Annotated in this window: 49 protein-coding genes (1 of these 49 running past the window's edge); 32 read left to right on the top strand and 17 right to left on the bottom strand. The window is 39.7% G+C overall.

Features of this window, described 5'->3' with window-relative positions:
• Positions 1–195 carry the final stretch of a hypothetical protein gene (locus HH219_RS11370; RefSeq protein ID WP_169327517.1) on the top strand. The gene continues 1458 nt to the left of window position 1, outside the view, so the window shows 195 of its 1653 coding nt (coding positions 1459–1653); the start codon falls outside the window, past its left edge; the stop codon is at positions 193–195.
• Between the two features lie 74 nt (positions 196–269).
• Here the strand turns inward: HH219_RS11370 and HH219_RS11365 are convergent, their stop codons facing one another.
• The 3 genes from HH219_RS11365 to HH219_RS11355 are packed head-to-tail and all read right to left on the bottom strand — an operon-like array spanning position 270 to position 2553.
• Positions 270–605 carry a DUF3325 domain-containing protein gene (locus HH219_RS11365; protein WP_169327516.1) on the bottom strand — a complete coding sequence of 112 codons (336 nt, stop codon included), beginning with the start codon at positions 603–605 and terminating at the stop codon, positions 270–272.
• Entirely contained in the window at positions 602–2212 is a 1611-nt protein-coding gene (locus tag HH219_RS11360; RefSeq protein WP_169327515.1) for a PepSY-associated TM helix domain-containing protein, read from the bottom strand. The genes HH219_RS11365 and HH219_RS11360 overlap by 4 nt, the downstream gene beginning before the upstream one ends.
• A complete protein-coding gene (locus tag HH219_RS11355) occupies positions 2209–2553 on the bottom strand; it encodes a hypothetical protein (RefSeq protein ID WP_169327514.1) in 345 nt (114 codons plus the stop codon). Before HH219_RS11355 ends, HH219_RS11360 begins: the two co-directional genes overlap by 4 nt.
• A 339-nt stretch (positions 2554–2892) precedes the next feature.
• On the opposite strand from HH219_RS11355, the gene HH219_RS11350 reads away from it, so the two are divergent.
• The 4 genes from HH219_RS11350 to HH219_RS11335 are packed head-to-tail and all read left to right on the top strand — an operon-like array spanning position 2893 to position 5008.
• Positions 2893–3249 (top strand): VOC family protein, encoded by a 357-nt coding sequence (locus tag HH219_RS11350; protein ID WP_169327513.1) that lies wholly within the window; start codon positions 2893–2895, stop codon positions 3247–3249.
• 45 nt (positions 3250–3294) lie between these two features.
• Positions 3295–3669, top strand: coding sequence for a VOC family protein (locus tag HH219_RS11345; protein ID WP_054204037.1), 375 nt, complete (start codon positions 3295–3297; stop codon positions 3667–3669).
• A complete protein-coding gene (locus HH219_RS11340; RefSeq protein ID WP_169327512.1) occupies positions 3659–4249 on the top strand; it encodes a uracil-DNA glycosylase family protein in 591 nt (196 codons plus the stop codon). Before HH219_RS11345 ends, HH219_RS11340 begins: the two co-directional genes overlap by 11 nt.
• Before the next feature lie 3 nt (positions 4250–4252).
• Positions 4253–5008: a phytanoyl-CoA dioxygenase family protein gene (locus HH219_RS11335; protein ID WP_082355577.1), complete on the top strand. Its 756-nt coding sequence runs from the start codon at positions 4253–4255 to the stop codon at positions 5006–5008.
• An 8-nt stretch (positions 5009–5016) separates the two neighbouring features.
• Here HH219_RS11335 and HH219_RS11330 read toward each other — a convergent pair whose 3' ends face one another.
• Positions 5017–9078 carry a DEAD/DEAH box helicase gene (locus tag HH219_RS11330; protein ID WP_169327511.1) on the bottom strand — a complete coding sequence of 1354 codons (4062 nt, stop codon included), beginning with the start codon at positions 9076–9078 and terminating at the stop codon, positions 5017–5019.
• A gap of 105 nt (positions 9079–9183) precedes the next feature.
• A complete protein-coding gene (locus tag HH219_RS11325; protein ID WP_169327510.1) occupies positions 9184–9750 on the bottom strand; it encodes a short-chain dehydrogenase in 567 nt (188 codons plus the stop codon).
• Between the two features lie 407 nt (positions 9751–10157).
• Between HH219_RS11325 and arfB the strand changes: the two genes are divergently transcribed.
• Positions 10158–10571, top strand: coding sequence for an alternative ribosome rescue aminoacyl-tRNA hydrolase ArfB (arfB, locus tag HH219_RS11320; RefSeq protein WP_054204042.1), 414 nt, complete (start codon positions 10158–10160; stop codon positions 10569–10571).
• Here the strand turns inward: arfB and hemH are convergent.
• Both hemH and HH219_RS11310 read right to left on the bottom strand, forming a co-directional pair.
• Positions 10566–11585 carry a ferrochelatase gene (hemH, locus tag HH219_RS11315; RefSeq protein WP_169327509.1) on the bottom strand — a complete coding sequence of 340 codons (1020 nt, stop codon included), beginning with the start codon at positions 11583–11585 and terminating at the stop codon, positions 10566–10568. The genes arfB and hemH overlap by 6 nt on opposite strands.
• An 87-nt stretch (positions 11586–11672) precedes the next feature.
• On the bottom strand, positions 11673–12995 hold the full coding sequence (locus tag HH219_RS11310; RefSeq protein ID WP_169327508.1) for an HD domain-containing phosphohydrolase: 1323 nt from the start codon (positions 12993–12995) through the stop codon (positions 11673–11675).
• 99 nt (positions 12996–13094) lie between these two features.
• On the opposite strand from HH219_RS11310, the gene HH219_RS11305 reads away from it, so the two are divergent.
• The 12 genes from HH219_RS11305 to HH219_RS11250 all read left to right on the top strand — a co-directional run bounded on the left by HH219_RS11305 (position 13095) and on the right by HH219_RS11250 (position 29667).
• Positions 13095–14228 (top strand): HDOD domain-containing protein, encoded by a 1134-nt coding sequence (locus tag HH219_RS11305; protein ID WP_169327507.1) that lies wholly within the window; start codon positions 13095–13097, stop codon positions 14226–14228.
• Complete coding sequence (locus HH219_RS11300) at positions 14225–14773, top strand: heme NO-binding domain-containing protein (protein ID WP_054204046.1); 549 nt, start codon at positions 14225–14227, stop codon at positions 14771–14773. The genes HH219_RS11305 and HH219_RS11300 overlap by 4 nt, the downstream gene beginning before the upstream one ends.
• Complete coding sequence (locus HH219_RS11295; protein WP_169327506.1) at positions 14774–15730, top strand: ATP-binding protein; 957 nt, start codon at positions 14774–14776, stop codon at positions 15728–15730. It abuts the gene before it with no gap.
• Positions 15731–15788: 58 nt separating this feature from the next.
• The gene (locus tag HH219_RS11290; RefSeq protein WP_169327505.1) at positions 15789–16439 is read left to right on the top strand and encodes a UPF0149 family protein; all 651 of its coding nucleotides are present in this window, start codon (positions 15789–15791) and stop codon (positions 16437–16439) included.
• A gap of 302 nt (positions 16440–16741) precedes the next feature.
• Entirely contained in the window at positions 16742–19279 is a 2538-nt protein-coding gene (locus HH219_RS11285; RefSeq protein ID WP_054452376.1) for a TonB-dependent receptor, read from the top strand.
• Positions 19280–19399: 120 nt separating this feature from the next.
• Positions 19400–19582, top strand: a complete 183-nt coding sequence (locus HH219_RS11280; protein WP_249118507.1) for a hypothetical protein — start codon at positions 19400–19402, stop codon at positions 19580–19582.
• Positions 19583–19706: 124 nt separating this feature from the next.
• Positions 19707–20147, top strand: a complete 441-nt coding sequence (azu, locus tag HH219_RS11275) for an azurin (protein WP_169327504.1) — start codon at positions 19707–19709, stop codon at positions 20145–20147.
• Positions 20148–20537: 390 nt separating this feature from the next.
• Complete coding sequence (gene arfA / locus HH219_RS11270; protein WP_054204051.1) at positions 20538–20738, top strand: alternative ribosome rescue factor ArfA; 201 nt, start codon at positions 20538–20540, stop codon at positions 20736–20738.
• Positions 20739–21186: 448 nt separating this feature from the next.
• Complete coding sequence (locus HH219_RS11265; RefSeq protein ID WP_064435582.1) at positions 21187–24366, top strand: glycosyl hydrolase family 18 protein; 3180 nt, start codon at positions 21187–21189, stop codon at positions 24364–24366.
• A 68-nt stretch (positions 24367–24434) separates the two neighbouring features.
• Positions 24435–26048 (top strand): lytic polysaccharide monooxygenase, encoded by a 1614-nt coding sequence (locus HH219_RS11260; protein ID WP_169327503.1) that lies wholly within the window; start codon positions 24435–24437, stop codon positions 26046–26048.
• A 66-nt stretch (positions 26049–26114) separates the two neighbouring features.
• Positions 26115–28754 (top strand): glycosyl hydrolase family 18 protein, encoded by a 2640-nt coding sequence (locus HH219_RS11255; RefSeq protein WP_169327502.1) that lies wholly within the window; start codon positions 26115–26117, stop codon positions 28752–28754.
• A gap of 130 nt (positions 28755–28884) precedes the next feature.
• Positions 28885–29667, top strand: coding sequence for a transporter substrate-binding domain-containing protein (locus tag HH219_RS11250; RefSeq protein ID WP_169327501.1), 783 nt, complete (start codon positions 28885–28887; stop codon positions 29665–29667).
• Here HH219_RS11250 and HH219_RS11245 read toward each other — a convergent pair.
• Both HH219_RS11245 and HH219_RS11240 read right to left on the bottom strand, forming a co-directional pair.
• Positions 29659–31164 (bottom strand): DUF2235 domain-containing protein, encoded by a 1506-nt coding sequence (locus tag HH219_RS11245; RefSeq protein WP_169327500.1) that lies wholly within the window; start codon positions 31162–31164, stop codon positions 29659–29661. The genes HH219_RS11250 and HH219_RS11245 overlap by 9 nt on opposite strands.
• 196 nt (positions 31165–31360) lie before the next feature.
• Entirely contained in the window at positions 31361–32665 is a 1305-nt protein-coding gene (locus HH219_RS11240) for an NAD(P)/FAD-dependent oxidoreductase (protein ID WP_054204056.1), read from the bottom strand.
• 210 nt (positions 32666–32875) lie between these two features.
• Here HH219_RS11240 and HH219_RS11235 point away from each other — a divergent pair, with 210 nt between their 5' ends.
• The 3 genes from HH219_RS11235 (at position 32876) to HH219_RS11225 (ending at position 35923) form a co-directional block, all read left to right on the top strand.
• A complete protein-coding gene (locus HH219_RS11235; protein WP_169327499.1) occupies positions 32876–34813 on the top strand; it encodes a RecQ family ATP-dependent DNA helicase in 1938 nt (645 codons plus the stop codon).
• Positions 34814–34860: 47 nt separating this feature from the next.
• Positions 34861–35178 carry a YkgJ family cysteine cluster protein gene (locus HH219_RS11230; protein WP_054452364.1) on the top strand — a complete coding sequence of 106 codons (318 nt, stop codon included), beginning with the start codon at positions 34861–34863 and terminating at the stop codon, positions 35176–35178.
• 163 nt (positions 35179–35341) lie between these two features.
• Positions 35342–35923, top strand: a complete 582-nt coding sequence (locus tag HH219_RS11225; protein WP_169327498.1) for a hypothetical protein — start codon at positions 35342–35344, stop codon at positions 35921–35923.
• Between the two features lie 162 nt (positions 35924–36085).
• On the opposite strand, the gene HH219_RS11220 is transcribed toward HH219_RS11225, so the two are convergent.
• From HH219_RS11220 to HH219_RS11210, 3 genes are all read right to left on the bottom strand, one after another.
• The gene (locus tag HH219_RS11220; protein ID WP_169327497.1) at positions 36086–37636 is read right to left on the bottom strand and encodes a PAS domain-containing methyl-accepting chemotaxis protein; all 1551 of its coding nucleotides are present in this window, start codon (positions 37634–37636) and stop codon (positions 36086–36088) included.
• Between the two features lie 387 nt (positions 37637–38023).
• Positions 38024–38641 carry a glutathione S-transferase gene (locus HH219_RS11215; protein ID WP_054204060.1) on the bottom strand — a complete coding sequence of 206 codons (618 nt, stop codon included), beginning with the start codon at positions 38639–38641 and terminating at the stop codon, positions 38024–38026.
• A gap of 44 nt (positions 38642–38685) precedes the next feature.
• On the bottom strand, positions 38686–39717 hold the full coding sequence (locus tag HH219_RS11210; RefSeq protein WP_169327496.1) for an NADP-dependent oxidoreductase: 1032 nt from the start codon (positions 39715–39717) through the stop codon (positions 38686–38688).
• A 270-nt stretch (positions 39718–39987) separates the two neighbouring features.
• Here HH219_RS11210 and HH219_RS11205 point away from each other — a divergent pair, with 270 nt between their 5' ends.
• The 3 genes from HH219_RS11205 (at position 39988) to HH219_RS11195 (ending at position 41809) form a co-directional block, all read left to right on the top strand.
• Positions 39988–40401, top strand: coding sequence for a hypothetical protein (locus tag HH219_RS11205; RefSeq protein WP_231658986.1), 414 nt, complete (start codon positions 39988–39990; stop codon positions 40399–40401).
• Between the two features lie 7 nt (positions 40402–40408).
• Positions 40409–41248 carry an SMP-30/gluconolactonase/LRE family protein gene (locus HH219_RS11200; protein ID WP_169327495.1) on the top strand — a complete coding sequence of 280 codons (840 nt, stop codon included), beginning with the start codon at positions 40409–40411 and terminating at the stop codon, positions 41246–41248.
• Positions 41249–41392: 144 nt separating this feature from the next.
• Positions 41393–41809, top strand: coding sequence for a GFA family protein (locus tag HH219_RS11195; RefSeq protein ID WP_169327494.1), 417 nt, complete (start codon positions 41393–41395; stop codon positions 41807–41809).
• 275 nt (positions 41810–42084) lie between these two features.
• Here HH219_RS11195 and HH219_RS11190 read toward each other — a convergent pair whose 3' ends face one another.
• Complete coding sequence (locus HH219_RS11190) at positions 42085–44790, bottom strand: TonB-dependent receptor (protein WP_349251618.1); 2706 nt, start codon at positions 44788–44790, stop codon at positions 42085–42087.
• Between the two features lie 327 nt (positions 44791–45117).
• Here HH219_RS11190 and HH219_RS11185 point away from each other — a divergent pair, with 327 nt between their 5' ends.
• Positions 45118–46323, top strand: coding sequence for an anhydro-N-acetylmuramic acid kinase (locus HH219_RS11185; protein WP_169327492.1), 1206 nt, complete (start codon positions 45118–45120; stop codon positions 46321–46323).
• Here the strand turns inward: HH219_RS11185 and HH219_RS11180 are convergent.
• Complete coding sequence (locus HH219_RS11180; protein WP_169327491.1) at positions 46320–46808, bottom strand: hypothetical protein; 489 nt, start codon at positions 46806–46808, stop codon at positions 46320–46322. The genes HH219_RS11185 and HH219_RS11180 overlap by 4 nt on opposite strands.
• A 288-nt stretch (positions 46809–47096) precedes the next feature.
• Entirely contained in the window at positions 47097–47786 is a 690-nt protein-coding gene (locus HH219_RS11175; protein ID WP_054204066.1) for a hypothetical protein, read from the bottom strand.
• Positions 47787–48025: 239 nt separating this feature from the next.
• Between HH219_RS11175 and HH219_RS11170 the strand changes: the two genes are divergently transcribed.
• From HH219_RS11170 to HH219_RS11160, 3 genes are all read left to right on the top strand, one after another.
• Positions 48026–48496, top strand: coding sequence for a thioredoxin (locus tag HH219_RS11170; protein ID WP_169327490.1), 471 nt, complete (start codon positions 48026–48028; stop codon positions 48494–48496).
• 8 nt (positions 48497–48504) lie between these two features.
• A complete protein-coding gene (locus HH219_RS11165; RefSeq protein ID WP_054204068.1) occupies positions 48505–48969 on the top strand; it encodes a mechanosensitive ion channel domain-containing protein in 465 nt (154 codons plus the stop codon).
• A gap of 109 nt (positions 48970–49078) precedes the next feature.
• Positions 49079–49672, top strand: coding sequence for a DUF4202 domain-containing protein (locus tag HH219_RS11160; protein WP_082355571.1), 594 nt, complete (start codon positions 49079–49081; stop codon positions 49670–49672).
• A gap of 24 nt (positions 49673–49696) precedes the next feature.
• Here HH219_RS11160 and HH219_RS11155 read toward each other — a convergent pair whose 3' ends face one another.
• Both HH219_RS11155 and HH219_RS11150 read right to left on the bottom strand, forming a co-directional pair.
• Positions 49697–49933 (bottom strand): hypothetical protein, encoded by a 237-nt coding sequence (locus tag HH219_RS11155; protein ID WP_054204070.1) that lies wholly within the window; start codon positions 49931–49933, stop codon positions 49697–49699.
• A gap of 107 nt (positions 49934–50040) precedes the next feature.
• Complete coding sequence (locus HH219_RS11150) at positions 50041–50421, bottom strand: VOC family protein (RefSeq protein WP_054204185.1); 381 nt, start codon at positions 50419–50421, stop codon at positions 50041–50043.
• Positions 50422–50581: 160 nt separating this feature from the next.
• Here HH219_RS11150 and HH219_RS11145 point away from each other — a divergent pair, with 160 nt between their 5' ends.
• From HH219_RS11145 to HH219_RS11130, 4 genes are read left to right on the top strand one after another with little or no spacing between them, the layout of a single operon-like run.
• On the top strand, positions 50582–53389 hold the full coding sequence (locus HH219_RS11145; protein ID WP_169327489.1) for a cadherin-like domain-containing protein: 2808 nt from the start codon (positions 50582–50584) through the stop codon (positions 53387–53389).
• The gene (locus HH219_RS11140) at positions 53389–56082 is read left to right on the top strand and encodes a TonB-dependent receptor (protein WP_169327488.1); all 2694 of its coding nucleotides are present in this window, start codon (positions 53389–53391) and stop codon (positions 56080–56082) included. The genes HH219_RS11145 and HH219_RS11140 overlap by 1 nt, the downstream gene beginning before the upstream one ends.
• Before the next feature lie 12 nt (positions 56083–56094).
• Positions 56095–56325: a hypothetical protein gene (locus tag HH219_RS11135; protein WP_169327487.1), complete on the top strand. Its 231-nt coding sequence runs from the start codon at positions 56095–56097 to the stop codon at positions 56323–56325.
• Complete coding sequence (locus HH219_RS11130) at positions 56325–57476, top strand: cytochrome c peroxidase (RefSeq protein ID WP_169327486.1); 1152 nt, start codon at positions 56325–56327, stop codon at positions 57474–57476. The genes HH219_RS11135 and HH219_RS11130 overlap by 1 nt, the downstream gene beginning before the upstream one ends.
• Positions 57477–57671: the final 195 nt, after the last annotated feature.

The raw sequence follows: 57671 nt of genomic DNA, 5'->3' as shown, positions 1-57671 counted from the left end.
ATTACGCCATCTAAAGCGCGTGCTCAGCAATTAAATAAAGCGTATTTAACCATTGTAAAAGAGCAAAGTTATTTATTTGGCCGAGATGCAACGTTGATCAAAGCTAAAAATGTGCTTGAGGTTGTTGATGAGTCACAAGCTCCGCTACAAGAAGAAAAGCGGTATGTATGGGATATGCAGTTAGAGTGGAATTAACCTTAAAAGGCAAGCTTCATGAGCTTGCCTTTTTTATTACATTTTATTTGAGATCACATTTTTACTAACTTGGACTAAAAAACACTTAAAAATAGCCCGCTAAGCATTAATACCGTGATATTTACTGCACTCATTATTTTTACCCATGATTCCTTGAAACTATAAAAAATCATTAAAATTAAAAGGCTTAGCGCCATATACCCACAAAAAAGCAAAGCACCATAGCCGTTATTTTGAGCGACACTGAGCACTAAACTTAGTAAAATACTGATCCAAGCGGCGATGATAAAGCGCTGACTTTGCTTTTGTGTTGGGCGATTTTTAAACACATCGCGGTAATGGTTAAATTTTGCTAATGCAAAACAGTTAAATGCCAGTAAACAGAGGCTAAATTGCAGTAATTCGTTCATGCTTTTTGCTCCTCAAGCTGTTTTTTAGGTGAACGGCTTGAACGTTTTACTGGTGCTGTTTTACTTGTTGCAGTACGTAATTTTTTGACCTGAACAATAAATAAAGCTGCGCATACTAAACTGATCAAATCAAAGCTAAACAATGCCCATTGGCCGTTGATTAGATAGCTAATTAGGTTACCTTCGGTTGTTATAGCGTTAATGAGTGGCACACTAAAGCAGGCTGCGCAGTTGAGCCATGCTAATTGAATCCATTGGCGCTTACCACGTTTAAACAATGCAAATAATGCCACAGCTAACCAGGCTAGAAAAAAGGCCAAAATCTCCTTGTCTGCACGCTCAGCTGTTGTAATAGGAAGTAATCTATTAGCGATAAAAAAAGCGCATGTCGCCAGTGGTAAGCCCATTAAGGTGGCTAGGTTTAGCCCTTCTACCAACTTTAAGCCAAATGAGGCTGTTTGTTGTTTTTTCATTCGTTCACGAATACGTTTAGCCCACATAATACAGCCGCTGGCAATCATGACGCAGCCAGCAATACCACATAAAAAGTATAGCCAGCGCAGTAATGGGTTTGCTAAGCGACCCGTATGTAGGGCAGTCATTGAGTCGAAGACTGTTTCACTGGCACTGAACTCTTGATTAGTTTTCGCTATTAAGCTGCCATCAACACCATTAAAAAGCATCGTGGGGCTTTGATCTTGAACCAGTGAACCAGTGTTTGCTCTTACAGTGATAGTTGCAGACGCTTTATTTGGGTCACGAATTGTTACTTGTGTTAAATCAGCATCTGGCCAGTTGGTATAAACTTGATCTAAAACATGTTCAATAGGGGCTAAAGATGCTTTTTCAGGGTTGCTTTTAGTGCGAACACTGGTTGGCTGTACATCATCAAATAAGCCACTAACACCATTATCATACGCTGTCATCGCAGGGTAGGGGAATAACATAAATATCAGCGTGATCAGACCTGTATAAGTTATCATAATATGAAATGGCAAGGCTAAAACCGACGATACATTATGTCCGTCAAGCCAGCTTCGGCTGCCTTTATTACTACGAAAACTAAACATATCTTTAAATATGCGCTTATGAATAACGACACCAGATATTAATGCAACCAGCATAAATAAACTGGCTAAGCATACAATCCAGCGTGCGGTACGTGTATCGAGGTAATGCAAGTCAAAATGTAGGCGGTAAAAGAAATTCCCTCCTTGAGTTTCTCTTGGTTGATCAAGCTCTTGGCCTGTTACTGGGTTTATATAATGGTCTTGCCAGCCACCAAAGCGTTTACCTTCTGGGCGTGGTTTTTCGTAAGCATAATTAAGCTGCGGCTCTCGTTCTGAGGGTAAATAAACCCCCCAACGGTTAGAATCAGGCGCCGTGTTTTTAAGATAATCGTAGCCGGCAACGATTTGTTCTCGTTGTATTTGTATGCGATTTGACGGCGTGGCTATTTGGTGTAATGCAGGTTGGTTCCAAAGCGTTACTTCATCACGGAAGAAGCTAATCGTGCCTGCAAAAAAGATTAAATAAAGCAGCCAACAGACCAATAATCCGACCCAAGTATGCATCCAGGTCATTGAACGGAAAAAACTCTCTTTCATAGCCAGTCCTTAAGTATTGCAATACACAATGCACACGCAGTAGTTGTTAGTAAAATAGTGATCCAAATTCTTTTGAGAGACTTAATAGCAAATACCCAAATAAATACACAGCTGTATACCAAAATAGTTAACGAGATACTCAGCAACACGGCATCAGATTTTTTTAGCGGTAAAATGATACTCAATAATGAAGTAAATACAGCCGTAAAAACGTAGCCACCTAAAATGGCAGCCAAAAAGCGAGAGAAAACAGCAAAGCGGTATTTATGCGTTTGATAAAATTGACTTAACTTAGCCCGTTCCATGAGTGATTGGCTATTTTCTATAGGTTGAGTATGCATAGATAGTCCCTTAAAACCCCTGCAAAGGGAGTGAATAAAAGGCTATTATATATTTTAGGTTCTGAAAAGATAGTGATTCGTATTTAAATATTTAAATGCGAATGTTTTATGATTGATTTATAGGCGGTCATTCCTCTTTAACAAGGGAAAATGTGGTTACCTTATTATCGCTGGGTTTTATTATAAATTTAAAAGCTAATTCGTTATACTTAGTAAAATAGTGATCCATAAGCTGGTGATGGCTGTTTTTAATAGAAAAGTTCGCAAATTTTTCAACTGCTTGTATGCTTAATTAAGCAAGATGAATGATTGTTATAGGCATTTTTAAAAGGAGACGTTATGGCAGTACATGAACAACTTAATTATGTTGAATTTGCAGCAAATGATTTACAGGCAACAAAAGCATTTTTTAGTCAGGTATTTGACTGGCAATTTACTGATTATGGCCCTGAATATACGGCTTTTAGCGCAGATAAAGCAGGCCTTGATGGTGGTTTTTATAAAGCACCGCTTAACGCATTAACAGCAAATGGTTCAGCTCTGCTGGTATTCTATAGCGCTGATATACAGCAAACACTGGCAAAAGTAGAGCAATACGGTGGATTAGTGATTAAGCCGATTTTTGATTTTCCAGGTGGCTGTCGGTTTCATTTTACAGAGCCTAGCGGTAATGAGTTTGCGGTGTGGTCAGAGTAAAGTGCATATAGATCATTATTTTACTAACTAAAGGAAATGATTATAGTGGCAAATTTAGCCTGCGAAGAGATTAAAGCATTCGTCCCAGCAAAGGATTTTATAGTTAGCAACCATTTTTATAAAGACATGGGGTTTGAAATTGCATGGGAAAGCCCTGAAATGGCTTACTTTTATCATGGTGATTGCAGTTTTTTATTACAAAACTTTTATAATGCGGAGCACGCTAATAATTTTATGATGCATCTATTGGTACAGGATGTATATGCATGGCATGCACAGCTTAAAAGCGCTGGTTTGATAGAAAAATATGACGTTAAGATGAGCGAACCACGCTTACAGGTATGGAATATGATTGATTTTGTGCTCTACGATCCAAGTGGTGTGTTATGGCGAATTAGCCAAAATAATAATGAAAGCTGATTTGTTACTGAACCAAGTTAGTAAATGTGTGATCTGTGAACCTGAGCTCCCTTTAGGTGCGCGTCCTGTGGTGCAGTTTAATCCGCTAGCGCGAATATTAATTGCAGGGCAAGCGCCGGGAATTAAAGTACATCAAAGTGGTGTGCCGTTTGATGATGCCAGCGGCCAGCGATTACGCCAATGGTTAGGGTTATCTGAACAGATATTTTATGACGAATCTAAAATTGCGATTTTACCCATGGGGTTTTGTTACCCAGGTAAAGGTAAGTCGGGCGATTTACCGCCACGTAAAGAGTGCGCGCCAGCTTGGCGTGAACAACTTTTAAGGGCGCTGCCAAATATTAAGCTTACAATTGTACTGGGAAAGCATGCGCAAACGTATCACTTACCAGAGACTAAGTATTTACCGCTTACTGAGTTGGTAAAATCGTGGCGTGACTATTGGCCATCTACTTTACCGTTACCACACCCCAGCCCGCGTAATAATATTTGGTTGAGTAAAAACCCATGGTTTGAACAAGACGTTCTGCCGCATTTAGCACAACGAGTAGCCACTATATTAGAGTGTCAGGGTGATTAAGTGATGATAAATACGCAATTTGAGCAACATGGCTTTTTTCATGTGAAAAAGTTTTATACAGAAGGTGAACTTGCACAAGTGCGGGAAGTAATCCATTGTTTTCATGAACAATGGATTAAAGATAATCATAATTTTTATCACACCAAAGCTGTTAATAGCGCTTACTTAACTGCCAATACGTACTTAAATGATGCGCAGCGTTTGGTGTTATTTAAGTTTATAGCAAGGCATAAACTGATGGCACAAGTTGACTCCGTGCTTAATACTTCGGCATTTATGAATACTCAGCTATTTTTTAATCCTGTTAACCCTGAGCAGGAAAATTATTGGCATCGGGATATGCAGTACCATTTAGACTTAGAAGAGCAACAAGCAGCACTAGGCGGGCCTGAAGTTATACATTGTCGTGTGGCACTAGAAGATGAGCCTGGTATTGAACTTGTGCCAGGGACTCATAGGCGCTGGGATACGCCGACTGAGTTAGCTAAACGTTTGGCTACTGAGCATAACAACCCAAGCGATGATTTAGACAGTGGGCACGTAATAGAAATGCGGGCTGGCGACTTATTAATTTTTTCGGCGAATATGATTCACCGCGGCCTATACGGAAAAGATAGGCTCGCATTAGATATTTTATTTGGTGAACCACAGCCCGATGTACTGCATTTTGTGCAAGATATTTGCCTGCCGACACCGCCAATGCTTGAGGCATTAGAAGACGGCAGTGCATTTTTGGTTACTTTGGCGCACCAAGAGTAACCATCACATCACAGCTCAGTATTACTTAATAACGCCAGTAGTTGATCTTTAGACATTTGCCCAGCATCACCGGTGCCAGAAAGTACTTTATCGGCAAGGGCTTGTTTATGTTCATGCAATTTCAAGATTTTTTCTTCAATGGTGTTTTGCGCAATTAATCTGTAGACCGTCACTGGGCGCGTTTGCCCCAAGCGGTGTGCTCTATCTGAGGCTTGTTGTTCAACCGCTGGGTTCCACCAAGGGTCTAAATGCAACACATAATCTGCGGCTGTTAAATTCAGTCCTGTGCCACCGGCTTTAAGGCTAATTAAAAACAGTGGTGCGTCGCCGGCTTGAAATTTATCAACTTGTTGTTTGCGTTTATTGCTGCTCATACTGCCATCGAGGTAGCAATAGTTTATTTCTCTTTTTTGCAATCGCTGCTCGACCAGTTTTAAAACATCCACAAATTGACTAAAGATAAGCGCTTGGTGATTGTTCTGTAGTAGTTCCTCAATAATCGCTTCTGCGGTGTCGAGTTTACTCGAAGGCAGCTTACTGTTAGCAAGTAATAATTGCGGTGCAATACACGCGCGGCGTAGTTTAGTAAGTGATGCCAAAATTGTAATGTATTGGCTGTCTTCCTGGTTTGCTTGCTCTAATGCATTTAAGCGGGTTGCTTCGTATAAGGCTTGTTCTTTCTCACTCAGTGCAAAGGTAAGGTTGATCTCGGTTTTTTCAGGTAATTCAGTGAGCACCGTTTGTTTTGTTCTGCGCAGAATAAAGGGTGATACCAAGGTTTTGAGAGTATCAGCTTGTTGTTGGTTTTTATCTGCGTTGCCAAAGCGTTTTTTAAATACTGGTAGTGTGTGTAAAAAGCCGGGCATTAAAAAGTTAAATAAGCTCCACAGTTCGCCTAAATGATTTTCGATAGGCGTGCCAGACAACGCGATTTTAAAATGGCCATTTAATGCAAACGCGGCTTTGGCTCGCAAGCTGAGTGGATTTTTAATTGCTTGTGCTTCATCAAACACTATATTTGCAAATTCATGTGTTGCCAGTTGTTCACCAATTAGCGGTAATAGCCCGTAACTTACCACCACGATATCACCTGCTGCGGCGTTTGCGAGTACCTGCTCACATGTGCTGGCATTATCTATGGTTTTTATATTGAGCGCTGGTGCAAAACGATCTGCTTCAACACGCCAGTTATGACACACTGATTTAGGTGCTACAACTAAGCTTGCGCCAAGGCTGCTGCGCATTTGTAATACGGTAAGCGTTTGTAAGGTCTTTCCTAGTCCCATGTCATCAGCTAAACACGCATTTAGGCCCCAATTAGCCAATTGCATTAGCCAGTTTACTCCCACTACTTGATAATCACGCAGAATGTTTACAAGGTGAACGGGGAGGATTGGTTCTATCGTGTGATTGAATTTAGCTAATCGTGTTTGCCAACTCTCACCAAAAGTAACATCACCTAAATCAGCGACGCTTTGATACAGTGGCAGAGCGCGTGCATTAGCGATACGAAGTTGGTCATCGGGGGCATTTTTATCGTCAATTTGCATGCCTTCAAGGCGGTTTAATAAGTTAGTTAAACGTTGATCCAATAAAAGTGAGTTATCTTCATCAAACTTAATAATACTGCCTCTACGCGGGGCTTTGAGTAGTGTTTGCAATGCGTAAACATCGCCACTTGGTAATGAAACATTACCACTGAGGCTCAACCAATCATTATCATCATTTAAGTTAAGTGATAAATGCTGACTTTTAGCCACTTTCATGCCTTGCGTGTTTTCGTCCCAGCTTAACGTGAGGGCGTTGTCTTTTTGTGCATTTTCAAGTATTTCGATTGCTTGGCTTATATCGGGTGGCACAAAGAATTGATGATGATCGCTGTGCTGTTGATATTCTTTATTTATAAAAACACCGCTCAATGCTTTAAGTAGCTTTTTAAATGCGCGTTTTTCTGCTTTCAGGTCACGTTTAATTACAATGCTGTTGTTTTGCGAGTCGTCGTTGTGTGCCAAGGTTGTTGCGCCTTGTGCGGGGGCAAGCCAAGGGCCGTCGAGACCAAATGGCATGACATAAAAATTAACGTCAATTCCCATCATCGTTAGTTTTATCACTGCACTGAAATCACATAGCCCTTGGCGAACATTATTCACTTGTGCAAACTCTGTACGTTGGCTACTGATATGGTGATCTGCGGCTAATGCAGTAAGCGCTGCATTTAGTTGAGGGAGTTTTTCTTGTGTTAAATTATTTGGTTGCTCACAAAGTAGCGCATCAAGTTTACGTTGTTTGTCATCAAAAATAAAAACTTGATAGCAATTAGAGTGACTATGGATGAGTATAAAGTCATCATTTTCGTCGATGATCTCTGGTTGTAAAATTAACCGATAGCATTCGTTTTTATCTTGAGCAATCTCAATAATAAATTCACCTTTGATAAGCGAAAGCGGCTCGCCGTGGTGGTCTTCTAAACCTACAAATCCAACTAATGCCTGTAAAACGGCGCCAGTGGCTTGTATTTCTTTATAGCCAAATCCTGCATGGTTGTAGATAACTTGAATTAAACTGCGATCAGCTTCTGATAGCGCAGGCAGGTATTGCGCGTTATCAAGATCGTGAACATTAACTTTGCGCCCTTTAGTCCATTCGTCTTTATTATTAAGTTGTTGCACTTTGGGTTGAATAATCGGCAAATCTAAATGTGTTAAGTCGAGTTGCCAAACAACTCGCTGGTTTTGTTTTGGTGGCTCAATTTGACTCACTTCATCCAACCAGCGTTGCCATTGAGGCACACGTTTAAAGTGTTGAAGTAGGCCTTGATCAGGCAGTGGCGTGTCGTCACGTAACCAATTAGCGAGTGTTAAGCATTGCTCGCCTAGCCAGTGTGATTGCTGCTGGGCGTAACTGACAAGTTTTGTAAGTAGCGCAGTGTTGCCTCTTAGCTCGTTTATTTGTTCGTCTTTACTGTGTTTAACGAGCGCAAGTAATATACTAAAAAGTGCCGGTAACGCGTTTGGGTTAGCTAATAAATACTCAAGTGTGCTGCTAATGCGATAATCTTTAAAGTGCACTATTGGGTCACTGTCGAGTAAGTAATCACTTGCTTGGCTGATATAGCTAAGTTCGCCGAAGTGCTTGTGATACCACTTTTTAATTGTGAGTAACTGTTTAAGATCGGTTGCAGTACCGCTGGCAAATAAGCAGGTCATATACAGTAAACCGGTGATTTCCCCTGGATAGACACCTTTACCGTGTTGTTTTCTAAAAACAGTGAGTGCGCTTTTATATTGAGCTATTGTCACATCTAATTGATTACTATTAATTGCATTGATATTTGGCTCAATAAAGGTGGCTAAAAGTTGATCTGATTTATCAATGAGTAATTCATCATAATCGTTTTTTTGCAGTAAAACGGCCATGCTTTCATTGAGGTAAATACGCTGCTTTCGCTCACACTCTAAAGTGGTGTTTGAAAGTAATGACGGCCAGCTCTGACTGTCATGTAAATTAAAAAATTGGCCACGAATAAAATGCACTAAGCAAGCCTGTTGCCACTGCTCTGGAAGCACTTCCCACAACTGTTTACTAAATCGAGACTGGCCCAATAAGTTCACAAAGTGAGGGTCTAAGTCTCGCTCAATATTAATTAAAGCGGTTTTTCTGTTGTTATTTTTATCATCAAAATAATGCAGGAGTACCACTAAAAAATTTAATGCTTTGTCTTGTTGATAGTAATTTTGGCATGCTTCAACAAGAAAAGGACGTATCAGTGTTGGTTGCTGCTTGAGAATATTCACACAGATGTATGCGACCGCATTGATCGATATTTTATAATGCGGGCCGTAGGGGAGTTTCCATATAAGTTCTTGCTGTTCTAATTGCTTAGCGTATTTAGCGACTTGCGCGTTTGAAAAAGAATAGCCTTTTTTAACATGGCTAAAAAGGCGCTGCGAGAATTGTTGAATTGAGTTTTGGTAACCATATGATGATGCGGCTAATAATACAGCGAGCAAGACACATAATTGTTTTTGTTCATCTTCGGTTTGAACGCGAGGCAAGTTAGTCAAAGACATAAAATAACTAAAGTAATTAAAACAATACAATGAGTATAAAGATCACACTATAACAAGCAATAAAAAAGCGACTTAATGCCGCTTTTTTATTGTATTTTATAGTTTTTATTGCACCATAGAAAACAGCTTTTGTAGCTGTGGCATGTATTGCTTTACTAAGTTTAAATTGCTGTCACTTACTACAGGGGCTTCTGCTTGTGTTTGCGCTGCATTAGCAGAATGACCCATTGTACCCATCATTGCGCTTGCACCTTTATCTTTCGTGCTACTCATTGACTGTAAGCCACCCATTAGCTGGTTTACTTTAGCTTTATTCTCAGGAGATAAATCGCCTTTGATATTTTCTAAGTAGGCCATTGATACCTCTGAACCGACAGATACAAGTTGTTCAGGTGTAAAACCGTATTCGTTAGTAAGAGCAGCAAAGTCTTTATAAAGATCGTTGTCTTTGATCATACCTAGTGCACTTAATGCCAGCGCACTCGTGCCGCCTTCGGAGCCACCGAGCATACTCCCTAAGTCCATGCTTTGCAGTGAGTCTTGGTTTTGTGACCAGTCCACTACAGCAGGGAGTGCTTTCATGTAGCTTTGTAATTCATTTTCAGTAATATCTTTAGCAAAACTTGAGAAGCTGATTGCTAATAAACTAAGTGAGATAAGTATGTTTTTCATAGTGTGGTCTCTTTTTTATATGGCTATTTGGATTAAAGTCTAAAAATCAGTATCGCGCTATTTAAAATTTGAGGGCGTGTTGACCTTTCAGGATTAAAATTTGTTCAATCTAGGGGCGATTTAATCGCGGCGCGAGATTTGTAACCTAGTGGGCTAAGTAAAAACCGAGCAAAGCTTCCGCGTCCTGCTCACGCCCCTTACCTACCTTCAATCGCCCCTAGGCCGAACCCTTCGGGCAGCGTATGTTTGGCATTTATGCTGCGTTATCGCCTATTTATGGGGAACAACCACACTACATAGGCTCTACCTTGCCTAAAAACCAAACATACTGCTGCAAATTCAACCTCGAAAGATAAACACGCCCTAATAATGATATACTGTATTTTTACCAAAACGAGCTGAACGTCATGTTAATTATTTCAAATACCGTAACAATCGATGAGTGGGAGCTTGAGTTGACAGCTATTCGCTCTCAAGGTGCGGGGGGTCAGAATGTTAATAAAGTGGCTAGCGCCATTCATCTACGTTTTGATATTAAGCGCTCGAAGTTACCTGAATTTTACAAAGAGCGTTTACTTGCACTAAATGATAGTCGCGTTACAAAAGATGGCGTTATTGTGCTCAAGGCGCAAAGTCATCGCACACAAGAATTAAACAGGGAAGATGCATTAAAACGTTTAAAACAGTTAATAGTATCGGCTACCAAGGTAGAACGAGCAAGAAGAGCAACAAAACCAACACGAAATTCGCAGCGCAGGCGTATGGATAAAAAAACCAAACACGGCAACACCAAAGCGCTGCGCGGCAGTGTAAAATTATAAATTAGGTTTGAGTACTTCGAATAATGCTTCAATATGATCATCGCGGTCATTTAATGCGGCAATATAACGGTATTTTTCGCCGCCAGCATGCTCAAAAATCTCACGGTTTTCGCCTTCAATTTCTTCAAGAGTTTCTAGGCAATCTGCACTAAAAGCTGGGCTGATAATTGCTATATCTTTGATACCTTGCCCAGGAAAACTCTCAAGTGTGGCGTCGGTATAGGGTTTAAGCCATTCAGCTTTACCAAAGCGGCTTTGAAAAGTAGAAATAACATTATCTTTATCAAGCCCGAGTTTTTCGACCACTAAACGCGTGGTTTGTAGGCATAAGCAATGGTATGGGTCGCCATTATCTAAAAATTGTTTTGGCATGCCATGGTATGAAAATATGAGCTTTTGCGGCATACCATGAGCTTGTAAGTCTTCACTTATACTATTAGCTAAAGATTCAATATACGTGCTGTTTTTGTGATAGCCATTAATAAAGTGTAGCTCTGGCACCCAGCGCCACTTACGTAGTACGTTTGAGACAGCATCAAATGTGGACCCTGTAGTAGGGCTTGAGTATTGTGGGTACAAAGGCAAAATAACAATACGCGTCAAGCCTTTATCTCTTAGTTGTTCAAGGCCCGCTTCAATTGATGGATTACCATAGCGCATAGCCATCACTACTTCAGTATTAGTATATCCTTGGGCTTTGATATAAGCGTCAAGTTTATCGCGTTGCAAGCGTGTAATGTGCGTTAAAGGTGAACCATTTTCAGTCCAAATACTTTCGTATAGTTTAGCTGAACGCTTTGGTCTAATACGTAAAATAATACCATGTAGTATTATCATCCACACGATACGTGGAATTTCTACTATCCGAGGGTCTGATAAAAACTCTCTTAAATATATCCGTAGTGCTTTAGCTGTCGGTGCATCAGGGCTGCCTAAGTTAGTAAGCAGAATACCTGTTTTTTGATTAAAACGACTATCATGGGGATTATCGGTTACGGCTGAAAATCGCGACACGCAAAGCTCCTTGTTGAGCAAATAAAATTGTGAATGGGTACTTTAATGGGTATTGTAACGAACCCACGGTGATTTGTGATCACTTTCTCACGTAGATTTGATCATGATCCTAAAAGGGCTCGGTTTTTTAGCTTCGAGTTGCTGTAGTTTTTCGATTGATTTGATACTAAATACATGGCCTTTTGGTAATAACATAATACCTGCATGGCTATGTATAGCATGGCCGAGAATCATGTTTTGTTTTAGTGCTTGAGCATTAATTATTTGCATCGAGCCGACTTGCGACTGTTGTTTGAAATTAGCGATTCCTGATGCATCTAACGCTTTAACTAATTTGGGATGATAGAAATTACCGCTATACATTTTTACTGTATCTAATGCATGTTGATGACGCTGTTCTGCTGTCGCATTGCTTTGCTCATAGGCTTCCCAATAATCACGCGCCAGTGCTAATATTAATGCACTTAATGGAATATCATTACCGCGTAATCCTTTTGGTAATCCATTACCTTTAAAGCGTTCGTACTGATGATAGATTGCATCAGACACATCATGTAGATGTGTGGCAGGCATTAACATTAACTGTGCTGTACTTGGGTGAGTATAAAAAATTTTACGTTGCTGTTCGGTTAGTTGATGGACCGGTTTTTTATATAGCTCAGGATCCATAGCAAGTAAGCCAATTTGCGCTAAATAGCCTGCCATAGAGGCCATTTCTACGTTTTTATCAGGAAGTTGTAGCTGTTTAGCAATCAAAGTACAGGTATTAGCAATATTTTGTGCTTTATTACTATCTAAATAGGGATTGGCATTAATAAAATTATAAAGTAACTCGACAGTCGATCTATGTTCATTTATTTCGTGGGCATTGGCGGTTTCTAACTGCTTTAATACTTGTTTGATTTGTTTTGTACGTTTTTCGACTCTTTGCTCTAAAGAGTTATTGAGCTCTTTAAGTGCGGTATTGTGTTTATTTACTTGCTCTTGTAGTAGCTTGTTTTGCTTTTTGAGTTGGTATTTTTCAATGCTTCCAACAATACTTCTAAGTAGCAGGTCATTTTGCCATGGCTTTTGTATATAGCCATGAATCTGCCCTTGATTAACGGCGGCTAGAGTGGTTTCTATATCGGCATAGCCAGTTAACAAGATGCGTTGAGTGTCAGGTGCAAGTTTTTGTGCTTGTTCTAAAAACTCCGCGCCAGTCATTTTTGGCATACGCATGTCGCAGATAATTACGTCAAACTCGTATTGCGTTAATAGCTTTAATGCATTATCTGGTGAGTCACACGTGATGGCTGAAAGTTGATTATTCTTTGCCAGCCTTGATAATGAGCGTAAGACAATCTCATCATCATCAACACATAGTACTTGAACTGTTTGTAATTCATTTTTTTTTGATAGTTGATCCACTTAATGCCTCATTGCATTCTTTTCTGTAAGCATAGTTGGTTGATGTGGGTTTTTCTAATATAAACATACGATAGAAATTAATTGTGCTAATTTTAAGTAATGGCAAGATTATTTGAGATAGGTATGCAAATAGCTATTCATGTGCTGATTATTGACGATGAGCCTTTAATCTTGAGGGCCCTAACAAAAGCGCTTGTAAGAGTAGGATCGCACATTGTTGTGACTGCCTTAACTGATGCTGATAAATGTATCGAGATAATTAATACTCAAAGTATAGAAATTGTTTTATGTGGAGTAGGGATGAGTAGTCATGTTACTCAAGAAACACTGATCTGTTTTCAACAGCATAGTCCTGCAACAATTCGCTGCATATTAAAAGGTTCTAACTTTGATGACTTATCGTGGCAAGCTGATGAAATAGCACATTTTTGTTTGGCAAAACCTTTCACTTATACGCAGCTGCATCATGTTATGCAATGCACGCAACGTTTGCTTAATTTAGCAATAGCACCAGAGCTAAAAAATTTGTTAGGGAAAATGAAAGGGCTGCCAGTAATACGCCAACAAGTTATACAAATCACGAATGCGCTTTCGCAAAAACCAGTTAATTTTGAAGTACTCATAGGGTTAATTTCACATGAACCACTTTTAAGTAGTAAGCTGATTCAAGCAGCTAATTCAGCTTTATTAGGCTTTGCAAGTGAAACAACCAATTTGCAGCAAGCTTTAATACGTGTGGGTACAAGTTTATGTAGGGCACTTGTGGTAAACAGTGAGGTACAGAGTCATTATCAAAAAATACTATCAAATAAGCTGCTAGCGACTATTTCAGATCATGCATTTGCACGAGCAAGGCAAGCCAAAGTATTTGCAAAAAAAGCGCATCTTTCCTCTCAATCACAAGATATTGTTTTTCTTTTAGGTTTATTAAGCGGTGTTGGCTCTATGGCGCTTTATGTATTAGTAAAAGAATTGAATGAAGGTGAGCAGACGTTGCTCTCTGAAGAGCTTATATCTGTATACATATTAAATTTGTGGGGTTTTTCAGAGCAAATTACCCAGGCAATGTTGCTGCCAAAAACGTTATCCCAAATAACGGATCCCATAATAGCAATACATTTTTTAGCGCGAGAAGTGGTTCAAACACCTGAATTTGAATTAACAGAAGGTGATATTCAGGCGCTAGAAAATCTCGATTTAGTTGTTTTAATACAGGAGTTAGTAACTATATGAAAGGTGTTATTTTTCAGTCGCTTGAAGGGTTGGTGTTAACTCATAGAGACATGGCTTGTTGGAATCAATTACTCGCTAAAAATGCACCGAAAGATCGTGCCTATGTATCAGTTAATAATTACCCTGATCAAGAACTAAATGCTCTGGTCAGTGATATTTGTATTGAGTTACAACTTAGCAGGGCTAAGGTGTTGAATCAATTTGGTCGCTATTTGTTTAATTATTTTATGAAGCATTATAGTGTTGTTGTAGGTCATTATTCGCATTTTGAAGCACTAATATTAAATATTGATAGTGTTATTCATAAAGAGGTGAGCAAGCTTTATCAAAATACAAATTTACCTACTATGGATTGTATGATGGTCTGTCCTGGGCATATCGTGATGCATTACCAATCACCACGGCAATTATGTTTTTTGGCTGAAGGATTAATTTATGGCGCTGGTGAGTATTTTTTAATGGATGTGACGATTGAACATGAGCAATGTTTACTTCGAGAGGATGAACGCTGCACTTTGAATATTTATTACCAGCCGGCTAAATAAATGACAATGGATATAGACTATAAACAAGCTTATCTACGTGAACAGTCAGCACGCTTGCAAGCGGAGCAACTGATTGAAGATAAAAGCCGTGTATTGTTTGCATTAAATGAAGAGTTAGAAAAGAAAGTAGCTGCTTTGGAGCATCAGCAAGCACTGCTTGTTCATGCGGAAAAAATGGCCACTTTAGGCACATTATCTGCGGGTGTTGCACATGAAATCAATAACCCTTTAGCCTATGCGATGAGTAATTTAGAAAGCCTTCAGTACATTAACCAGTCAGTGTTTAAGTTACTTGAGCTAAGCCAAAAGTTGGCTCAGGGAGAGGTGAGTGAGCGAGAGTTTCGAGAATTCCTAATAAATATGAATGAAATACATGCTTTTGACGTTATTAATCAAGATATTGTCGAGCTGATTGATGATAGTGTTGAAGGTTTGCGAAGGATAAATCAAATTGTCCGCAATTTACTTAATTTTGCACGCCCGTCAGATAATGAAAAAATTTTAGTAGATATGACCGATGGTGTAAATAATGCGCTTAAATTATTAAAGAGTCAGCTCAAGGGGGTTGAGGTGATAACTAAATTTCAGCCAATCCCGTTAACGTATTGCAACTTATCAGCTATTAATCAAATAGTTGTTAATTTACTGATTAATGCGAAACATGCATGCGAAAATTTAATGCAGAAGAAAGGTCGAATCTATATTGAAGTTAAGTTTTCTGATCCGCACATTATCATAGGTGTTGAAGATAATGGTTGTGGGATGAGCGAGGAAGTTAAAGGGCGTATTTTTGATCCGTTTTTCACTACAAAATCGGTGGGAAAAGGAACTGGCATGGGGATGCCTTTAGTGTATTCAATGGTGAGCGATCACCAAGGCGCAATTGATATTAGTAGTCATGCAAATCAAGGAACGAATGTACGGTGTTTATTTCCAGTGATTAATAATTGCTTTTAAATTGCTCAATAGTTAGCTAGTGTAATTGTAAACTTAAATAATAATCTCAGGGTGACTTATGCTTAATGAAAAAAGTACCATCATATTTAGCGACTATCTTAGTCAACATGCTGAATTTAAAGTAACAGACATTGATAGTGTGCTTGGTTTTATTTGTGGATTACTTGCTTGCTCAGAATTTTATGGGGAGTCAGAAATAGTGGGTTATATCGCGGATAAAAATGATCCGGCTTATGCAACTATGATGACGGAGTCACAAGAGCGAGATGCAATGATTACCTTGCTCGACAATATTACGCAAGCACAGGTTGAACAGAGATATTTTTTAGCTGAAACTTACCCACATTCAGACTCAGATACAATGCCAAGTGCGCGCTTGCAGCATTGGTGCAAGGGTTACCTGGCAGGTTATGAAGTAAATCAAGCTGTGTGGGAGCAAGATTTTAGCTTTTTGGTCAGTGCAGATAAGCAACAAGTTACGAATCAAGCTGATGGGCAATTATTCATTGATAATTTTGAAGCTACGTTGAATTTATTGGCAACGTTTTCTGCATGGGAAAATACATTAACGCAGCAGCCCGAACCAGACAAACTTAGTGCTAACTTCCCGTTGCTATATAAAAGCTTGGATGAAAGTTTAACGGCAATTGCATCAATGGCTTTGATGCTTGAAGATGAAAAATTATCTCAGTTTGAAGAAGAAGGTTAGAACTTTTATACCCTAAAAAGAATGATTCGAGAAGCATGATTTAAATAATCATGCTTTTTTTTGTCCAAAATTCAATCAAAAATAGTTATGAAGATAAATAATAGCTAAATATTGCATATTTCGACCATAGTAGTAGCTAAATATGTTTCTTTTTGTTGATAGATGTTGCTAGGATGTTTGGGAGGACGTCATTATGTAAATGACGAGCTATTAAATTAATAATTCTAATAATCTTTATATGAACTCAACTGTTATTTAAGGCGAGCTTAAAAGCAGAAATGAGTCAACAGGGTCGAACACACATGACAACACTTCGTTTAAATACACTGGCTATTGCAGTGGGACTGGCTTTTAGTGCCTCTTCGGTTATTGCAGAAGAAGCACAAGTCCAAGCAGAAAAAAACATTGAACAAATTTCAGTTTTGGGATCTAGAGTATCAAACCGAACTGTAACGGAATCTTCTTCTCCGATAGATTTAATTGATGCTGATACACTTAACAAAGGTGGCTTCACAGAACTTGGTCAAAGCTTACAAGCAACGGCACCTTCTTTTAATTTCTCGCGTACGCAAGTATCAGATGGTTCAGATTTATTTCGTCCGGCAACACTGCGTGGCTTACAGCCAGATCAGACGCTAGTGTTGGTAAATGGTAAGCGTCGTCATAATCAATCTATTTTCGGCTTAGTTGGCACCGTTGGTGCTGGTGCTGCCGGTACTGATATGAATGCGATTCCTTTATCTGCACTTAAAGGGGTTGAAGTGTTACGTGATGGCGCAGCTGCGCAATATGGCTCGGATGCAATCGCAGGTGTTATTAACTTATCATTGAATGATTCAACAGGTATTACAACAGGTTATTTTCAAGCTGGCAGTACGGGTGAGGGCGATGGTGATACCATATCGCTTGGTTTAAACCGTGGTTTTGATTTAGGCGATCAAGGCGGTTTTATAAACGTCTCTGCTGAGTATCGTGATGCTGACGGAACTAACCGTGCTGAACGTGATACCGGTGGCTCTGCAGCGGTATCTGCAGGTACATTATCTGATACCGTACGTTGGGGGCAAGGGAATTCAGAAAGTGAGTTTACGTCTTTATTTTATAATATGTCGTTACCACTTGATGATGCAGAATTATATTCGTTTGGTGGTTACTCTGAACGTACAGCGTTAGGCAATGGCTTTTATCGTAATTTTGATGCGGCCTCTAAAAATGTTACTCAAGTATACAGCGATGGCTTTTTACCACGTATTTATAATGAGGCGCAGGATATTTCGCTAGCGTTGGGCATCAAAGGCGACATTAATACCGACTGGGGGTACGATGTGTCAGCCGTGTACGGTGAAAATCAATATGATTTTACTTCACGTAACACACTAAATGCATCGTATGCAGCCGAGTATGTTTTAAATAATCCTAATGCGACTGATGCTGATATCGCAGCAAATTCAGGCCCAAATGGGGGATATTCGGGTGGTTTTCGTTTTGATCAAACAACCGTTAATGCCGATATAAATGGGATTATAGATATTGGTCGAAGTGAGCCTATATACCTATCCTTTGGTGCAGAATACCGTAAAGAAAACTATCAAATAGTGCCTGGTGATGAAGCATCATATGCATGTGGTTTAGCGAATCAGAATATTGTTTACCCTTCAGCAAATGATCCAAGTACCTCGGCTGAGTGTGGTTTCCAAGCTTACAATGGTTTACGCCCTGAGGCATCAAATAGCCAAAGTCGTAATAGCCATGCACTTTATGTTAATGCAGAGACGATGATTACGGATGCGTGGAATATCAGTACCGCACTTCGTTATGAAGACTTCTCAGACGCGGGTGATGATATTATTGGTAAGCTTGCATCTCGTTACGAATTGAATGATGATTTTGCTGTGCGTGGTGCGATTTCTAGTGGTTTTAGAGCACCTTCATTACAACAAAGTGCATATACAGCTTTTACAACAAACTTAGGTGATGGTGGTGTACTGGAACAATCATTTATTGCTAAAGCAGGATCAGATCTTCCTGTCGCTTTAGGCGTTGAAAGCTTAGAACTCGAAAGCTCTAAAAATGTTAGTTTTGGTTTTGTTTATGATGTAAGTAGCGAGTTGTCATTAACCGTTGATTTTTACCATACAGCAATAAAAGATCGTATTACTTTGGGTAACTTTATGAAGGCCGAAGATCTTGCGTTTAGCCCTGCGGCTGTTGCTGCACTTAATGCTACGGGAGCAGATCAAGCCGCTTATTTCTCAAATTCAGTCGATTCAACAACCAAGGGTGTTGATGTCATTCTTTCTTATCGCACAGATTTATACGATGGTGACTTTTCTGCAACATTTGCGGGTAATATTAATCGCACATACATTGATAAAGTAAACGCCCCCACAGGCGTCCCTAAAGAGATAGCTTTAGATGATACTCAACGCAGCTTTTTAACAAATGGACAGCCAGGTGAGCGTGGTACGTTAACGTTTGATTATGAGCGTGATGCAATGAGTGCAATGGTACGTTTTAATTATTTTGGAGAAACCGACGTTAAGTACTTTGGTAATGATCATATCGGTTTACCTGACTTCTTATCGCCAACAGGTGAATTTAAAGACACCAGTGTTGTTGAATCTGCGGTATTAGTTGATATTAATTTTGGGTATGAACTGAGTGAATCACTGACTTTTAACTTAGGTATTGATAATGTGTTTGATGTAACACCTGATGAATTAGGGAAAGATGAGGCCCTTGATTTTATTACAAATGGTGCATTTAAATATCCAGTTAGAGCATTGCCATATGGGTTTGATGGTATGACGTATTATGCAAAAGTAAGCTTTAGCTTCTGATGCACACCGAAGTGCCTTAAAAAGCGAATTTTGCTTCTGTAGGTACTTCGGATATATACCCAAGTCACCTCAATATGCAGACTTCAGCGTTTCACAGGTGTTTAATATCAAGGCGTTACTTTGCAACAATGGTCATCCCTTTTAATAAGTAACAACGCTGAGAGTAAGCGCCTGTGGAACGCCCAACGGGTTGGTTTAAAAGCGATTTATACAGCGTTATTGATTTTAACAAGGGAACAACCATTATTTGCAATCAATGCCTTGCCTAAATCGCTTTTAACTCCAACTGAAACTGCATCTTGAGGTGGCTTGGGTATAAGTACTTAGAATATATGCGAAGTACTCATTGTGCACATAAAAATATTTATTGAATGAGAATTAATATCAATATATAGTATTGATAATTATTCTCATTATAGGTGTTATTATGTTCAAGCCACTTTTTCTTTTAGCCTCCCTTGTTTTATCTACAGGTGTTTTTGCAAAATGCGAAGTCACTATTTCTGCTAATGATGCTATGGCATTTTCCACTAAACAGCTTGAAGTTGATAAAAGCTGTAAAACTGTAGCATTAACACTTAATCATACCGGTAAATTACCCGCCAATGTTATGGGACATAATTGGGTGCTTAGTGTGGCTGCTGATGTTAAAGAGCTGGCGATGGCAGGCATGCAAGCAGGGCTTGAGAATCGTTACCTTCCAAAAGATGACCCTCGAGTGCTGGCCTCTACAGAGGTTATTGGTGGTGGGGAGACTACGTCTATCGAGTTTTCAACAGAGAATTTGAATGCAGGCACTGTTTATAAATTCTTTTGTTCCTTTCCAGGACATTTTGCAATTATGCAGGGGGATTTTAAGCTAATTTAAAGGCTAGGGCGTGTTGACCTTTCGAGATTGATTTTGCAACAGTATGTTTGGTATTTAGGCAAGGCAGAGCCTATGGTGTGTGGTTGCTCCCCATAAATAGGCGAGAACACAGTATAAATGCCAAACATGCGCTGCCCAAAGGGTTCTCTAGATGCGATTAACTCTTTGTAGCTCGGTTTTTACTTAGCCCGCTAGGTTACAAATCTCTCGCCGCGATTAAATCTCCCCTAGGTTGAACGAATTTCACTCTACAAAGAACAACACGCCCTAGAATATATCTTTAAAATAGTATTAAAAACACTTGCTAATTAGCTAGCAAGTCCTACAATCCGCAGCAAGTACCATGGTACTTGCTACTTAATTTATTCACTTTATGAACTGGAAATATTAATGAAAAAACATAAAAAAGGTCAAAAATCTCACAATAACAGTGTTGATACTGGTCGAGGGGTTATTCGTGATAATGCGTTGGCAGCTTTAGTCACATCTAAAATATTTAAACCACAAATTGTATCAGCTAAAAAAGGCAAAGGGTCTTTTAAGCGCAACAAAAAACATGCTGGACAAGAGTCCTATTTAATCGCTGCATAATATAGTTGTGATCAAATAGGGCTTTTGCTGTTTTCGTTTAACAACTTTCACCTACTGAATAAAAATATAAACCCCGCTTAGATAATTTTTTTCTAAGCGGGGTTTTGTGGTTATATAGCTGTAATTATATTTCTGACGTCTTCATTCCATCACTTTACGTGCCCGTAAAGGGCAATAAAAAGCTCTGTAAACACTGATTATGCTGGTTAACTTTAGATTAACCTTGCGTTCATGTTTAATGCGTAAAATTCCCCAAACTTTATACGGGTATACAATTTTCAATTATAACCTATATAAAAACTAGACTTTATCATTACTTTTTGTTACTAATTTACCTGTTATATGTACATGTCTTTTTTAAATTAAGTTGACGTGCGTGTAAACTATGATAGCTTTAATGGCGATTTGTAAATTAAATGTTATTTTTAACCCCTGGGCGGAGGAGCATATGAGCTCATCAATGATAATAAAAAATGCTTTTAAGCTAAGTGCTTTGTCACTTAGTTTTATTGGCTTAAGTGCGCAAGCTGCAGTTGATTGCAGTGCGTTAACACAATGGCAAGCTGGTCAAACACATACTGGTGGAAGCCAAGTTCAAGCGCAAAATAATGCGTATGAAGCGAAGTGGTGGACGCAATCTAATCCAGCAGAGAATTCTGGCCAATGGCAAGAATGGAAAAAATTGGGTTTATGTGACAGCGCTGTCACAGAGAACTTAATACCAACTGTGACAGCTTTAGTACCGGCAAATAATTCTCAATTTAACGAAAAAGACAGCGTTGTCATAAGTGCGCAAGCATCTGATGCTGATGGCACAGTTACTAAAGTTGAGTTTTTTGTAGATGGTGCTCTTGTCGCAACTGATAGCAGTGCACCATTTAGTACAAATTGGCAAGCCGTCGTTGGTTCACATCAAGTTAGTGCTGTTGCTACAGATGATAAAGGTGCACAGTCGAGCGAAGTCATTAGTATGATTAGCGTGCAAGGCAGCGTAGTTGACCCAGTTAACCAGGCACCTGTAGCATCTATTTCATTCAGTACATTACCTGAGCAGCTTATCGTTGGTTCACAAGTTGTATTTGCACTTTCTGGCACAGATAGCGATGGTCAAGTAACGTCGTTGAGTTTTGCTGCTAATGGCGCAGATGTTCATCAAGCAAATTCAGCTGCAAGTAGCTATGCATGGCAAGCGACTGCACTTGGACAAGTCACATTTACCTTGACCGCAACAGATAATGAAGGCGCTACGTCACAAACAACAAAAGTACTTAATGTTGTTGAAGCTGGCACTCCTCCTGGTACGGGCACTGATTGTCGTCCTCAGGGTTTATACCAAACACCTGGTGTAAATACGCCTTATTGTACCGTATATGATGCCGATGGTCGTGAGATCATGGGTGCAGATCATCCTCGTCGTGTAATTGGTTACTTTACTAGCTGGAGAAATGGCGCAAATGGTCAGCCTAGTTATTTAGTAAACGATATTCCGTGGGACAAAATCACTCATATTAACTATGCGTTTGCACATGTTGATGCAAACAATAAGGTATCAATTGGCGATCCAAATTCAGCAGGTAACCCTGCAACGAATATGGAATGGCCTGGTGTGAGTGGCGCTGAGATGGACCCTAGCTTTGCTTATAAAGGTCATTTTAACCTTCTAAATAAATACAAAAAACAGCACCCACATGTAAAAACATTAGTGTCTGTTGGTGGTTGGGCTGAAACAGGCGGTTACTTCGATGAAACTGGTCGTGTTGCAAGTGGTGGTTTTTACACCATGACAACAAATGCTGATGGATCAGTTAACCATGCAGGTATTGATGCATTTGCACAAAGCTCAGTTGAGTTTATTGAGAAATATGGTTTTGACGGGGTTGATATCGATTACGAATACCCTTCATCAATGAAAGACTCTGGTCATCCAGATGATTTCCCTATTTCAAATGCACGTCGTGGTGGTTTAAACGCGTCTTATAAAGTACTGATGAAAAAAGTACGTGAAGCATTAGATCGCGCGGGTGAAAAAGCAGGTAAACATTATCTGTTGACTATCGCATCTCCATCTTCAGGTTATTTACTACGTGGTATGGAAACATTCCAAACTGTTAAGTACCTAGATTATGTAAATATTATGTCTTATGACTTGCACGGTGCATGGAATTCACACGTTGGTCATAACGCTGCATTATTCGATACAGGGCTAGACTCTGAACTTGCACAGTGGAATGTATACGGTACTAAAGAGTTTGAAGGTATTGGTTATTTAAACACTGATTGGGCTGTGCGTTACTTCCGTGGTGCTATGTCAGCTGGTCGTATTAATATCGGTATTCCATATTACACGCGTGGTTTTAAAGATGTAAGTGGCGGTACAAATGGTCTTTGGGGTCAAGCTGCACTTCCTAATCAAGCTGATTGTGCTAAAGGTACAGGCGTTGGTGAGAAGAATAAATGTGGTAACGGTGCATTAGGTATTGATAACCTTTGGCATGACAAGAACGACGCAGGTCAAGAAATGCCTGCAGGGTCTAATCCACTTTGGCATGTTAAAAACTTAGAAAACGGTATTGTTGGTTCGTATTTAGGTGTTTATGGTTTAACGCCAGAGACAGATCCTAACGATCAACTAACAGGCACTTATACTCGCCATTATGACAACGTTGCCGTAGCACCTTGGTTATGGAACGCAGAGAAAAAAGTATTCCTTTCAATTGAAGATGAAGAGTCTATGGCGACTAAAGTTGATTATGTAATCAACAATGGCCTAGGCGGTATCATGTTCTGGGAACTTGCTGGTGACTTTGATTACGATGCAGCTAAAGGCGAGTACTTCATGGGTTCAACACTTACCTCATTAGCGTATGACAAGTTTAATCAAAGTGGCGTTGCGTATGACGTACATGGCGGTAACCCAAGTTTCACAGTACCAACTGAAGCTGTTGATGTAACGTTTGAAGCAAAAGATTTCCCAATTGGTGATGATAACTACCCAATTAGCCCAACATTTGCGTTTACTAATAATTCAAATATTGATCTAAGCGGTGCGAAAATCTCATTTGATGTACCTGTATCAACATCGGCTATTTTTAAATCTAACTGGAATGCACAAGAAAAACTGGGCATGGCAGTAGAAGTAAATGGTTCTAATGCAGCAGGTAATAATATTGGTGGTTATGAAAATGAATTCCACCGTTTTTCAATCACGCTTAATAACGAATGGGGTGGTCAGCCTAAGGACTTCAGTGCAGGTAAAACTGTAAATGCACAAGTGATGTACTACATGCCAATCACAGGTCCAAGTAACTTTACTATTGAAAAAGATGGCAAAGTATACGCATTCAAATTTGAGTATCCAAAACTTCCAGATGGAACAACAGGCGGTAATCCTGGCGAGCCAGGTAATCCAGGTAACGGCGGTGGTGACACATCTGGTACATGTGAAGGTGTCGCTATTACAGCAATCCCTGTTTATCCAAATTTTGCTCAAAAAGACTGGGCAGGCAATCCAAGTCACGCTACAGGCGGTGATCTAATGGTTCACAATAACGCAGTTTATAAAGCGAAGTGGTGGACAAGTTCAGCACCTGGTTCGACGGCTGATTGGACTAAGAGCTGTAGCCTGTAAGTAATAATAAAACAATAAGGGGTAGGTAATTACTTGCCCCAACATTGAGTCTTTTAAAGGACAGAGCAATGACATCAATTAAATTTAAAACATTATCACTAAGTGCAATAGCAAGTGGTTTATTACTTACATTAATGCCAGCACAGGTGAGTGCGCATGGGTATATGGATACTCCTAAAGCTCGCCAAGCATTTTGTCAGGCAGATGCAGGTTATTGGTGGCCAACAGATGGTAGCAATATTCCAAATCTAGCGTGTCGTGCTGCCTTTTTAGAATCAGGTACAGTGCAGTTCGTTCAAGATATTGAATTTTCTGTAAATACGCCTGATTACCTAAATCAAGCAGCCGTAGAAGCTAAGGTACCAAATGGGTTGCTATGTGCCGGTGGTGATAATGCAAAACGCGGTATGGATTTACCATCGCCTCATTGGCAGCGCAGTGATGTGGTGCCAAATGCTAATGGTGAAATCCAAATTCGTTACCTTGCTGCAACGCCCCACAATCCGAGTTTTTGGCAATTTTATTTAACTAAACCAAGCTTTAATGCAGCAACTGATGTATTGACATGGGCTGATTTAGAGCTAGTGCAAGAGCACGCTAATATAGATTTTGTTAAAGATCCAGATGGTAAGCGTTATTACGAAATGAACGTTGCGATCCCGCAAGATCGTAGCGGTGATGCGATTTTGTATAGCCGTTGGCAGCGTAATGATGTAGTTGGCGAAGGTTTTTATAACTGTAGCGATATCAATATAGTAAATGACGCAACTCCAACAGATCCAAGTGTATGGACCAGCGTTGGTTACTTTGTTCGTCAAGGGCAAAACGCAATCGCGGGTGATACCGTATGGGCACGTTTGTTTGATGAAAATGGCCAAGAGGTTATTAATCAACAACTAAAAGTGACTACGCAAAACCAATCAAATTGGCAACAAGCACTTGCAACACAGCTAAATCTTGATTACGCACATTTAGTACAAATCGGTGTGCAAAACCAAGCTGGCGATGTTGTATTTAATGACGCCGACACTTTGATTAACCAAGTTTATAGCAGCAATGCTAATTATACCTACGCGCTAAGTGTGCAAGGTGCACCAGCTAATACAGCGCCTATTGTTCATACACCTGCTGATTTAGTCGTTGACGAAAACACCACAACAAAAGTGCACTTACACGCATTTGATGATGAGCAAAGTGTGTTGACTTATAACTGGTCAGTACCTGCATCGCTGAGCTTTACAGGTGGCGATGCAAATATTGAACTTAGTGCACCAGAAGTAACAGCTAATACCGATTATACGGTATCAGTGTCTGTATCGGATGGTGAACTTACTACACAAACTCGGTTTAAAGTGACAGTTAACGACATAACAGTTGTTGATCCTGTCGACCCAGTTGATCCAACAGTACCAGCTTGGGATAGCTCAGCGACATATCAAGCTGGCGATAAAGCGTCCTTCCAAGGCGTTGTGTATACAGCTAAATGGTGGAATCAAGGGCAACAGCCAGATAGTTCAAATGCGTGGAAGGCTGCATCTAATCCGGGCACAAGTACAGATTGGAATGCAGGAAAAGCCTATCAAGGTGGCGCAGAAGTAACGTATCAAGGACAGCGCTATAGCGCTAAATGGTGGACTCGAGGTGATACTCCTGGACAAGCCAGTGTATGGAAAAAACTATAACTTTATTACTAAGTTTTGTAGTTCAAACTTATTACCCAATAATTAAAACATGGATAAGAGAGAAATATGAATATTAAACATTTAACAGCAGCCATTGGTGTTGCATTATTCGCAGGTACGGCTACAGCTGCGCCATCAACACCTAGCTTAAATTGGGAACCTCAACAGTATTCTTTTGTTGAAGTAGACCTTGAAAGTAATGGCTCTTATAAGCAACTGGTCAAGCGTGTTGACACTGTTAACATCAACTTACAGTGGAATGCATGGAGTGGTACTGGTGGCGATAGCTATAAAGTGTACTTTGATGACATGCTTGTAAATGAGGGCGCTTTACCTGCAGGCACAAAAAGCGGCACTATTAGCTTCCCGTATGATAAATCTGGTCGTCATACGCTTTATATTGAATTATGTGAAGCTGGCGCAACATGTGCACGCAGCGCAGGTAAACCAATTGTAATTGCTGATACAGACGGTGGCCATTTAGCACCACTACCTATGGATGTTAACCCTAACAACCGTAACATCGGTACTAAACAAGGTTTAGTGACGGGTGCTTACTTTGTTGAGTGGGGTATTTATGGTCGTGATTACGATGTATCAAATATTCCAGCGCAAAATTTATCGCATTTATTGTACGGTTTCATTCCAATTTGTGGCCCTAATGAATCATTAAAAGAAATCGAAAACGGTAACAGCTGGCGTGCACTAGAAAAAGCATGTGCGGGTTCTAGCGACTTTGAAGTCGTTATCCATGATCCATGGGCAGCAGTACAAAAAGCACTTCCAGGTGTTGATGCAAAAGATCCAATTCGTGGTACTTATTCACAGTTAATGGCACTTAAGCAACGTTACCCTGATCTTAAAATCTTACCATCAGTAGGCGGCTGGACATTATCTGACCCGTTTTTCTCGTTTACTGAAAAAGCAAACCGTGACACGTTTGTAGCATCTATGGAAGAGTTTTTAAGAACATGGAAATTCTATGATGGTATTGATATTGACTGGGAATTCCCAGGTGGTGATGGCCCTAATCCAAATCTAGGTGACCCTGTAAAAGATGGTCCTGCTTATGTTGCGTTAATGAAAGAATTACGTGAGATGCTAGATAGGCTAGAAGCTGAAACAGGTCGTACTTATGAGCTAAGCTCTGCAATTGGTACCGGCTATGACAAAATACAAGATGTTGATTACCAAGCAGCAAGTCAGTATATGGATTACATCTTTGCGATGACTTATGACTTCTTTGGTGGTTGGAATAATGTAACAGGTCATCAAACAGGTATTTACTGTGGTGAGCACATCAGTGCTGGCGAATGTAATGGCACAGGTGTTGATGAAAATGGCGAACCACGTAAAGGCCCTGCTTATACAATTGATAACGCAGTGCAGCTATTACTTGCGCAAAATGTACCATCTAAGAAAATCGTTGTAGGTACTGCAATGTATGGCCGTGGTTGGGAAGGTGTGACACCGGGTAACGCTACAATTGCAAATAACCCAATGACAGCGCCAGGTAATGGCAAGCTTACCGGCACTAAAGCACAAGGTGTGTGGGAAGCAGGCGTTATTGATTATAAAGGCATTCAAGCATATATGGTTGGCGCATCAGGTAATGGTGTAAATGGCTTTGAAGTTGGTTATGACGAACAAGCTGAGGCGGCATATGTATGGAACCGCTCAACGGGTAAACTAATCACTTATGATAGCCCTCGTTCAGTGATTGCTAAAGGTCAATATGTAAACCAATATAACCTAGGTGGCCTATTTGCATGGGAAATTGATGCAGATAACGGCGATATTCTTAATGCAATGCATGATGGCTTAGGTGGTGTTGTTGCACCAATTAACAAAAAACCTGTGCTATCTGTAACAAACGCTGTAACAGTCAATGCGGGTGAGTCAGTATCTGTTAGCGCAACAGCAACCGATGCAGATAACGATACACTTACATACTCTTGGGTTGCTTCTGCTGAACTTACTGTAACAGGTACTTCAACAAGCACACTTGCAATCACTGCACCAAACGTAACGCAAGATAGCCAGTTTACTGCAACTGTAAGCGTATCAGATGGTAAAGCTACAGTAAGTAAAGATGTAGTTGTTAACGTTATTGCACCAGTAACGGGTGGCGACAACACCGCTCCTGTTGTAGATGCAATTGCCAACATTACAGTTGAAGAAGGTGCTTCTGCAGCAGTAGCTGTTGTAGCAACGGATGCACAAAATGATGCACTTACTTATGACTGGAATGTACCTGCTGGTTTAACACTTGTAGGTAATGGCGCAAATGTAAGCCTTACAGCTGGTGCAGTTGACGCCGACACAAACTTAACTGTTTCAGTTTCAGTAAGTGATGGCCAAGTTGCAACAACACGCAGCTTTACCGTAACAGTGACTAACAAAGACACCACAACTCCTCCAGGTGACACGTGGGATGCGAGTAAAGTATACACCGGTGGTGATACTGTTGTATTTAACGGCGTAACATACAAAGCTAAATGGTGGACTCAAGGTAACCGTCCTGATTTAGGTGGCGTTTGGGAAGCAACTACAAAACCAGTTGATGGTGGCGGTAGTGTAATTTGGCAATCATCAGCTGTTTATAACAGTGGTGACCAAGTTTCTCACAATGGTGGTAAATACCAAGCTAAGTGGTGGACTCAAGGACAAGAGCCAGGCAAAGCAAACGTATGGAAATCACTTTAATTAATACTTCACCCAAGCCTACTCTTGGGTGATTAATTAATGTGAAAAATACCTTTTAAAGCAGCTTCTGAGCTGCTTTTTTTTGTGTTTTCATTCTAATACTCCATACTAATAGTTAAAGAGTTTTAAAATGAGTATGCCACCTATCAAATATATTTTTATTCTGTTCGCTTTGATTGCGCAAGTCAGTATTGCATGTGAAAGAACTATGAAAATAGGGTTAGGGCAACCTTGGCCGCCATTTTACTTTGAAGGAGAGCAAACGTTATCAGGAATAGATATTGAAGTAACTCGTCTTATATTAAATAAAGCGGGGTTTTGCAGTGAATTCGTAGTTCTACCCTCTTCAATTCGAGGGTTGGTAGAATTGAAAAAGGGGCATGTCGATTTAGTACCTGCAGCAAGCTTTAGTCATCAAAGGGCGCAATATAGTTATTTTTCTATTCCCTATAGGCGTGAAAGGATGCGTCTTTTTTGGTATGAAGACGCTAAGTTATTTAATCACAACCTACAGAGCTTAATGAGTTTACGACAAACCTTCGTGGTAAACAACGGAGGGTATTACGGGAACGAGTTTGAATCACTCAGCAGTCAGGAGCAGTTTAAAGAGTTGATAGTGCGCGTGCCAATGATTAAACAACGCCTTTATATGCTCAAAGCAAAAAGAGTTGATTTTATGATTGATGATGAGACCTCTGGTCTGTATTTAATTAAACAAGAGAAAATAGCGGGTGTGACACTTCACCCTCATGTTGTGCATGATAATCCCATACATTTTATGTTAAGTCGTAAAAGCCTGTCTCATCTTGAGCTAAAAAAAATAAATATTGCTATCAGCAATAACCAAGCAGCAATAAAGCAAATTATCGAGAGTTATACCCAATCAAGACCATTTTTGGGTAACTCAACCTAAGCGCGTCACATTAAGCCTAATATGCCCCGCATTAGCACCATAAAAGCGCATTAAATCATTTGCAAATGGCGTGAACTCGCCTGATTTAGTCATTTTAAATTCGCCGCCTGCGGATATTTCAAACACATCATCATCTGTATAATTAATCGCGCCAATTAATGCAAACCATTGTGCACTCGCTAAGCGACGAAATGGTTCTAATATAGCCATCGATATTTCTTTTACACCTAATCTAACACCATCTCGATGCCAGCCTTGAGGGCCACACTTAATGCCGTCGTCATACCATTGTTGCTCAGGGTAGGCTTGAAAACGATAGGTTGCACCTTGTTCGAGCATTAGCCCTGTGGCGTTATATTGCTCTGCGGCATAAATCATCACATCAAGGTGTTGACCAATTTGTAGTACCGTCATATTTTGATTAACCAGTGCAATATGATCCCTGAAACCAATAAAGTTAAGTGTACGTTGATCTGCATATAGCAATTGATACGGTAAGCTTTTGAGTGACTCAGGGCGATAGCTAGTTAAATGATGAATACGTTTAGCAACACTATGATGAACATGAGGTAATAATTCACTTTTTTCATCGTTTACCAGCACTATGCATTCACGATCAACTAATTTAAAGAAGGGGTTAAACCAAAAGTAATTTTGCTGGTGGCTTAATGCAAAAGGGTCTGGGGTAACAGTCATGTCATCTTGTGCAATTAAAGCATGTTGACCTTGGGCAAATAATGATTGGTAGTCAATAGCTTGGCTGGTTAAAAAATGCAATGAAAGGGGTTGTTCTAAGAGCCACTCTATCGCAAAGCGCAAACAAATATCAGCCAATCCATCACGATAATAGCCGCCGCCAATATCAGAATGCGCACCTGCAAACCACACTTCTTGTACGTTTTGCTGATAATTGATTAAAGTGGGCTCAAAAGCACGACGTTTCTCGTCCAGCGCAACACAATGCAGTGCTTGCGTAATATTATTTGCTAAGGTGTGGTTTTCAAAAATAACGTGTTCAGCACCTCGTGTTGCTTTGGTGACTTTAGATAACCCAATGGAAGCAACAGTATCAAATACACATAAATAAACATGATGTGTGATCAAAGCTTCTAAGCATTTAGCAAAGCGCCGAGCTAAGGCGGCGCCACGACTAAAACCAGTTAATAAAACGGTGTCACCGCCAACATAATATTTTTTAAAATCGCTTATCGCATGATTTAAAATACTGGCTACATCGTCATCTCGCGGGGCAAATGTTTGGTTTAGAACGCGCTTTAGCCTGCTGCCTTTAGTACCAATGCCTTGATAATAAAAACTATGTTGTGATTCGAATTTCACCGCTTTTTCAGTGTTTAGCGTACCGCCTAACAATAAATGCAGTTTGAGGATATTAGAGATGCTGGCATCTTCTTTAAAGTGATCAGAGCTAAATTGCTCTGCATCACGAGGCTCACTTCCCGTGCCATCAAAATTGAAAATCAGCGTTTTGGGCGCCATAGCATCATTCCTTTATGTGGTTTATCTTACTTTACACAGCAAATATTAAAAATTGAAGACAGTTATTGCTAAATTATTTTGTCTAACAACTTTAGCTAAAGACACCGCTTGTAATAACAAGGCGCTTTCGCAGATATGCAAAATAAAAAATCACGATCGAAAGTATACAGTGATATTAAAGTTCACCGGGTTAACTTTAGTGCAACTTCATTTTTGGACGAACAACTCTCAGCACTTTTTCGCTTATCCACAGTGCAAATGTTTTCGCGCTGCCATGAATCGCACGTTGGTGCATTCGGTACAGTGAAATATACATAAAACGGGCTATTTTACCTTCGATAAAAAAGCTGTTACTGGTGAGATTACCCATTAAACTGCCTACTGTGCTGTAGCGAGATAGGTTAACCAACGAGCCATGATCGCTGTATTTAAAACTATTTAATGGCTGCTGGCGCAAAGTTGCAATAAGGTTTTTTTCAATACATTGCGCCATTTGATGAGCAGATTGCGCACGTGGTGGGACTAAGCTCCCATCAGGTTGTGTAAATGCACAACAGTCACCTAACACATAGATAAATTCATCATTGTTACTTTGTAGATAATCGTTCACTTTAATTTGATTATTGCGGGTTAGCTCAAAAATGTCGATCTCTTTAACAAAGTCAGGTGCTTTTACACCTGCGGCCCAGAGCATGATATCAGCATTAATCTGTTCATCATCTTGGGTAATAAAACCATGCTCAATTGCTTGCTTAACTTGCGTATTTTCGCGCACCGTTACACCGAGCTTTAATAGCTCTCGCTTAGCTGCGCTGGCAATACGCTCGGATAATGCGGGCAGAATACGTGGTCCCGCTTCAATTAAATGAATATGCAAACGTTTAGCCGACATATTCGTCAAGCCATAGATTTTTAATAAATCAGAGACATGGTAAAGCTCAGCACTTAACTCAACCCCCGTAGCACCACCACCAACAATGGCAATATTTAAAGCATGTTGTGGGTCGTCGTCTTGGTGTAAGCGAGTAAAGTTATCCAGTAATGCATGTTGAAAGCGTTCAGCTTGTTGGTTTGAATCAAGATAAAAGCAGTGCTCTTTAATACCTGGCGTGTTGAAGTCGTTACTTACGCTGCCAATGGCGATCACTAGGTAGTCATAATGCACTATGCGCTGGGGAAGTATTTGATGACCAAGCTCATCATTTAATGGGCTCAGAGTAATAGTTTTTTGCGTATTATCGAGGTTGCAAAAGGTGCCAAGTTGAAAATTGTAGTGGTGTTTAGCTGCATGCGCTGAGTAAACAACGCCGTCTAAATCGGCATCAATAGAGCCTGTTGCTACTTCGTGAAGTAACGGCTTCCAAATATGAGTGCGGTTTTTATCAATGAGTAAAATATCTGCGTGTTTTCTCTTTCCTAATTTATGCCCTAATTGTGTTGCCAGTTCTAAGCCACCTGCGCCGCCACCGATGATCACTATTTTAGGATGTGTGGTTATCATTACGTTGCCCTCAAAAGAATTATACTTAAATAGTCTGGGTAAACTACTTAGGTATGGCTATACCTTGGCAACAGGCTAATTGTGCGCCTTTTAAATATATTTGTCAGTAAAAAAGGCAAAGAAATCAAGCCACAAAAAAGGTAACATGGCAGTTTGTTAAATTTACGGCTATTATTTCCTTTATTAGGGAATTTACTACAAAGGAATAACATGACGGCTTCGCTAATTACTTCGCTTGAGCAACATTTTGGTTTTAATCAGTTTCGCTCAGGACAGCAGCAAACGATTGAGCAACTCCTCAATCAGCAATCTTCACTGGCTATTTTTCCAACAGGTTCTGGTAAGTCGTTGTGCTATCAATTAACCGCATTACATTTACCCAATCTCACTTTGGTTGTGTCGCCATTATTGGCCTTGATGAAAGATCAAATTAGTTTTTTAAACAGTAAAGGTATTTATGCAGCAAGCTTAGATTCCAGCCAAACCAGTGAGCAAAGCCACACCGTGATGAGTGATGTACGCGCGGGTAAAGTTAAAATACTGATGGTGTCGGTAGAGCGTTTTAAGAATGAGCGTTTTAGGGAATTTATTAATCAAGTTGCTATTTCAATGTTAGTGGTTGATGAGGCTCACTGTATCTCTGAATGGGGCCATAACTTCAGGCCTGATTATTTAAAACTACCACGTTACCGTGAAGAGCTGAATATTCCTTTAGTGCTATTGTTAACAGCAACGGCCACTAAAAAAGTAAAACGCGATATGAGCGAACGTTTTGCAATAGCCCCAGAATGCATTGTGCAAACGGGGTTTTATCGCGCTAATTTAGATTTATCGGTACTGAGTGTTAAAACGGCTGATAAAGCCAGTACACTTGCTAATATTGTCCGCCAGCAACAAGGCCCAGGTATTGTTTATGTGACGCTACAACACAGCGCTGAGCAAGTTGCTGCAGAGCTTAGCCGCCAAGGCTTACACGCTGTCGCTTATCATGCAGGGCTTGAAGATACGCTACGTTATGGTATTCAAGATGATTTTATGGCCGGTAAAATCAATGTCGTTGTTGCCACTATTGCTTTTGGTATGGGCATTGATAAATCAGACATTCGTTTTGTTATTCACTATGATTTACCAAAGTCGATAGAAAACTACAGCCAAGAAATAGGCCGGGCAGGGCGTGATGGACAACCATCGCAGTGCTTTACGCTGGCTAATTTAGATGGTTTAAACACGGTTGAAAACTTTGTTTATGGCGATACGCCAGAGCTTAGTGGTATAGAGCATGTTATTAATGATATTCGCCAACATTTAGATCAGCAACAGCGTTGGGAAATGCAAGAATATAGCCTATCTAGCGACAGTAATATTCGTCAACTTGCACTTAAAACACTGCTCGTTCAACTTGAAATGCAAGGTGCTATTACGCCACTTTACGCATATTACGCCGATTTTAAATATAAATTTCTGGTTGATAAAGCGCAGCTACTTGGTCACTTTGATGCGACACGACAAGCATTTTTAAACTTAATATTCAGCCACACCCAGTTTAAGAAAGTCTGGGGCGCACTTAATTTTGATACGCTCACTCAAGCCGCTCAAGTTGATAGAAAACGGGTGGTTGCGGCGCTTGATTATTTAGCAGAGAAAAACTTAATCGCGCTTGAAACCAAACGCATTACTCAGGTGTATCAAGTGCATACAGAGGTAATTAATAATCCTGAGCTTGCTCAGCAATTGCATAATTACTTTGTTGATAAGGAGCAAGCAGAGATCAAGCGTATAGCGGCACTTATTCGCTTTTTTGAGCTAAAAAGCTGCTTAAGTTATAACTTGGCTCGCTATTTTGATGACAACAAAGCGCCAGAGCAATGCGGGCATTGCTCGGTGTGTCGTGGGCAAGCAGTCACGCTTGAATACTCTATTACGCCTACCAATGTTGCAGATGATGTGATTTATCAAAGAACGGATGAATTATTGAGCCACTTGGCCGCAAAAGGTTTTAACAATATCGGTATAGAAACCCAATGTCGTTTTTTAGCGGGTATGAGCGTGCCATTATTTGCCCGTAATAAAGTACGGCAACTGAGTGGTTTTGGATTGTGCGAGCAGCAACGCTACAGTGAAATAAAAGCGAAACTACTGGCACGTTAGTTTTGCTCGTGTATCCTAAGCGGCTAACGTTATTTTAGTAAGCCGCTATGCCTCAAACCGTCATCCCTATTACCCCAATCGAAACAGTTACTAACACACCAGAGCCTGTTACATGCGCTAATTGCCAAGCATGTTGTTGTCAGTTAGAGGTACGTATAGTGACCGATACCGGTGTGCCATTTCATTATATTGAATATGATAAATGGGGCAGCGAAGTGATGAAACGCGCCGATGATGGCTGGTGCCAAGCTCTCGATCGCAACACTCTCATGTGCTCAATTTATGAAAACCGACCACTGGTGTGCCGTGAATTTGAAATGGCCTCTGGCGAATGTATTACCGAACGCGAGTTAGCGGGTATTTAGTGAGTTAAACTGAATAAACCCATTAAGATTCAGCGGTATACTCACCACCTTTTTCTCAGTATAATTTACTAAAGATAACTCCCTTTTCATCGCGTACTATAAGCGATTATTTTTAGTTTCTTAATGAGACATTTATTTCTTAAATTCACTATGGAGTATATAAGTGAAAAAAACTCTTTTACTAAGTGGCATAATAGCCTTATCTGGGTGTGCGGCAAACCCGTATTTACAACCAGCGGCAAATGGGCCTAGCGCTAAATTACGTCTTGCCTCTGTGCCTAGCAACAATAATTTTGTTGGGGTTCCAAGTCAAACTGATTGTATATCTACAAAAAGCGAAGCCGGGAGCCATATTGCTACACTAGGGTTGAAAGCTAATTTAGTAAGAAGCTTGAGTCGACTTGACATGCCTGCTTACGACACAAAGCTTGGCGACTCTCATCAAAATGAGGTTTATATTCCTGCGCAAGTTCCTTTTTCATTTCAGTTTAACGGCGTTGGGATTGCGGGCTTTGCGCCTGGGAAAACTGATTCAGGAGGAGCTTTGTATTCTTGGTGTAGAAAAATAGTAAGCTTTGAACCTAAAGAAAATGGTAATTATGAAGCACTTTATGACTACATAGAACTTCCAAATGGGAAAGAAACGTGTGGCGTAAAGCTATTTGAAATAGTCGCTGATTCAAGTGGTGATTATAAAAAAGTAGAAATGGAAGATTACCAAGTAGTCGAAAATTACTGTAAATAGGTATCGCTTTTTAAGTTTATTGATAATGTTAAATAAGCTATTTTCTAGTGTGAATTATAACTTATTTATTTTTATTAGTGATGAAATAACAGGTTCAAAGGCAGAACAATTTCTACTTATTGATAAAACGTAAAGGGGCTTTACACCCCTTCAAACATTGAGCTACTTAAAACGAATTACTAACTCATGTAATTCATCAGAAATAACTTTGAGGTGATCTAATGATGCTGTTGCATTGTGAGCTGCAGTTGCACTGCTATCTGCTAGATTCGATATATTAACCACTTGTTGATTTATATCTTCAGAAACATTGGATTGCTCTTCTACCGCAGTTGCTATTTGTGCTGACATATCAGAAATCTGACCAATTGCTGAGACTATGCCTTTAAGCATTTCAGCACTTTCTAAGACTTTTTCGAGTCCTTCATTTGCATCAATCGTACCTTGCTCAGCCACATCAACAGCTTCATTGGTTTTCTTAGTTAAAGATGAAACAATATTATAAATTTCACTTGTCGAGTCTTGAGTGTGTTTTGCCAGGTTACGGACTTCGTCAGCAACAACCGCAAACCCCCTTCCTTGTTCACCTGCACGGGCAGCTTCAATTGCTGCATTGAGTGCTAATAGATTTGTTTGGTCGGCAATTTGCTCAATCATATTAGCTGCATCAGCAATTCTTTTTGTTTGCTCGGCCACCTCTGTTACAGATGTACTTATTACTTGTACTGTGGCTCTTAACCCATCAATAGCCTGACTTGTTACAAGAGAAATCTCTTCACCTTTTTTAGCAAGATTAAATGCGGTTTCGGCATGAACTGCTGTATCTGATACATGGTTTGCAACCTCTGCAATACTTGTCGACATTTCATTCATTGCTGTAGCAACTTGGCTGGTTTCAGATTGTTGTTCATCGATGCCTTTCTTCGCATCTTGAACTAAGAGGTATGAATCTGAGGATTCTCGTGAAACACTTTTGGCTGCATTTTCGATACGGCTGATCACAGTTGTAAGATGAGCGTATTGACTAATTATTGCGACTTCTAACTTTCCAAGTAAGCCTGTTTCTTCTGTGTATGACTGTATCGCTAGTTGATGAGAAAAAGAATGAGTTAATACATTTGATAAGTGTTTTAACTTTGTGTTGTTATTTATAGCAATTATAAATGCATATGCAATAACAGAAATGCTCAAAGTAGATTGAGCTGCAATAAAGGAGTCAAAATAAAAAAGTACAAATGAAATTATTAGCATGATTGCTATAAAAAAATTGGGGATGGTGACAGGAATAGGTTTATGTAGCCCTTTACCTGAATTGATCCGCGAGTAAAGTTCTTCAGCTCTTCTAACATCTTCTGGTTTTGGAGAAGAGCGAACAGATTCAAAACCAATTACCTTGGATGCTTCAGTTACAGGAGTGACGTATGCGTCAACCCAATAATAACCGCCATCTTTACACCTGTTTTTTACCAGTCCCATCCATGCTTTTCCTGCTTTTAGGTGGCTCCACATCACTTCAAAGGCAAGTGGTGGCATATCTGGGTGTCTAACAATATTGTGGGGTTGGCCGATTAATTCATCTCGAGAAAAGCCACTGATTTTTGCAAATTCTTCATTACAATCAGTTATATTGCCATGTATATCAGTGACTGAAATAAGTTTAGTCTCAATCGGAAATGTTTTACCGTGTGTTGTTGTCGGTAGACTTCTTCGCATACTTCTTTTATCCAAAGTTTTTAAGGGGTAAAAATGATTACGACCTTACAATGTCGTACCTATATTTTACCCATACTGTCCCTGTATTGTAACTATTAAAGAATAGACTTATACCCAAACCAGCTCAATATACAGAACTTAGCGTTTCACAGGGACTTAATATCAAGGCGTTTACTTTGCAATAATGGCAGTTCCTTTTAAGAAGTAACAACAATGAGGGTAAGCGTCTGTGAAAAGCCCAAAGGATTGGTTTAAAAGCGATTTATACTGCGTTATTGATTTTAACAAGGGAACAAGAATTCTCTGAAATCAATGCTTTGCCTAAATCGCTTGTAATTCCAACTGAAACTTACACCCCTTTACTGGCAAATAATTAGCTATTACGCTTTAATCGTATTTAGCTTCGAGTTCTTGTGATGTGTGCCATTTTTCATGGCTTTGTAGTTGCTCATCATAACGTACAAGATTTTGGAAATGTGCTAATTGACCTGTATTTTTAACAATCTCGACAATAAACGACATCATAATATCTGCACCGGTGAGAGTGTCGCCTACTAAGTAGCGTTTACCTTCAAGGCGGTCGTTAAAGTAGCTGATCACTTTTGCTGATTCAGCGTCTGCGTAGCCTTCTAAAAATTGCGTTTTAGCGCCATCTTTTAGTACAAACATTTTTAAAAGCAGCGGTAAGATTGCAGAGCTTTCAGCAAAATGCAGCCACTGTTGGTAATCTACATATTCATTTGTGCCCGCTTTTGGTGCTAATGCACCGTTACCGTATTTTGTGATCAAGTAATCGGTTATTGCACCTGACTCAGTAACAATTAAACCCTCGTCTTCAATTACAGGTGATTTACCAAGTTGATGAATGTTTTTAAGCTCATCAGGGGCTAAAAAAGTGTCACTGTTACGTTGATATGCAACAATCTCGTAATCCAGATTTAGCTCTTCTAGTAACCAAATAATGCGTTTTGAGCGTGATTTATTTAAGTGATGTAATTTAATCATGTGTGTCCTTAAACATGCAGCAATTAATTGCTGCGCAAATAATATTAAAGCGGTTGATTTACTTGAACTACAGTTTTACCAAAGTTCTTACCTGAGATCATATCGTTAAATGCATTGAGGGTATTTTCAAACCCATCAACGAGGTGCTCGCGATAGTGAATTTTTCCTTCACTGAGCCACGTTTGCATATCAGCTGCAAACTCATCATAACGGTGGCCATAATCATAAAAAATAATAAAACCCTGCATTTTTATACGTTTAGTGAGTAATTGCCCCATCAACATGCCTAAGCGATCGGGGCCTTGTGGTAGCTCGGTGGCGTTATATTGTGAAACTAGTCCGCATAAAGGAATGCGGGCCGCGGTATTAAGTAAAGGTAGTACGGCGTCAAATACTTTTCCGCCCACATTTTCATAATAAACATCAATACCTTTGTCGCACGCCTTGTTTAACTGCTCTACAAAATCATCAGCTCGGTGGTCTATGCAGGTATCAAAGCCAAGTTTATCAACAGCGTATTGGCACTTATCACTGCCACCTGCTACACCGACTACTTTACAGCCTTTGAGTTTCGCTATTTGGCCTACCGTTGCGCCAACGGGTCCTGTTGCAGCTGCAACAACAACGGTTTCACCTTCTTGAGGAGCACCGATATCCAATAATCCCATGTAAGCTGTAAAGCCAGGCATACCCATAATACCTAACGCATAAGATGGTTTGCTAGGGGCATGGCCCAACGACATTAAACCGTCACCTTTTACTATCGCGTATTCTTGCCAGCCGGTGTAGGCCAATACCCATTCGCCTTGCGTAAATTGATCATTTTTTGATTGTTCAACTTGGCAGACAGTCGCACCGACCATTACTTCACCAATCGCAACAGGCTCAGCATATGATTTTGCATCACTCATGCGGCCGCGCATGTAAGGGTCTAGCGATAAATAAATAGTGCGTAGCAACACCTCACCTTGTTCAAGTGCAGGTAATTGTACTGTTTTTAACGTGAAATTTTCATCGGTAGGCGCGCCGTGTGGGCGAGATGCGAGTGTGAATTGTCGATTTTCAATTGATTTCATAAAAAGGCTCCATGTTCTATAAAAGAAATGCTATTCGTAAAAACTGTAAATCTAAATGCTCAGTCATTCACGGTGTTAGTAGTAAATCGGTAGGTTTAGATATGAAGTTAGGGCGCGGTGTATAAATTCAATGGTATGTTTATCTCTGTACAGGTAATGATTTTTGCATATCTGCAATAGTGGGCTTTACCACAGATTTAGCTCGAAAAAAGGGACTAGGTATGTTAAAAACGGTGGTTAAAGAATAAACGTAAAGAACAAAGGATTGAAATGAAAAACATGCATTTATTGTTTTTATGTAGTCTATTGCTACCTATCTCCGCGGCGGCGAACGATGTTTTATCTGTCGATCAAGTTGGGCTACAAGGAATGCAGTTTGCCTTTGAGAACGATGCTCGCATTAAGCCAAAAAATAGTGACTTTAGTGTAGTTAACTCTGTTTTTATGAGTAGCGAAGCGGGGAAACGCTTGGCTGTTATTACTGTGCGCAATGATGCGTCGGGTTCGCGTATTCTAGAAGGATCGCACTTAATGGCATTATTTGCTGATGGCTCACGTAAAGGACCCTCGTCGTTAACTGACGGGATTAAACTCGATGATGGCGAACTACGCTCTGTGACAGTCTCATTCGGTGAAGCCGACTATCCAATTTTAGCCATTTACACTAGCAAAAACTTTAATTAGGAAAGACATGAAATATAGTTTCCCTGTACTTTTATGTGCATTAAGTTGTACTTACGTTTTGGCCGAGCAAAGCACCGATCTTGTGACCGACAACACCTTCACTCAAGGTGTTGAAGGGCCAGCCTTTTATAAAAACCATTTATACGCTGTAAATTTTGCGCAGCAAGGGACTATAGGCAAAGTAGACAACGCTGGCAACACACAGTTATTTGTTAAGCTACCTAATGACAGCGTTGGTAATGGTTTACAATTTGATGCACAAGGTAATTTATATGTTGCTGATTACGTAAATCATAATGTGCTAAAAGTCGCTGCAGACACGAAACAAATTAGTGTATTTGCGCACAACAGCGCTATGAACCAGCCTAATGATATAGCCATAACAAAACGCGGTGCACTGTTTGCCAGCGACCCTAATTGGGCAAATAGTTCAGGGCAATTATGGCGAATAAGTGCCGACGGCCAAACAGTATTGCTTGAAAATAAAATGGGCACTACCAACGGCGTAGCGGTCAATAACGACAATACTAAACTTTATGTGAACGAAAGCGTACAGCGCAATATTTGGCAATATGACCTTGATAGTGATTTAAATATCAGCAATAAACAGTTACTGATCAGTTTTGACGATCATGGTATGGATGGTATGCGGGTTGATAATCAAGGGAATATATTTGTAGCACGTTATGGTGCAGGAGTTATATTAAAAATAAGCCCAGCTGGCAAGGTGCTCCACACATACACATTAAAAGGCCAGCACCCAACGAACGTTGCGTTTAATGAAGAGCAAACAAAGCTTTATGTAACAATGCAAAAACGCGGCGCGATAGAAGTGGTTGTGCTGTAGTTATTCGCTCTTGGTAGAATAAAATACATTATCTTTCGAGGTTGAATTTACAGCGGTCAACAGGCTTAGGTTAATATTTTCAAAAGAAAATTATGGCTTGTGTTCTCTACGACAATCTACATAAAATAATAAGGTGTTACTAATATGTCTGCTCATGAAACTCATTGTCTTTGTGGTGTGGTAAAGATTACCGCAAAAAATGTGAACCCTAAATTTACAGTGTGTCATTGTCAATCATGCAGAACCTGGGGAGGAGCACCATTCTTTGCCGTTCAGTGTGGTACTTATGTTAAAATTGAAGGTGATGATAAAGTAAAAATGTACGAGTCATCATCTTGGGCATCTCGGGGCTTTTGTACTGAATGCGGAACTCACTTGTTTTATAAATTTAAGGCAACAGGTGAATATAATATGCCAGTGGGCATGTTTCCAAACTTGGAAGGACTTGAAATGGATATGCAATATTTTAGCGATATGCGACCTAGCTACTATTGTTTCTCTAATGAAACCAAAGAGATGACTACAGCAGAAATAATGGCTTATTTTGCTTCATCTGTTTAGGCTATCAATAACGGGTATATAAATAGCTTTTAAACCAATCTTTTGGGCGTTTCACAGGCAGGCGCTCACTCACATTGCTGTTACTTCTCAAAAGGTGCCGCCATTGTTGCAAAGAACGCCTTGATATTAAACATCTGTGAAACGCTGAACCTGAGGTGGTTTGGGTCTAACTCTATTTTTTTCAGTTTGTTTATGGTGCCCTTATAATAAAAGCGCACCGGGCAGGGTGCGCTTTTGGGGTTTAATCCTGTGTTGCTGTCGCAATTTTGGATTAACTAAAAATGTGGTGAGTAACGAACTGCAATACCCACTGTACGGCCAATTACACTGTAATCGCTGACAGTATTAAAATGGTTTGCGCCCACCTCCGGTGTTGGTGGTGCCTTGTCAAACAGGTTATCTATACCAAAGTTAACGGCAATATCGTCAGTTGCTTGCCACGACGCAGCAAAATCCATGTAATTTTGTGCTGAAATTGTTTCTGATCTATCTACAGCGTAGTCTACTTCTCCAATTCTGCGCCAGCCTAACTGAAAATTCATAGTATCAAGTTGCCAGTCAAATGTTGCTCTGTGCTTATAGTCAGCTTGTAAAATACTGGCAAAGTCTCCTGAGCAGGCACTCCCATACGTACCTTTACAGTCAACTTCAGCTACTGTGCTGTTATTTTGGCGAGTCTGCTCGGTAATAAAATTACCTTGATAAGAAAATCGAAAACGCCCACCTAAGTCCATCGGTGCATCAAACACGTAGTTAGCCGCAAGATCAAAGCCCGTTTGTTCAATAGCGGCAAGGTTAAAGTCATTCACGATCGCAGTGCTAATAAACCCGGTATTAGGGTCGCGAAGCACGGCATTACACAGTGGGTTATTTGGGTTTGGATTATCAATATAGCAGCTTTGTAGCGCAGCACCTGGCTGAATTTGGCTTACTGCATCGGTTACTCTAATGCTGTAATAATCTAATGACAGATCAAAGCCCTCAATATAACTCGGGGTGTATACAACGCCTAAGGTATCTGATTCGGCTTGTTCAGGTTTTATATCGGGGTTACCACCGTAAGTATAAGCGGCTTGGCTGGTATCAAACACGGAGCCTGCTGCTGGCGCGCCAAAAGCGGCGCATTGCGTAGCGTCACCGGTGCCTAGTAAGCAAGGATCGCCATCGTAGCGGCCAGCCAAACGCGGAACAAATTGATCACTATTTTGATCAAATAAGGCTAGTGAAAGCGCAGTGATTGGGCTGGCAAACTCACCTAAATTTGGTGCCCTAAAGGCAGTGAGTTTGTTTGCTCTAATACGAATGTCGTCGTTGATTGCCCAATTAATACCGAGTTTGTAGGTGTCTTCTGCTTCGGTATTTGAGTAATCAGAAATACGATAAGCACCTTCAAAACTTAGTTCTTTTACAAAGGGCATATCAGCTAAAATAGGCACTAAAATTTCAGCATAAAATTCTTCACTGCTAAAACTGGCATCCATATCGAAGGCGCTTACAGCGGCAAAGCTAGTACGGTTTCTAAACGCATCCCCTGGGGTTTGTTTACCGGTTTCTTTACGGTATTCGTAGCCAATTGCAAAATCAACATAGCCTGCTGGTAGTTCAAATAAAGGGCTTGAATCCCCTGATAGTGTTGCAGCAAATACACTTTGTGTGCGCTCACGAGTAGTGTATATAAGTGGGTCGCTAAAACTGCTCAAATCAAGGTTAGGATCAAAAATGTCCTTAGTATTAGCAAGACTGGCAAAGCGACTATTGCCGTTACTATCCGTTTTATAGCCATTATTATAAAGCGTAGCTACTTCATCAGTTTGACCATACTGGCCGTAAATGTCGTAACGTAAATAATCAGTAATATCACCTTTTAAGCCTAATTGAAATTGTAAAGAGTCGCGTACGGCTTTAGTGTGCTGTACACCGAGCCCTAAGTTTCGCTCTACATTGACGAGTGCATTACCTTCGGTATCAAATGTTAATTGTTGGCGTAATGCAGCAGGAATATATTGATTATCTTGGCTGAGCGTAACCTGTTCATTAACAAATATAGGCGTCTGGCCGCTGGCACCAGCCCCATTCACTGTGACTTTAGAATACATCGCACGGCCATAAGCAGTGGCGCTATCAGCAACATCTACATCGAATAGCAACCCAGCTGAAAGTCTTTCCATTGGTTGGGTTAAGTAACGTTGACGGGTGAAATCACTGGTTTGACGTTCAGCGACTGTTTGCCCTGCATCATTAATAGCGATGCTATTTCCTGAGGCTACATCGGTATAAAAACCACCACTATTGATCATCGTTGCGCTATTTTTTAGTGCGAAATCGCGCTCACCGGCAAGTAACTCTTTACGTTCTGAATAGCCTAAGTAACCAGTAACGTGACCGTTGCCATCCGCGATATCACCACCAAAAATGGCTTCAAAATTGAGTTTTTCATTCCCCCCATCCGCCGTTTCATAACTGCTTGAAAACTCAGCGCCATTAAAGTCATCATTAAGTACAAAGTTAACTACGCCAGCAACTGCATCGGCGCCATATACAGCCGCGGCACCACCGGTTAGTACATCAACACGTTTGATAAGCCCAGCAGGAATAATATTTACATCAACCGAATTACGAAAACTAAAAGGAACTGCACGGGTACCATCAATTAACACTAATGTTCGGTTTTGCCCAAGGCCACGAAGATCGATTGTTGATGAGCCAAATGAATCACCGACTGTTGCCCCAGTGCTATTTGCACCCGCTGCGGCTTGCGGAAGTTTTGCAGTTATATCTTCAACATTAACAGCGCGGTCGAGTTGAATTTGTACTTCGTCAACACTCATAACAGGGCTACTTGATACCAGCTCTGTGCGCTGAATACGCGAACCAGTAACAGTAATAACCTCAGGCTGCTTTTTTGCAGTAGTTTGTTCTGCAGCGAATAATGCTGGGCTAGTGGTTGTGACTATAGCAAGCGCAATAGGTGAAAGTAACATGAGAGGGCGCATTGAGCGGTTATTGCAGTGTTTCATTGTCGTTCCCGTTATTATGTAATGTTGTTACCATGGGTTGTTGTCAGTACATGCATTGGCTAAGCATGTAAAATATCTTTGCATTAAAATACGATTCAATGTTGCACGCTGTTAATTCGCAGCTCTCACTGGTTACTTATTTAATACAATTGATAGAATGCCTAGTTTTAAAGCATTTCATAGTTGTTTGCAATAATTATTCTTCCATTCTTAACTTGTAAGGTATAAAGTATTCCTTGGGTTGGTTTGTATTTATTCTAATTTATATATTGATATTCAAGGGCATATAAAATGCATCAGCACATATTAGCGCTTTATAACAGCGCAAAAAAACAACAAAAACTAATAATAGGTTTGATGAGCGGAACATCATTAGATGGGCTTGATGTCGCATTATGTAAAATGTCAGGCAATGGAATGAATACTCAGATTGAGTTGCTTGCTTTTGAAACAGTTGATTATGATGATGATTACAAACAAAAAATAAAAACCGTATTCGCAAAGCGCGACTGCGACCTTGAACTCGTTACTTTATTAAATCCGTGGATTGGCGTTTTACATGGAAAAATGGTTAACCAATGCCTAGCTAAGTGGCAGCTAGGCGCAAAGGATATAGACGTTATAGCAAGTCATGGGCAAACAATATACCACTGCCCTAAAAGTCAGCATCAACATGCTGACTTTAAGCATGGTACTTTGCAAATTGGAGATAGCGACCATCTAGCAGTCACAACAGGCATCACTACAATCGGTGATTTTCGCCAAAAGCATATTGCAGCAGGAGGCGAAGGCGCACCACTGGCGGTATATGGTGATTATTTGTTTTTTACTAGTCCCGCAGAAAATCGCATTTTACTTAATATGGGAGGAATTGCGAACTTAACATACTTGCCTAAAAGTGCAGATCCAGAGGCGGTTTTTAGTTCAGATATCGGTCCAGGTAATACCATCATGGATGCGTATATTCAGCGTTTCTTTGCACCACTGCATTACGACCGTGATTCGTTAGTCGCAAATCAAGGCTCAATTAATCAACGATTACTTGATGCATTATGTGAAAACACATTTTTTGCATTGGGTTTTCCAAAAACTACCGGGCCCGAAGTCTTTAATTTACAGTATTTAGCGACAGCACAGGCAGCAAGTGAGACAACGCATTTAAGCCATTTTGATGTGATGGCAACTTTAAATCGTTTTTCAGCGCAGGTTATCGCTAATGCCATTAATCAATGTAGCGTTAACCTAAGTAATGTTCAGGTATACGCAAGTGGCGGTGGAATTCATAACCCATTACTCATGAAACATATTTTGGCATTATGCCCACAACTTGACGAGATCAAGAATACTCAGGCACTAGGTATTAACCCTGATGCAAAAGAAGCGGTATTATTTGCGATTTTAGCGAATGAGTGTCTTGCGGGGGAAAAACAGCGTTTTGGCAATCAAGCACAAGGGATCCCCAATATTACAATGGGTAAAATTAGTTTTGCAGATTAAAAAAAAGATAAAAATGAGCTACTAAAGCTGCTTAGATACTGGCGAAACGAAAGGCTTTTAGTGAGTGCCAGTGGTGTAGGCTCGTCAGATACGTAACCACACTTAAATGCATTCACTGAGACGTCAAATTGAGCGCTGTCTTTGAGCGTTGCATGTAAGCCATGTAACATCATTTGTAATACATAATCATCACTACAGGTTACTTTATCAAACGCTAAAATTATTGTGCCTTGTTCTAAATCAGCTTGTTTTAACGTATACGGCACAAAATATCGTGCATTTCTAGCTTCTAAATGCGTTGCACTTAATGAAATAATGTCTCCTTCATGGGCATCATCAGGTAATACACATAAAAAACTAATTTTATGATCTGAATTTGCATGCAATATTAACGGATCATACTCAGTGGTATGTGCCATAGCTGCTGATAATGGATCTTCATAAGATTGCAGTGCAAATGCAAGTTGCACCATGGGAGCTGTCATTTATGTGTGTCGTCTGTACGTGATTAATTATATCGGATAGAAAGTATCCACTATTTAAATTACAGAATTATGACTATTGATTAAAACAGTATTATTTAAACGTACATTTATGAAAATTAGTTACTTCTCGCTTCAAATAGGGATAGTTACTGTCACTATAAGCTCAGATCTTCAAAATCTTACCTTTCTTAATCAGGGTATATGAGAATAGGCTCCTATCTATCGTCCAGTTGTTTGGTTTAAAAGTGACGCTCCATTTTGAGGTTGCTTGAGTGCTTAACTTAAAAGCTATAGTGACTTATTGTAGGCCCTGCGAAACTCAGCTAGTGGACTAATGCGAACCCATCTAAATAAATACATGATAATTATTTTAGTTATACCGCTCACTAAAGCAAGTACAATTAAAGGCCAACCTTGACTGATGCCCATTGATATCGCGAATGCTATAGTGGAAACGTCCATCATTAAAATAAATTGACTCATTCGGATATCGATTGCGCCAGTGTTTCCTGTATTCATAATTAACTTTATTTGGTGGATATAGCCTTGGGCTAATAAAAAGGTTATTACCAAAATCAAGATTGTAGACAAATTTTCACTTTGACCAGAAAAGTTGTCTTTGAAAATAAACCCTGTAATGCCAAAGATAAAACTACATCCGATGAATAAAATGCAAAAATATGAAGTTTTTGATTTTCGGTCGAGCCACATTTCAAATAATATTAAAGTAACCAATATTGAAGCAATAAGCCTTGGCCACACGATGTAATGATTTAATGGCTCTATGCTGTATCCGTATATAAAAAAAGAAAAATATGCTAGAAAGCTCATTGTGAACTGGTTTTGAGATAAAACATTAGTCGCACTAGGTTCTCCATCTTTTTTTCTTGCCCAAATTTTATTTAACTGCAAAAAAACGCCATATAGACTAACAAAAATAAAGAGTGTGTTGATTGTTCCAAATAAGTTATACCACATATTATCTCCTTGGGGTTATTGTCGACAATGTATTGTTTTAATTTGTTTATTTCAAGTTAAATATTTTATTTTAGCTATTATTGTCGACATTACTGTGATTTACCCGTGGTTATGGATGGCATGAAGGGTTAATTGATATTGAAGGTTTTGATTATAAATGATGCCTATCTATTTTAGACACTCGCATTATTTTACTGTTTGGGTATAGTCACCGCATTAACTCATAAAAGAATTTAATTATGCTTAAAAATTTACTCATGTTATGTACTTTGGTGTGTTTGTCTTGGAGCGCCAGCGCCAGTGATGAAGCGCCATTTAGTGGTGATATTTCAGCGTCTACTTTATTGGCAGATTACAATAAGTTTAGCCAAGAGTATGAGCGCTTTACAGCAACGTCAGATGAACTCGAATTAATCCAAAAATTAGCAGGAAAAGATATTTTGGTGCTATTTGGTATTTGGTGTCATGATAGCCAGCGTGAAGTGCCTCGTTTACTCAAATTATTAGAAAAATCAAAAGTGGCCGTGAATAGTTTGCAGCTAATTGCAGTGGGGTATAACAAGAAAGACCCTGCAGGTGTTGCATCGGCACATGAACTAAAATACACGGCAACAATGATCGTCATGCAAGAAGGTAAAGAGCTAAGCCGTGTTGTTGAAAAACCTAAAAGCTCCCTTGTTATCGATTTAACAAATTTTGATGAAGAGTAACTGACTTAATGAGTGATAAAATTATTGCAGCGATAACGGTCTTCGCGGTTTTTTTATTTGTGAGTTTGATAATTCACTTTGCATTAAAAAAAATTGAACGCCGTTTTGATGGTAATACAGCGGAATCCTTCAGGTTGATTTCAAATTCACAAAAAGCGATTCTGATTTTTATTGGTACAGTTCTGGCTTTATCAAAACTCGACTTTGATGTGACGGGTTTAGTAGCAGGATTAGGATTAACGGGGTTTGCACTGGGATTTGCGCTTAAAGATGCAATATCTAACTTAGTCGCAGGTATTATGATTGTGCTTTATCGGCCTATTAAATTAGGTGATAGTATCGAAGTCGCTAGCTGCAAAGGCGTGGTTGTTGATTTAAACCTCAGATACATTACCTTAAAAACAGATGGTTGTCGTCACTTAGTACCCAACTCATTAATTCTTAGTAATAAAGTCACAATAAATAACCCGTAACAGTTTAATAATTTTTACACCGCATGGAAGATCTTCTGTTCTTTCAACTAGCTAATTACTAATGAGCTGATTAAAATAGTCTATAAATTTAACCGTAGTGACCACCCGAATGTTTGAACATGTGATAGCGTTAATTGATGAAGCGAACAGCGAAGATCCAAACTGTGAAGAGTTTGCAGGAAAAAACTGGCCTAAAGAGCGACTGTATTCAGAGCGTATGACGCAGATGTTGAACCGTTTTAACGTTGATGCTGATCCGTTAATGCATATTGCCGTTAGAGCTCAGCATATTAAACGTTGGTGTTCGCCGCGCAGTGATTTTCCTATGGATAAGCAGGGTTATCATCAGTGGCGCAGTGCATTGTATGTTTTTCATGCAAAAACAGTGGTTGAACTCATGCAACAAGTGGGGTGCTCTGAGGTTGATCAACAGCGCGTGTATGAAGCGGTGGCTAAAAAGCAAATCAAACGTAATCCTGATAGCCAATTAGTGGAAGATATTGCCAGTCTGGTGTTTATTGAGCACTACATGTGGGCATTTGCACAAACAAAGCCAGATTACGACGAGCAAAAATGGATAGGTATTTTGCAGCGTACGTGGCAAAAAATGTCTATAGAAGCACATGAATTTGTACTCGGGGGGCATGTGATTTTACCTCAACCTTTAGTGCCATTGATTGAAAAAGCATTGTCAGGAAAATAATATTCTTATGAGTGAAAAAGCAACTTAGTCTTCGCTAAGTTGCTTTTTTTCAGTATGTAGTTTGGCCACAGTTAGTTTATTAACAGCCAGTGGTAGGGTCAATTCCATATTTTCCAGTGTTTCTTTAATTTGATTTTTCAGTTCAATAGTTGTCTGTTTTTGTAGAGCGTTTAATACTTGCGTTGTTTGTAGGTTTACTTGTTCATTTAATTGAGCTTCATTTGGACTTAATAGCATTAGTGTAAGTAGTAGCGTATTCATTTTCATCTCCTTATTTAAATTACCGCTAAGATAAGGAAATTTGATGACAGCAGCGTGTGGCTTATATTGCTGCTTTGTTAAACTTTAATGGTGTTTTGATGAACGTCTTAAAGCTGCACTAAACAGATCAAAGTGCCTTCAGTTGCACGCACGTAAGCATAATGGAGAGATTCTTTTTGACAGGGTGGACAAAGCGGTTCAGCCCCAGCTAATACTGCTTTATCGTAGCTTTCACTTAAATTATTACATGTAAAACGCAGCTCAAACCCCAATGCGGGCTGCTTTGGGTGCGCGCGAATATAGCCTTGTTTAAAATGAGCTTGCGCATAGGGGTGATTAGCAAATGCTATTTTTACATTGCCGGTATCAAGTTCACCGTACTCAGCGTTATCACTTAATGAAAAAGTAATAAAACCAAACGCTTGATAATAAAAATCTAATGTTTCTTCCACGTTATCAACATAGATAACGTTAGTCATAAATTGCATATTATTCCTAAAATCACCTTCATACATTAAACATAGCCTATTGACGCTATTTTAATAAATTATTTGAGCGCAAATAAAAAATTAGAATTAATACTCAAATCGCTATTGAAAATGATAATGAGTTGCATTAGGATCTGCCTCAAATTGACAGGGGATTGACATGAAATTAAAATTTTTATCTATAGCAATAAGCACAATAATTCTAAGTGGGTGTGGCGGCTCAGGTTCTGAGTCAAACTCCGCACCACAATTTTCTCAGGCGACGTATTCTTCATCATTAAATGAAGATTCAAACGTGACATTAACGGTAAATGGAACAGACGTAGACAATGATCAACTTAGTTACTCTTTAGCGAATGCTGCGAGTAATGGTAGCGTGAATGTTAATACCAGCACCGGCGAGGTGACGTATTTACCGAATAGCAACTTTAACGGCGCTGACTCGTTTCAAGTGATGGTGTCTGATGGCAAAGGCTCTGCAACAACAACAGTATCAATCGACGTGTTAGCAGTGAATGATACCCCTGTTATTAGTATAGATAAAGTTCAGGTTAGTGGCGGCGAGACAAAAGTTGGAGCGGTAACCGCCACAGATATCGATGCAGATACACTTAAATATACAATTTCAAAACAAGCCGTTAATGGTGAGCTTACGCTTAATTCAGACACGGGTGAAATTACCTATACGCCGACTGCTTTGACCAATGCAGTTGATAACTTTGAGCTAACTGTTGATGATGGAAACGGTGGTATTGTAAGTAAAACACTCGAAATATCGGCTAATTTATCGACTAATTCAGATCGTGCTTATTATTACTACGCGTCAGAACAATCACATTTAAAGCGCTCAGAGCAGCTTATTACTACGTTACAAAATGACATTAATATTGGTGAAGTAAACTCAGCTTTGGCAATAGGGTACGCAGAAGCTGGTTTAGAGAACGAGGCAGAGCGTTTAATTACACAAGACAGCATTATTCGTGATGAAATACGCGCTTTAGCACTTGTTAATGTTGCTAATCAATACACTTTATTAGGTAAACTTGAAAGAGCGAATGAGCTTAGATTAGAGGCAAGTAACTTATACTCTGCCTATATTGCGACCAAAGGCATTTCTGCATTTACAGCAGACGACCAAGACTTTTTCTACTCTTTAGCTGAGTCATACCTAAACGCGGGTGAGCCGACACTTGCACTACAAAGCTATAATATTCTAGATATTTTATTAAGCTCAGCCCTTGATGAAGAACAGACTACTCAAGCGCTGCGATTATTTTTTGGATTTAGAAATACGGTTGAAGATGTAATAAATATTTGGCTTGAAACCCGTACTGAGCAAGATTTTCAGTATGCTAAAAATATGGCGGATAGACTATATACATTTGCTAATAAAATAGGTTACAGCTATGTGTCGAACGACAGAAATGGCAATGAAGGGGAAAAATATTACAGCATACGGCTTGTTGCATTAACTAATGTTGTAGAAAACTACATAACATTAAATGAAATAAATGACGCAAAAAATGCAATAGCGGACGCATTAGCCTTAAATGGCGTTGTTAATTACGATAATACATACCCTCGAGAAGCGGATGAATATGCGCAAGTTACCCTTACCGAGTACCCTTTTGGATTAGTAGACTACGCCAAGCATTTGGTGACACTTTATCCCGAAATAGATATTGAAACAGTACTATTAAGTAAGTTTGACAAAGATAGTTTTCACTATAATTGGGCTAAAGAGGATGCAGAGGAAGCACGTTTATTTGCATATGTGCGCAGCATTGAAGATGCAGATGAAAGTTTAGCGCTAATTCTTGCACAAAAAGATGAGAGTGATTTAAGAAATTTATTTACAACAATTACGTCTTTTAATAGTTCTAACCCTGGTGGTTCTGCAATTTTGATTGAGCAAGGGCGTTATGCAGATGCAGCAAAATACATCGCAGAGGGTTTAAGCGTTTTAAGTTCTGAAAAATATTTAGCGCAAAATATAGCAAAACAAGCATTTGTTACTGGTGTCACGGGGTGTCAGCTTATACTGAATCAGCTATCAACAATAATTAGCTTTACGGATGAGCAAAAGTACATCGATCAAGCCGTATCAACCTTAACGGTGTGCCGTGAAATTTCATTGCAAAAATATGGGCAAGTCAGTGGTACAGATGTAACCGCTAACCACATTGTTGATTCAAGTATTGATTTGATTAAATACCATTATTTATTAGGACAAGCTGAACGTGTAAACCCACTAGTTGAAAAAGCACAAAGCTTTATTACAGCATACGATGACAGTCAAATTACGCAAAAATTAATAGACACAGGTAAACTGGCTGCTGCTTTTGCCTACGGCGGTGACTTTGCTACAGCGCTGACTCATTACACTGAATATGTAGAACTAATTAAAGAAATAGAGTCGTTGGTAAGCAGTGAATATCAGTTTTCAGTGACACAAGACTATTTTGAAGCAACCACTACAAAAGATGATTACCGCTTTGAATCCTACTATAGGTTATTGCTTAGACAAGCTGGGAGAATTGATAATTATCAGCAGCTTCGTGAAGAGTCGGCAATTTTATGGGCAGATTTAGTGAAATGGAATATCACTCGTTTAGATGAAGCCTCACTACAAACGCAGTTACAATATTATCCACAGTTTGCTGAGCAATACTTGGCAATTGGGCAATTTGATAGTGCAATTGAGCTAAAAGACAAAGATTCACTTGGGGTGGTTGAGCACGACTCTATTTTGACTTCTGTGATTGAATCCCTAAGCCAGTTTGATGCGTTTACGGGGGATAACATTGCCACCGTAGATACAGATAACGATGGTAAAGCAAACTTCTTCTTACCGTATGCAAGTGAGCAAATGATTGAAGAGTCTGCAATTGAACTTGATTTAGATAGTGATAACGATGGTGTTGATGATCTAACTGATGCTTACCCATTAGATAAGACACGTCAGTGATGAGTTTTATAAATTCTATTCTAGGCATCGTTAGCTTTGCGCTAACGATGCCTATTTATGCACAGCAAGCCGCAAGTGATGAGAAAGAGATTACCGATAGTCGTTATGAAACGTGCGATGGTCAAGATTCTCATTGTGTTAAAAATATTGAAGTTATAGAGGTTAAGGGAGAAAAGTTAAACCCTATCTCTATGGGGGCTCAGGGTGTATATACGTTAGATCGTAAGTTAATTAAAGATTATCGTTTTGGTAATGGTAATTTAAATGATCTTTTAGGTGTTTTACCCGGCGTGCAATATGGAGAGTCTGCTTACACGGCTGAACAAGTAAGCAATATTAAACCCGCTGAAGTGTCTATTTCAGGCGCTAATGGTCGTGCTACTGCTTACCTCATTGATGGTGTTTCGAATAATTCAAACTTAAACAATGTGGCAGGGAACACCGATAGAAATTTACTCCAAGATGTTGCAGGTCATAGCCAAGAAGTGTTTTTGAACCTTGACCTAATTGAAAGTATAGAGGTTTACGATAGTAATATTCCTGCCAAATACGGCAATTTTAACGGTGGTTTAGTACAAGCACAAACTCGTAAAGCGCTTGATAAGTTATCGTTTGGGGTAAGCTATCGGCAAACGGCTGATGACTGGGTCGAGTATCATAATTATTACTCACCTGATTTTGATGGCTCAGACATCTTAGACAATGCGGTGTTTCAAAAACGCGATTTTAGTACTTATATTTCAGCACCAGTTACAGATAAGCTGGGTGTTGTGGCACAGTTTCAATACCTAGAATCGCAAGAAAGCTTAGAGCAATTAGGTGCGTTAAGCTTGCAAGAACAAATTAACCACAATGGTTTTATTAAATTTGATTATGCCTTAACTGCAAATGATGATATTTCACTGAGCTATTTATTCGCGCCTTATGAGGGAAATTACTTTGATGTTAATGCGCGTAATAGCGATTATACCATTGAAGGTGGGGGCACAAATGCGGCACTTACTTGGCAAGCAGATAGAAGCTGGGGCTATATTAACTCTCAATTAAGTTGGCGCAGCAGTGAAAACTCAAAAAACGCGAATTCAGCATGGTACACCTGGTTAAATACCGCAGGTAAAAGTTGGGGTGAATATGATGGGTCTATAAACAGTCTGGAAGGTGGCTTTGGCGATATCAAGAAAACTCAACAAACACTTAGCGCTAAACAGGATTTTGAAATCCCTTTAGCAAAAGTATTGGACGGTGATTATAGGCTTTCAATAGGTTATTCACTAGAGCAGCAAACATCTGTATTTGATCGTTTAGAAGATGCCATAGTGTATAACGGGTCAATTATTTCCCCGATGATTGATTGTGCAGGGTATCAGCTTGATTGCGTAGAAACACAGCTTTACAGATCTATCGCTGATCTAGAAAAAGAGCTAGGACGTCCACTTGATCTGCAAAACAATGACGATTTTTTACTGTATCAAAGTAATATTCAACAAACAGGGCAATATTTTCAAAGTCGCCAAGTAACGCCAAAAGCTAAAGCAGAAGCGCAAGTAAATGTGTTTTCAGCCTATCTTGAGAATCAACTTGAGTGGCAAAACTACTCATTAACATTGGGCTTTAGGTACGATTACAATGACTTTTTTACTAATCATAATTTAGCACCTCGTCTACGCGGCACTGTTTCGCTGTTTGAAGGAGATGGCAAAATTGTACTTGGTGCAAATCGCTATTACGCAAGTGATGCAATTAATTATAAATTAAATGAAGCGATGCTCCCAACCCACAGTGAAGTGAGGGCTATTTATCAGCATCGGCCTCAGCAATGGCAAGCTTCACTTACGAACAGTGGTTATCGCTATGTTTATAATGATTTAGAAACCCCGTTTAGTGATGAACTCACAGCCGCTTATCGACATCAACTGTTCGGTGGAACGCTCGAATTAAAGTGGCTGTATCGTGATCAACAAGACAGTATAAATCGCGTTAGAGGAACCAATGACCTAGGTGAGGCAATATTATATGGGGCTAACTCAGGCAGTAGCGAGTATCAACGTTATAGCCTTTCGTGGATGGCAACATACGATAATCAACATATTGAGTTTAATGTATCACACGCAAGTAATACCACAAGCGCTGATCAATTCGATGGCGAAACGCGCACTTATATTAACAGCAACGATTATTTCCTAAATTTTTCGTATGACGATAATGAACTGGTTTATTTAAGATCTGATAATTATGAATTGAGTAGTCGAAGTGTGAACGATACTTATCACTTAATTACTCGTCATGATATGGAGCTTGAAAAACAAGATTTTAACCGTCCAATAATCGCTAATTTAAGTTGGGGTGGCGATTTTGGTAATTGGCAGCTGTCTGCCTATGCGCGCTTTAATGGTGCGCAGGATGTGGTTTACGCAACAGGCACCACAAAATCAGTCAATGAAGCTACCTCTATCTGCGATGGCTGTGCACCAAACAGAAAAGAATACCCCGTGTATCGAATAGAAAAGCGGCCAAGTTTTTGGTTACTCAGCGGTAGCGTTAAATACTCGTTAGTAGTAGCACGTGATTACACGATGACTTTAAGTTTTGAAGGTGAAAATATTTTAAACAAACGCACGCATCAAGTTAGCCCTTATACAACAGGTGTCGAACTTGGACGACGCTTTTGGTTAGGCATTAATTTAGATTATTAAGAGGAAACTATTATGACATCACTACTTGTATTAACCCTTACGGCTACGCAGCTGTGCTATAACGCAGACGCTGACACGCACGCGATTAAAATCGAGCGGTTTATTTCTGAACCTGCAGCGCTAGTGTCGGCAAGAAAAAAACGCGAAGATATGTGTATTGATATAAATGAATTACACATTGATGAAGTAAAAAAGCTTGTTGCAGCTGATGGTAAAACCTTCTCATTAGAAAAAAATAAGTAATGTTTAAACCCGCTTATTTATTTTTAGTTGTGTTAATAAGCGGGGCATTTAATTTAAGTGCTCAGCCTATTAACTTTGAATCTCTACGTGAGCAATACCTTCAACCTAGCGATAAGTGGCCAAAGCCTTTTTTAGACCCTGGTATTGCGCATCATGAGATTGGTTTATTACCAGCGATCACATTTCCTGAATCAAACCCTTTTTCAGTGGCTAAAATGCGACTAGGGGAAGCGCTATTTCACGATCCTATTTTATCTTCATCTAAGCATATAGCCTGTGCGAGTTGTCACGATAGAGATTTAGGTTGGGCAGATGGTCGTGAAGTGTCGTTTGGCCATAACCGTCGTTTTGGTAAACGTAATGCGCCCAGTATTGAAAATGCAGCGCTTTGGGAAACCTTATTTTGGGATGGCAGAGCAAGCTCATTAGAGCAACAAGCGTTAATGCCAATACAAGATAGCAACGAAATGAACTTTCGGCTGTTTGAGTTAGGGCTAAGGTTAAATATTAACGCGTACTATAAAAGTAAGTTCAATGAGGTGTTTGGCAAAAACATAATTGAAGTGAGTGATGTCGCAAAAGCGTTGGCGACTTTTCAACGGACTATTCGTTCACGTAATGCAGACTTTGATTATTTTATGCATGCAATTACGCAAGAGGACCCCAAAAAGAAGGACTTTTACGCTAAAAAATTAAGCGATCAAGCGCTGTGGGGGATGCACTTATTTAGAACCAAAGCGCGATGTATGAACTGTCATTCTGGCGCACTTTTTTCAGATAACAAATTTCACAATATCGGTCTTACTTACTATAAAAGGGAGTACGAAGACCTTGGATTATTTAACATCACCGGTATGCCTGATGATGTAGGTAAATTTAAAACGCCTAGTCTTCGTGGGGTGATGAACACTAAACCTTGGATGCACAATGGTTTATTTGCAAGCATGGAAGGTATTATCAATATTTATAATGCAGGAGGCGTACGGATCCCTAAGGACAAAAATGATGTGTTTTTCCCTGAAACATCACCCATTTTGCAGCCTTTATTACTGACCACAGAAGAAATGAAAGCGCTAGAGGCGTTTTTAAATGCCATTACAGCTCACCCAGCAAGAGGCCCGCATTTTTCATTCTTATCGCGATCTAAATGAAATGGTAAGTAAAAATTATAGTGAGCCATAAAAAAACCTTGTAGAGACGTACTCTACAAGGTTTAATTTTACAGCTTACAGCTTACAGCTTACAGCTTACAGCTTACAGCTTACAGCTTACAGCTTACAGCTTACAGCTTACAGCTTACAGCTTACAGCTTACAGCTTACAGCTTACAGCTTACAGCTTACAGCT

The organism is Pseudoalteromonas sp. NEC-BIFX-2020_015, from assembly GCF_012952265.1.
GTDB classification, from domain to species: Bacteria; Pseudomonadota; Gammaproteobacteria; order Enterobacterales; family Alteromonadaceae; genus Pseudoalteromonas; species Pseudoalteromonas neustonica.
The sequence above is the reverse complement of the archived record's forward strand: the minus strand, read 5'-3'. Positions and strand labels throughout refer to the sequence as shown.

Coding starts and splice junctions, on each gene's coding strand:
- HH219_RS11365 (WP_169327516.1), bottom strand. CDS start 605: ATGAACGAATTACTGCAATTTAGCCTCTGTTTACTGGCATTTAACTGT.
- HH219_RS11360 (WP_169327515.1), bottom strand. CDS start 2,212: ATGAAAGAGAGTTTTTTCCGTTCAATGACCTGGATGCATACTTGGGTC.
- HH219_RS11355 (WP_169327514.1), bottom strand. CDS start 2,553: ATGCATACTCAACCTATAGAAAATAGCCAATCACTCATGGAACGGGCT.
- HH219_RS11350 (WP_169327513.1), top strand. CDS start 2,893: ATGGCAGTACATGAACAACTTAATTATGTTGAATTTGCAGCAAATGAT.
- HH219_RS11340 (WP_169327512.1), top strand. CDS start 3,659: ATGAAAGCTGATTTGTTACTGAACCAAGTTAGTAAATGTGTGATCTGT.
- HH219_RS11335 (WP_082355577.1), top strand. CDS start 4,253: ATGATAAATACGCAATTTGAGCAACATGGCTTTTTTCATGTGAAAAAG.
- HH219_RS11330 (WP_169327511.1), bottom strand. CDS start 9,078: ATGTCTTTGACTAACTTGCCTCGCGTTCAAACCGAAGATGAACAAAAA.
- HH219_RS11325 (WP_169327510.1), bottom strand. CDS start 9,750: ATGAAAAACATACTTATCTCACTTAGTTTATTAGCAATCAGCTTCTCA.
- arfB (WP_054204042.1), top strand. CDS start 10,158: ATGTTAATTATTTCAAATACCGTAACAATCGATGAGTGGGAGCTTGAG.
- HH219_RS11305 (WP_169327507.1), top strand. CDS start 13,095: ATGGCAAGATTATTTGAGATAGGTATGCAAATAGCTATTCATGTGCTG.
- HH219_RS11300 (WP_054204046.1), top strand. CDS start 14,225: ATGAAAGGTGTTATTTTTCAGTCGCTTGAAGGGTTGGTGTTAACTCAT.
- HH219_RS11295 (WP_169327506.1), top strand. CDS start 14,774: ATGACAATGGATATAGACTATAAACAAGCTTATCTACGTGAACAGTCA.
- HH219_RS11290 (WP_169327505.1), top strand. CDS start 15,789: ATGCTTAATGAAAAAAGTACCATCATATTTAGCGACTATCTTAGTCAA.
- HH219_RS11285 (WP_054452376.1), top strand. CDS start 16,742: ATGACAACACTTCGTTTAAATACACTGGCTATTGCAGTGGGACTGGCT.
- azu (WP_169327504.1), top strand. CDS start 19,707: ATGTTCAAGCCACTTTTTCTTTTAGCCTCCCTTGTTTTATCTACAGGT.
- arfA (WP_054204051.1), top strand. CDS start 20,538: ATGAAAAAACATAAAAAAGGTCAAAAATCTCACAATAACAGTGTTGAT.
- HH219_RS11265 (WP_064435582.1), top strand. CDS start 21,187: ATGAGCTCATCAATGATAATAAAAAATGCTTTTAAGCTAAGTGCTTTG.
- HH219_RS11260 (WP_169327503.1), top strand. CDS start 24,435: ATGACATCAATTAAATTTAAAACATTATCACTAAGTGCAATAGCAAGT.
- HH219_RS11255 (WP_169327502.1), top strand. CDS start 26,115: ATGAATATTAAACATTTAACAGCAGCCATTGGTGTTGCATTATTCGCA.
- HH219_RS11250 (WP_169327501.1), top strand. CDS start 28,885: ATGAGTATGCCACCTATCAAATATATTTTTATTCTGTTCGCTTTGATT.
- HH219_RS11245 (WP_169327500.1), bottom strand. CDS start 31,164: ATGGCGCCCAAAACGCTGATTTTCAATTTTGATGGCACGGGAAGTGAG.
- HH219_RS11240 (WP_054204056.1), bottom strand. CDS start 32,665: ATGATAACCACACATCCTAAAATAGTGATCATCGGTGGCGGCGCAGGT.
- HH219_RS11235 (WP_169327499.1), top strand. CDS start 32,876: ATGACGGCTTCGCTAATTACTTCGCTTGAGCAACATTTTGGTTTTAAT.
- HH219_RS11230 (WP_054452364.1), top strand. CDS start 34,861: ATGCCTCAAACCGTCATCCCTATTACCCCAATCGAAACAGTTACTAAC.
- HH219_RS11220 (WP_169327497.1), bottom strand. CDS start 37,636: ATGCGAAGAAGTCTACCGACAACAACACACGGTAAAACATTTCCGATT.
- HH219_RS11215 (WP_054204060.1), bottom strand. CDS start 38,641: ATGATTAAATTACATCACTTAAATAAATCACGCTCAAAACGCATTATT.
- HH219_RS11210 (WP_169327496.1), bottom strand. CDS start 39,717: ATGAAATCAATTGAAAATCGACAATTCACACTCGCATCTCGCCCACAC.
- HH219_RS11205 (WP_231658986.1), top strand. CDS start 39,988: ATGAAAAACATGCATTTATTGTTTTTATGTAGTCTATTGCTACCTATC.
- HH219_RS11200 (WP_169327495.1), top strand. CDS start 40,409: ATGAAATATAGTTTCCCTGTACTTTTATGTGCATTAAGTTGTACTTAC.
- HH219_RS11195 (WP_169327494.1), top strand. CDS start 41,393: ATGTCTGCTCATGAAACTCATTGTCTTTGTGGTGTGGTAAAGATTACC.
- HH219_RS11190 (WP_349251618.1), bottom strand. CDS start 44,790: ATGTTACTTTCACCTATTGCGCTTGCTATAGTCACAACCACTAGCCCA.
- HH219_RS11185 (WP_169327492.1), top strand. CDS start 45,118: ATGCATCAGCACATATTAGCGCTTTATAACAGCGCAAAAAAACAACAA.
- HH219_RS11180 (WP_169327491.1), bottom strand. CDS start 46,808: ATGACAGCTCCCATGGTGCAACTTGCATTTGCACTGCAATCTTATGAA.
- HH219_RS11175 (WP_054204066.1), bottom strand. CDS start 47,786: ATGTGGTATAACTTATTTGGAACAATCAACACACTCTTTATTTTTGTT.
- HH219_RS11170 (WP_169327490.1), top strand. CDS start 48,026: ATGCTTAAAAATTTACTCATGTTATGTACTTTGGTGTGTTTGTCTTGG.
- HH219_RS11165 (WP_054204068.1), top strand. CDS start 48,505: ATGAGTGATAAAATTATTGCAGCGATAACGGTCTTCGCGGTTTTTTTA.
- HH219_RS11160 (WP_082355571.1), top strand. CDS start 49,079: ATGTTTGAACATGTGATAGCGTTAATTGATGAAGCGAACAGCGAAGAT.
- HH219_RS11155 (WP_054204070.1), bottom strand. CDS start 49,933: ATGAATACGCTACTACTTACACTAATGCTATTAAGTCCAAATGAAGCT.
- HH219_RS11150 (WP_054204185.1), bottom strand. CDS start 50,421: ATGCAATTTATGACTAACGTTATCTATGTTGATAACGTGGAAGAAACA.
- HH219_RS11145 (WP_169327489.1), top strand. CDS start 50,582: ATGAAATTAAAATTTTTATCTATAGCAATAAGCACAATAATTCTAAGT.
- HH219_RS11140 (WP_169327488.1), top strand. CDS start 53,389: ATGAGTTTTATAAATTCTATTCTAGGCATCGTTAGCTTTGCGCTAACG.
- HH219_RS11135 (WP_169327487.1), top strand. CDS start 56,095: ATGACATCACTACTTGTATTAACCCTTACGGCTACGCAGCTGTGCTAT.
- HH219_RS11130 (WP_169327486.1), top strand. CDS start 56,325: ATGTTTAAACCCGCTTATTTATTTTTAGTTGTGTTAATAAGCGGGGCA.